The 57,671-nt window shown below is 58.3% G+C and carries 43 protein-coding genes (1 of these 43 running past the window's edge); 14 read left to right on the forward strand and 29 right to left on the reverse strand.

From position 1 onward, the window contains the following. Positions 1-32 precede the first annotated feature (32 nt). The 9 genes from M0808_RS27150 to M0808_RS27190 form a co-directional block, all read right to left on the reverse strand. Positions 33-1,391, reverse strand: coding sequence for a TolC family outer membrane protein (locus M0808_RS27150; protein ID WP_096796761.1), 1,359 nt, complete (start codon positions 1,389-1,391; stop codon positions 33-35). A gap of 2 nt (positions 1,392-1,393) precedes the next feature. After that, positions 1,394-2,743 carry an HlyD family type I secretion periplasmic adaptor subunit gene (locus tag M0808_RS27155; RefSeq protein WP_247843069.1) on the reverse strand — a complete coding sequence of 450 codons (1,350 nt, stop codon included), beginning with the start codon at positions 2,741-2,743 and terminating at the stop codon, positions 1,394-1,396. After that, positions 2,740-4,515: a type I secretion system permease/ATPase gene (locus tag M0808_RS27160; protein ID WP_098964082.1), complete on the reverse strand. Its 1,776-nt coding sequence runs from the start codon at positions 4,513-4,515 to the stop codon at positions 2,740-2,742. The genes M0808_RS27155 and M0808_RS27160 overlap by 4 nt, the downstream gene beginning before the upstream one ends. A 172-nt stretch (positions 4,516-4,687) precedes the next feature. Next, positions 4,688-5,110 carry an AprI/Inh family metalloprotease inhibitor gene (locus M0808_RS27165; protein WP_247843095.1) on the reverse strand — a complete coding sequence of 141 codons (423 nt, stop codon included), beginning with the start codon at positions 5,108-5,110 and terminating at the stop codon, positions 4,688-4,690. Positions 5,111-5,202: 92 nt separating this feature from the next. Next, positions 5,203-6,666 carry a serralysin family metalloprotease gene (locus M0808_RS27170; protein ID WP_134786450.1) on the reverse strand — a complete coding sequence of 488 codons (1,464 nt, stop codon included), beginning with the start codon at positions 6,664-6,666 and terminating at the stop codon, positions 5,203-5,205. A 460-nt stretch (positions 6,667-7,126) separates the two neighbouring features. Further along, positions 7,127-8,212, reverse strand: coding sequence for a polyamine ABC transporter substrate-binding protein (locus tag M0808_RS27175; protein ID WP_247843070.1), 1,086 nt, complete (start codon positions 8,210-8,212; stop codon positions 7,127-7,129). Between the two features lie 56 nt (positions 8,213-8,268). Next, positions 8,269-8,613 (reverse strand): cupin domain-containing protein, encoded by a 345-nt coding sequence (locus tag M0808_RS27180; RefSeq protein ID WP_098964086.1) that lies wholly within the window; start codon positions 8,611-8,613, stop codon positions 8,269-8,271. A 31-nt stretch (positions 8,614-8,644) separates the two neighbouring features. Then, a complete protein-coding gene (locus tag M0808_RS27185; RefSeq protein ID WP_247843071.1) occupies positions 8,645-10,051 on the reverse strand; it encodes an FAD-dependent oxidoreductase in 1,407 nt (468 codons plus the stop codon). A 52-nt stretch (positions 10,052-10,103) separates the two neighbouring features. After that, entirely contained in the window at positions 10,104-10,919 is an 816-nt protein-coding gene (locus M0808_RS27190; RefSeq protein ID WP_247843072.1) for a helix-turn-helix domain-containing protein, read from the reverse strand. 263 nt (positions 10,920-11,182) lie between these two features. Between M0808_RS27190 and M0808_RS27195 the strand changes: the two genes are divergently transcribed. Next, positions 11,183-11,455 (forward strand): DUF1652 domain-containing protein, encoded by a 273-nt coding sequence (locus M0808_RS27195; protein ID WP_025109621.1) that lies wholly within the window; start codon positions 11,183-11,185, stop codon positions 11,453-11,455. Between the two features lie 59 nt (positions 11,456-11,514). On the opposite strand, the gene M0808_RS27200 is transcribed toward M0808_RS27195, so the two are convergent. After that, a complete protein-coding gene (locus M0808_RS27200; RefSeq protein ID WP_247843073.1) occupies positions 11,515-13,989 on the reverse strand; it encodes a UvrD-helicase domain-containing protein in 2,475 nt (824 codons plus the stop codon). Positions 13,990-14,267: 278 nt separating this feature from the next. Here M0808_RS27200 and M0808_RS27205 point away from each other — a divergent pair, with 278 nt between their 5' ends. After that, positions 14,268-14,963, forward strand: coding sequence for a pirin family protein (locus tag M0808_RS27205; RefSeq protein ID WP_027612774.1), 696 nt, complete (start codon positions 14,268-14,270; stop codon positions 14,961-14,963). Positions 14,964-15,146: 183 nt separating this feature from the next. Here the strand turns inward: M0808_RS27205 and pgm are convergent, their stop codons facing one another. From pgm to M0808_RS27225, 4 genes are all read right to left on the reverse strand, one after another. Then, the gene (pgm, locus tag M0808_RS27210; protein ID WP_096796764.1) at positions 15,147-16,793 is read right to left on the reverse strand and encodes a phosphoglucomutase (alpha-D-glucose-1,6-bisphosphate-dependent); all 1,647 of its coding nucleotides are present in this window, start codon (positions 16,791-16,793) and stop codon (positions 15,147-15,149) included. Between the two features lie 96 nt (positions 16,794-16,889). Further along, positions 16,890-18,290 (reverse strand): PLP-dependent aminotransferase family protein, encoded by a 1,401-nt coding sequence (locus tag M0808_RS27215; protein WP_247843074.1) that lies wholly within the window; start codon positions 18,288-18,290, stop codon positions 16,890-16,892. Between the two features lie 48 nt (positions 18,291-18,338). Then, a complete protein-coding gene (locus tag M0808_RS27220) occupies positions 18,339-19,808 on the reverse strand; it encodes a hypothetical protein (protein ID WP_247843075.1) in 1,470 nt (489 codons plus the stop codon). A gap of 549 nt (positions 19,809-20,357) precedes the next feature. Further along, the gene (locus tag M0808_RS27225) at positions 20,358-21,380 is read right to left on the reverse strand and encodes a zinc-dependent alcohol dehydrogenase family protein (protein ID WP_027612770.1); all 1,023 of its coding nucleotides are present in this window, start codon (positions 21,378-21,380) and stop codon (positions 20,358-20,360) included. 269 nt (positions 21,381-21,649) lie between these two features. Between M0808_RS27225 and M0808_RS27230 the strand changes: the two genes are divergently transcribed. Further along, positions 21,650-22,564: a LysR family transcriptional regulator gene (locus tag M0808_RS27230; RefSeq protein WP_027612769.1), complete on the forward strand. Its 915-nt coding sequence runs from the start codon at positions 21,650-21,652 to the stop codon at positions 22,562-22,564. 159 nt (positions 22,565-22,723) lie between these two features. After that, on the forward strand, positions 22,724-23,008 hold the full coding sequence (locus tag M0808_RS27235; RefSeq protein WP_247843076.1) for a hypothetical protein: 285 nt from the start codon (positions 22,724-22,726) through the stop codon (positions 23,006-23,008). Positions 23,009-23,011: 3 nt separating this feature from the next. On the opposite strand, the gene M0808_RS27240 is transcribed toward M0808_RS27235, so the two are convergent. The 7 genes from M0808_RS27240 to M0808_RS27270 form a co-directional block, all read right to left on the reverse strand. Beyond that, positions 23,012-23,968, reverse strand: a complete 957-nt coding sequence (locus M0808_RS27240; RefSeq protein ID WP_247843077.1) for a hypothetical protein — start codon at positions 23,966-23,968, stop codon at positions 23,012-23,014. Positions 23,969-24,317: 349 nt separating this feature from the next. Continuing rightward, positions 24,318-24,878 (reverse strand): hypothetical protein, encoded by a 561-nt coding sequence (locus M0808_RS27245; protein WP_247843078.1) that lies wholly within the window; start codon positions 24,876-24,878, stop codon positions 24,318-24,320. A gap of 301 nt (positions 24,879-25,179) precedes the next feature. Further along, entirely contained in the window at positions 25,180-26,358 is a 1,179-nt protein-coding gene (locus M0808_RS27250; RefSeq protein ID WP_247843079.1) for a sugar transporter, read from the reverse strand. Between the two features lie 225 nt (positions 26,359-26,583). Continuing rightward, positions 26,584-27,435 carry a hypothetical protein gene (locus tag M0808_RS27255; RefSeq protein WP_247843080.1) on the reverse strand — a complete coding sequence of 284 codons (852 nt, stop codon included), beginning with the start codon at positions 27,433-27,435 and terminating at the stop codon, positions 26,584-26,586. Then, positions 27,428-29,482, reverse strand: a complete 2,055-nt coding sequence (locus tag M0808_RS27260) for an AAA family ATPase (RefSeq protein WP_247843081.1) — start codon at positions 29,480-29,482, stop codon at positions 27,428-27,430. The genes M0808_RS27255 and M0808_RS27260 overlap by 8 nt, the downstream gene beginning before the upstream one ends. Positions 29,483-29,533: 51 nt before the next feature. After that, positions 29,534-31,495, reverse strand: a complete 1,962-nt coding sequence (locus M0808_RS27265) for a DUF262 domain-containing protein (protein ID WP_247843082.1) — start codon at positions 31,493-31,495, stop codon at positions 29,534-29,536. Beyond that, a complete protein-coding gene (locus tag M0808_RS27270; protein ID WP_247843083.1) occupies positions 31,495-32,964 on the reverse strand; it encodes a DUF262 domain-containing protein in 1,470 nt (489 codons plus the stop codon). The genes M0808_RS27265 and M0808_RS27270 overlap by 1 nt, the downstream gene beginning before the upstream one ends. Before the next feature lie 407 nt (positions 32,965-33,371). Between M0808_RS27270 and mexE the strand changes: the two genes are divergently transcribed. The 3 genes from mexE to M0808_RS27285 are packed head-to-tail and all read left to right on the forward strand — an operon-like array spanning position 33,372 to position 39,250. Then, positions 33,372-34,625: a multidrug efflux RND transporter periplasmic adaptor subunit MexE gene (gene mexE, locus M0808_RS27275; RefSeq protein WP_139053919.1), complete on the forward strand. Its 1,254-nt coding sequence runs from the start codon at positions 33,372-33,374 to the stop codon at positions 34,623-34,625. A gap of 15 nt (positions 34,626-34,640) precedes the next feature. Then, complete coding sequence (locus M0808_RS27280) at positions 34,641-37,829, forward strand: efflux RND transporter permease subunit (RefSeq protein ID WP_098964106.1); 3,189 nt, start codon at positions 34,641-34,643, stop codon at positions 37,827-37,829. Then, positions 37,829-39,250, forward strand: a complete 1,422-nt coding sequence (locus M0808_RS27285; RefSeq protein WP_247843084.1) for a TolC family protein — start codon at positions 37,829-37,831, stop codon at positions 39,248-39,250. The genes M0808_RS27280 and M0808_RS27285 overlap by 1 nt, the downstream gene beginning before the upstream one ends. A 58-nt stretch (positions 39,251-39,308) precedes the next feature. On the opposite strand, the gene M0808_RS27290 is transcribed toward M0808_RS27285, so the two are convergent. Genes M0808_RS27290 through M0808_RS27300 form a run of 3 tightly spaced genes read right to left on the reverse strand, consistent with a single transcriptional unit; the run spans position 39,309 to position 42,631 of the window. Further along, positions 39,309-40,289, reverse strand: coding sequence for an HlyD family secretion protein (locus tag M0808_RS27290; RefSeq protein ID WP_027612753.1), 981 nt, complete (start codon positions 40,287-40,289; stop codon positions 39,309-39,311). 4 nt (positions 40,290-40,293) lie between these two features. Then, positions 40,294-40,494: a DUF1656 domain-containing protein gene (locus M0808_RS27295; RefSeq protein WP_027612752.1), complete on the reverse strand. Its 201-nt coding sequence runs from the start codon at positions 40,492-40,494 to the stop codon at positions 40,294-40,296. Next, a complete protein-coding gene (locus M0808_RS27300) occupies positions 40,484-42,631 on the reverse strand; it encodes an FUSC family protein (protein ID WP_247843085.1) in 2,148 nt (715 codons plus the stop codon). Before M0808_RS27300 ends, M0808_RS27295 begins: the two co-directional genes overlap by 11 nt. A gap of 160 nt (positions 42,632-42,791) precedes the next feature. Between M0808_RS27300 and M0808_RS27305 the strand changes: the two genes are divergently transcribed. The 3 genes from M0808_RS27305 to M0808_RS27315 all read left to right on the forward strand — a co-directional run bounded on the left by M0808_RS27305 (position 42,792) and on the right by M0808_RS27315 (position 47,157). Next, positions 42,792-43,847: a tetratricopeptide repeat protein gene (locus tag M0808_RS27305; RefSeq protein ID WP_027612750.1), complete on the forward strand. Its 1,056-nt coding sequence runs from the start codon at positions 42,792-42,794 to the stop codon at positions 43,845-43,847. A gap of 140 nt (positions 43,848-43,987) precedes the next feature. After that, positions 43,988-45,490 carry an ATPase domain-containing protein gene (locus M0808_RS27310; RefSeq protein ID WP_027612749.1) on the forward strand — a complete coding sequence of 501 codons (1,503 nt, stop codon included), beginning with the start codon at positions 43,988-43,990 and terminating at the stop codon, positions 45,488-45,490. Further along, positions 45,487-47,157 (forward strand): ATP-binding protein, encoded by a 1,671-nt coding sequence (locus M0808_RS27315; protein WP_135295866.1) that lies wholly within the window; start codon positions 45,487-45,489, stop codon positions 47,155-47,157. Before M0808_RS27310 ends, M0808_RS27315 begins: the two co-directional genes overlap by 4 nt. A gap of 116 nt (positions 47,158-47,273) precedes the next feature. Here M0808_RS27315 and M0808_RS27320 read toward each other — a convergent pair whose 3' ends face one another. From M0808_RS27320 to M0808_RS27340, 5 genes are read right to left on the reverse strand one after another with little or no spacing between them, the layout of a single operon-like run. Continuing rightward, positions 47,274-47,651 carry a response regulator gene (locus M0808_RS27320; RefSeq protein ID WP_003225116.1) on the reverse strand — a complete coding sequence of 126 codons (378 nt, stop codon included), beginning with the start codon at positions 47,649-47,651 and terminating at the stop codon, positions 47,274-47,276. Positions 47,652-47,695: 44 nt separating this feature from the next. Then, positions 47,696-48,910 carry a hybrid sensor histidine kinase/response regulator gene (locus tag M0808_RS27325; RefSeq protein WP_247843086.1) on the reverse strand — a complete coding sequence of 405 codons (1,215 nt, stop codon included), beginning with the start codon at positions 48,908-48,910 and terminating at the stop codon, positions 47,696-47,698. Next, complete coding sequence (locus M0808_RS27330) at positions 48,904-49,497, reverse strand: chemotaxis protein CheB (protein ID WP_097087405.1); 594 nt, start codon at positions 49,495-49,497, stop codon at positions 48,904-48,906. The genes M0808_RS27325 and M0808_RS27330 overlap by 7 nt, the downstream gene beginning before the upstream one ends. Then, positions 49,494-50,327: a protein-glutamate O-methyltransferase CheR gene (locus M0808_RS27335; RefSeq protein WP_027612745.1), complete on the reverse strand. Its 834-nt coding sequence runs from the start codon at positions 50,325-50,327 to the stop codon at positions 49,494-49,496. The genes M0808_RS27330 and M0808_RS27335 overlap by 4 nt, the downstream gene beginning before the upstream one ends. Next, positions 50,327-53,827 carry a response regulator gene (locus tag M0808_RS27340; protein ID WP_247843087.1) on the reverse strand — a complete coding sequence of 1,167 codons (3,501 nt, stop codon included), beginning with the start codon at positions 53,825-53,827 and terminating at the stop codon, positions 50,327-50,329. Before M0808_RS27340 ends, M0808_RS27335 begins: the two co-directional genes overlap by 1 nt. A 262-nt stretch (positions 53,828-54,089) precedes the next feature. Between M0808_RS27340 and M0808_RS27345 the strand changes: the two genes are divergently transcribed. The 4 genes from M0808_RS27345 to M0808_RS27360 all read left to right on the forward strand — a co-directional run. Then, a complete protein-coding gene (locus M0808_RS27345) occupies positions 54,090-54,452 on the forward strand; it encodes a response regulator (RefSeq protein ID WP_247843088.1) in 363 nt (120 codons plus the stop codon). Between the two features lie 82 nt (positions 54,453-54,534). Further along, a complete protein-coding gene (locus M0808_RS27350; protein WP_096796580.1) occupies positions 54,535-55,827 on the forward strand; it encodes a glycosyltransferase in 1,293 nt (430 codons plus the stop codon). A 144-nt stretch (positions 55,828-55,971) separates the two neighbouring features. Next, positions 55,972-56,841 (forward strand): phosphatidylinositol-specific phospholipase C domain-containing protein, encoded by an 870-nt coding sequence (locus M0808_RS27355; RefSeq protein WP_247843089.1) that lies wholly within the window; start codon positions 55,972-55,974, stop codon positions 56,839-56,841. Between the two features lie 68 nt (positions 56,842-56,909). Next, positions 56,910-57,671 carry the 5' portion of an AraC family transcriptional regulator gene (locus M0808_RS27360; RefSeq protein ID WP_096796578.1) on the forward strand. 144 nt of this gene lie beyond the right edge of the window, so the window shows 762 of its 906 coding nt (coding positions 1-762); the start codon lies at positions 56,910-56,912; its stop codon lies beyond the right edge, outside the window.

The following is a 57,671-nucleotide window of genomic DNA, read 5'->3' on the forward strand; positions in this document are numbered from 1 at the left end:
TTAGGGTGAGGGCCACTCCCAAGCCATGCACATTAGCGATGAGCAACACCGAACGCCTCATCCACCCGCGCCAGATCCTGTTCGTTCAACGTCCCCGCGTAGTAATGCAGCTTGGTCCAGGCCATCAAGTAGTCGTAGCGCGCCTGGGCCAGATCGCGGCGGGTGGTAAACAGTTGCTGTTCGGCGTTCAGCGCATCGAGGTTCGTCCGTTCACCGCCAAGAATGCTTTGCTTGGTCGACACCACCAGCGCTTCAGCCGAGGCCAGGGCCTTCTGGTAGGCGCGCAGTTTGTTGACGCCCGACAAACAGGCGCTGAACTGGCGACGCAGTTCGATCAGTGTCTCGCGGGTCTTGCCGTCGAGTTCGTATTCCGCCTGCTCCATGGTGCGGCTGGCCTGACGGGTCGAGGCCGATACCCCGCCACCGGCATACAGTGGCACGTTGACTTCAAAGCCGATGGTGTTGGTGTCGTAGCGCTGGTTATAGGTGTTGCCGCTGTCCGATTCAGTCTTGCGGATCGACGCGTAGGCACTGACTTTCGGCAGGTGCCCGGCGCGGTTGCGCTCGACTTCGTACTTGGCCACTTCCACCGCCTGGCGTTGCGACGCCAGATTGGGGTTGTTGCTGATCGCCAGCTCATGCCAGGTGTCGTAGTTGGCTGGCATCAGCGCGAAAGTCTGGAAATTCTGATCCAGTGGCGCCAGCTCGCTGATGTCCACCGTCTGCACGCCGACCAGCGCGCCCAGCTCACGCAGCGCGGCGTCCTGCTCGTTGCGTGCCTCGATCTCTTCGGCGGTCGCCAGTTCGTAGCGCGACTCGGCTTCGAGAATGTCGGTGCGGGTGCCCTCGCCCTGTTTGAACATGTGTTCGTTCTGCTGGAACTGCTGCTCGTAAGCCTTCTTCTTGGCCTGGGCGATGTCGATCTGATCCTGAGCGAACAAGGCTTTGGTGTAGTTGTCCAGCACCCGCACCAGCAGCTCCTGACTCTTGCCGCGAAACGCCTCGTCGGCGAACAGCGACTGCGCCACGCCTTTGCGATACGCCGCGTAGGCTTCGTAGTCGAGCAACGGTTGCTGCAAGGTCAGGGTCGAGCCATAGCTGTTGTAGTTGCGGTCTTCGGTGAGGTTGCCGCGGGCGGTCAGTTGCGTGGCCTTCGAGGTGTTGTGACCCCGGTTGTAGTTGTAACCCAGTCTCGGCAACAACCCGGCGCGGCCGATGGTGCGGTTTTCCAGGCCCGCGTCGCGCTCCTTGATCGCGCCGAGGAACACCGGATCGTTGCGCAATGCCTGTTCGTAGACCTCGAATGGCCCCATGGCCGCCAGCGCGCTGTTTCCTGCGAGCAGCGCGAACGCTGCTCCCAACATCGAAAGCTTATTCATACAGCCGAACATCCTTATTCTTCAGTCAACGCAGAGCCAGCGCGATCGAGCAGTGGTTTGAACAGGTAGTTGAGCAGTGACCGTTCGCCCGTGCGCACGAACATTTCCGCCGGCATACCGGGCTTGATCACCAGGCCCTGGAGTTTCTCCATCGCCTGATCACTGACGCTGCTGCGCAACACGTAGTACGGCACGCCGGTTTTCTCGTCGACCATCTGGTCGGCGGAAATCAGGCTGACCTCACCCGGTACACGCGGGGTCTTGCTCTGGTTGAACGCGGTGAACAGGATGTCGACCGGCAGATGCGTGCCGACCTTGTCGATCAGGTTGATCGGCAAGTGCCCTTCGACTTCCAGGGTGGTGCCTTGCGGGACGATCTCCAGCAGGGTTTCGCCCTGACGCACCACGGCGCCTTCGGTGTGCACGCCAAGGTTGACCGCCACGCCGTCGGCGGTGGCGAGGATCTCGCTGTGTTGCAGGTCGAAACCGGCCGAGGTCAGTTGCTCGGACAGGGTCACGCTTTTCAGCTGCGCGTCGGCCAGTTGCGTGCGCACTTCCTTTTGATATTCCTCGCCATGCTGTTGCAGTTTCAGGCGCGATTCGAGGATGCCCTGCTCCACCCGGCCGCTTTCACCGGTGTTTTCCGCCAACTGCTGCTGCACTTGCGACAGCTGCCGCTGGTACTCCATCAAACGGTTGCGCGGGATGTAGCCGTTGTCCGCCAGTGGCTGCAGGTTGCTCAGTTGCTGTTGCAGCGAATCGGCCTGGGCGTTGAGGTCGGTGCGGGCGCGGCGCATGCCCGCCAGCTGCGCGGTGGCGCCTTCGATGCTGGCGCGCAGACCGGCCTGCTCGCGGTAGAACGCTTCGCGACGGCTGCTGAACAGTTGACGCTGGCCTTCAAGAACCAGCGCCAGACGCGGATCCGCGTTGTTACTCAGTTCGGCAGGAAAGGTGATCTCTTTGAGGTTGTCGCGCTCGGCCTGCCAGCGTGCGAGGCTGGCCCAGGCCATGCGGTACTGGGCTTGCAGCGACTGCACGTCGGCGGCGACCTGGGTCTGATCGAGGCGGAACAACGGTTGACCCTGCTTCACGATCTCGCCTTCACGTACCAGAATCCGGCTGACCACGCCGCTGCTCATCGACTGCACAGCCTTGCGCTTGCCCGAGACCACCACGGTGCCCTGCACCGGAATGCCCTGATCCAGCGGCGCCAGTGCGGCCCAGGTGAAGAAACTGCCGGCGCCGACGATGGCCAGAATCCAGCCCATGCGGGCGAAGAATTTCGCATCGCGCTCCGGGCGCTCGGTGACGTACGCGTGTTCCATGGAGGCTTCGTTTTCAGTGTTCATGCTGGCGCTGCTCATACACCCGAATTCCTTGTCGAGGGCTGGTACTGCCGGCTCATGCTGAGCCCGCCCGGTGCCTGCGCGGATTTTTCCCGTTGTTGTTCCTGAGCGCCGGACAGCGCCTTGAGCACTTCCTGACTGGCGCCGAACGCCTGCAAGCGGCCATCGTTGAGCACCAGCAGTTTGTCCGCCTGAGCCAGTACCGAAGAGCGATGCGTCACCAGCACCACGGTGGTGCCCTTGGCCTTGAGCTGGGCGATGGCGCTGGCCAGCGCGGCTTCACCAACAGTGTCGAGGTTGGAGTTCGGCTCATCGAGCACCACCAGGCTCGGATCGCCATACATCGCACGGGCCAGGGCCACACGCTGCTTTTGACCGCCGGACAAGCCACTGCCGTCCTCGCCCAGTTGCGTGTCGTAGCCTTGCGGCAGGCGCAGAATCATCTCGTGCACACCGGCCTGTTGCGCGGCGGCCACGACCTTCTCCGGGTTGGCTTCGCTGAAACGGGCGATGTTCTCTGCGATGCTGCCGCTGAACAGTTCGATGTCTTGTGGCAGGTAGCCGATGTACGGGCCGAGCTCGTCGCGGTTCCAGCGATGGATGTCCGCACCGTCCAGGCGTACGGTGCCGCCGAGAGTCGGCCACACGCCGACCAGCACTCGGGCCAGGGTCGACTTGCCGGAACCGGAGGCACCGAGCACGCCGAGCACTTCACCAGCGCCCAGATTGAAATTGATCATCTGCAGGGTTGCCGCGCGCTGCCCCGGAGGGCCGGCACTGACTTGCTCGAAGGTGATCTGGCCTTTCGGCGCCGGCAGCGCCATGGCGTCGTCACTCGGCGGGAACGCCTGCAGCAAAGAGTCCAGACGACGATAGGCCAGCTTCGCCCCGCTCCACTGTTTCCACACGGCGATCAACTGGTCGATCGGGCTCAGCACGCGGCCCATCAGGATCGAACCGGCGATCATCATCCCGGCGGTCATGTCGCCCTTGATCACCAGTAACGCACCGAGGCCCAGCACCAGCGATTGCAGGCACAGGCGCAGGGTCTTACTGATCGAGCTGATCACCGCGCCGGTGTCGCTGGCCTGATTCTGCAGGCCGAGGAAACGCGAGTGCACACCGAACCAGCGCTTGCGCAACGCGCCGAGCATGCCCATGGCCTGGATGGTTTCCGCGTTGTGCAGGTGACTAGTGGCCAGTTGACTGGACTTCTGCGAGTAACCGGCGGCTTCGCCCAGCGGCTTCCTGGTCATGTATTCGTTGAGGCAGGCCAGCGCAATCAGCAGCAGCGCGCCGGCTGTGGCGAGCACGCCCAGCCAGACGTTGAACAGGTAGATGACAAACAGATAGACCGGGAACCACGGCGCATCGAAAAACGCGAACAGGGCCGGCCCGGTGACGAATTGGCGAATGTGGGTCAGGTCGCCCAGCGATTGCCCGGCGTTGCCCTCGCCCTTGAACAGGTTGCGCTCGAATGCTGCCTGATACACCCGCAGGTTGAAGCGGCGCTCCAGTTGGCTGCCGATGCGGATCACGATGAAGCTGCGGATCACCTCCAGCATGCCGATGAAGGCAAAGAAGCCAACCACCATCAACGACAGCATCGCCAACGTCGTTTCGTTCTGCGAAGACAATACGCGGTCGTAGACCTGCAGCATATAAATGGAGGGCACCAGCATCAGCACGTTAATCAGTGCGGTAAAGCACCCGACGCTGATCAGAATGCTTTTATAGTCACCCAAAGCCTTGAACAAGGGAGCGGTGGCTGGGGCCTTCGCCATCTTCATTGTTTCTTCCTGAAATGATAGATCCCGCCAGACTTCGACGAGCGCTCAATTAATGTTCCGCCTACCTGCGAAAGATGTTTTGCAAGTACTCGCTTACCATTCAACAACAACTGCGACGATCACTTATAACGTTCAAACACTGCCATATATTCAAATTGGATTAGTTGAGCGTTTATTTCGTCGCGCGTTCGAGTGTAACAATCAGGCCCGACTTCAAAGTGCTGGAATAGAGCCCGTCACCTTGTCGGCTGAAAAACACGATTCTTGAACCTTCCTTGCCGGTGATCGAAATTCCGTCGGGTTCCGGAAACCAGCCGATGGGTGAATCTTCCAGCCATGCGCCGAGGCATTCGGCGCCCTTGCCGACGGTCTGATTGGCTTGCAGTTCGAGGGCACAGGTGTTCGACGGTTTATCCTGCAGCTTTTGCGCTTCGGGCGCGTCATTTTCAGTGCTCAACGTCGCCTGCCATTGCCCGGCAAAAACCGATGGATCTTCAAGTCTGAGGCTGCTTGCCATGGTTGTTTCTCCAGAAATCATGATCAGCGCCGCCGAAAGCCACGCCATTGCCTTGTAGGTAAAAACTTTACAGATCATCAGAAAATTCGCTCCAGCACCTAGCCTTGCCCAGCCATCAACACGATGCAAGCAAAGAAAGCGGCGCATCAACCGCCGCTTCCCGTTTCACATCACGCCACGATGTCGCTGGTCGCTGCCTGGCCCACGGTGCTGACCTGGAAGTCCGCCACGCCGTGCCCGGAGAAGTCCACCGACAACAGGCTGTTGCCGCCTGACGATGTCAGGATCGCGTCGCCGGCCGAACCGGTGAAGCTGCTGACAAAGTGCAGGCCGGAACCGTTGGTGATGGCGCTCAGGTCGATTTTGTCCAGACCGCTGACGAAATCGAGGATCTGATCGATTGCACCCGGCTTGGAGTCGGAGCTGGAGGCGAACACGAAAGTGTCCGAACCCGCACCGCCCCACAGCTTGTCCGCACCACCAGCGCCGTAGATGATGTCGTTGCCGGCACCGCCCTTCAGCTCGTTGGACGCACTGTTACCGATCAGCAGGTCGTTGCCCGAACCACCAATGGCGTTCTCGATGGTCACGCCCTTGGCGATGGACACGTTACCGATCATGCCGCCAACGTCGGAGAACGAGGCTTCGTTGAGATTGATCTTCTGGTTCTGGGTGAAACCCGAGAAGTCGAAGGTGTCCTTGCCGCCCGCATCCCACACCGAGAACACCAGCTTGTCGCTCGACGACGAGGCACTGAGGAAATCGCGACCGGCGTTGGAGTTGAAGCCGTAGGTGGTGTCACCGGTACGGGTGTTCATGTTGGCACCGTACAGCTTCTGGATGGCCGCGATGTCATCCATCAGCGGGCCGGAAGCATAGGCTTCCACACCACCCTTACTGAAGTTCTGGGCGGTGTTGCTTTCGCTCCAGTAACTCATGAGGCTGTAACCGCGGGTGTCTTGCCCGTAGGAAGCATCCTTGTAAGTCGGGTTGCCTTCGCCGGCGTTGTAGTCGCCAGGGTGAGACAGGCCCAGGGTGTGGCCGATTTCGTGGGTCAGGGTTTGGCGCCCGTAATTGTTCAGGCCTGGGGTTTTGTTGACGTCGTAGCCACTGCCGGTCAGGTACCAGGATTGACCGTCATAACCAGGCTCGGTGCCTGGCAGGAACGCAAACGCCGCCGCACCTTCCTGGCCACCGCTGTAGTTACCGAAGGTCATGTGACCATCGCCACCACGGGCCGATTCGGTGAACGTGACGTTGGCGACATCCGCCCAGGATTGCATGGCGAGCACGGCCTGGGCTTTCTGCAGGGAGCTGAACTGACTGAAACCGGTGACGCCCAGGCCGCTGAAGTTAGCGGTTTTGGCGGTCAGAAAGGTGTAGGTCAGTTCGATCTTGCCGCTGTTGTCGAGGTCGTGCCAGGAGGCACCGTCGCGCAACAGTTGAGTGGCGGCTTGATCCACCGAGAAGGAGGGTTTGCCATTGACCGTGAGGTTGCCGCCACGATCGTATTGATGGCTGAAGCTATTGATCTGGTTCCAGGCAGAGCTGGTCGCAGCCAGAGATTGCGCTGCGCCGACAGGCACGAATGTGTCTGCGGTGATATCAATAGCGTTCGCTTTTACTTTCGACATAAACACACTTCCTTGTTTAGCAATGGAACAGTTTTTGTCAGATAGCGACGATCCCTGGCGAGATCGTCCTATCACTCGCCCAATGAAGGCGTAAGAAACCTGACACAATTTGAAATCTGTCGTCTAGCATTTTTTTGAGATCAAAACCGACTGTTCCGTCAAATGCCCGTAAACAATGACTGCGGGGTCGAAAGATTGTTATGAGGTGTTTGTTCTCGCCTAATTGTCTGACGATTTTCTATTTAAATATTAAATATCGGTAAGTTGCTTTTTGATAGATACGTCTCACTTTGCTGCACTCTATTAGTGCGATGCCAGTGTATTGATATCAAATAAAATGCTGCGCTGAAAACACATTGTGGGAGCGGGCTTGCTCGCGAATGCGGCTTATCAATCAACATAATTGCTGACTGAACGGACGCATTCGCGAGCAAGCCCGCTCCCACAGGAATGAAGTGAATCAACTACCCGTTCGAATCTTGTTCCACACCCGCGTGCGGATCCGGTCAATGTTCAGCGGCATTGCCTCCAGCGCAAACAGCTTGCCCATCATCTCCGGGCTCGGATAGACCTTGGTGTCACCCTTGATTGCCGGATCGATCAGGCTGTCAGCCTGCTCGTTGCCGTTGGCGTAGTGCACGTAATTGCTGATGCCGGCCATCACGTCCGGGCGCAGCAGATAGTTCATGAACGCATAACCGGCCTTCTCGTCCGGCGCATCGGCGGGCATGGCGACCATGTCGAACCAGATGGCGGCGCCTTCCTTGGGAATCGCGTAACCGATGTCGATGCCGTTCTTCGCTTCCTTGGCGCGGTTTTCCGCCTGCAGGATGTCACCGGAGAAACCGACCGCCACGCAGATATCGCCATTGGCCAGGTCGCTGGTGTACTTCGAGGAATGGAAGTAGCTGACATACGGCCGCACTTTCATCAGCAATGCTTCGGCTTTCTTGTAGTCCTCGGGGTTCTTGCTGTGGGGCGGCAAGCCCAGGTAATTGAGGGCTGCCGGCAGCAATTCCGGGCCGTTATCGAGGATCGCCACGCCGCACTTCTGCAGTTTTTCCATGTATTCGGGCTTGAAGATCAGATCCCAGGAATCCACTGGCGCGTTATCACCCAGCACCGCCTTGACCTTGGCGACGTTGTAGCCGATGCCGGTGCTGCCCCACAGATACGGAAAGCCGTGCTCGTTGTTCGGGTCGTTGACCTGCAAGGCCTTGAGCAACACCGGGTTGAGGTTCCTCCAGTTCGGCAACTGGCTCTTGTCGAGCTTCTTCAGCGCCCCGCCCTGGATCTGCCGCGCCATGAAGTGGTTGGACGGGAACACCACGTCATAACCGGATTTGCCGGTCATCAACTTGCCGTCGAGGGTTTCGTTGCTGTCGTAGACGTCATAGGTGACGCCGATGCCGGTGTCTTTCTGGAAGTTTTTCGTGGTGTCCGGCGCGATGTAGTCCGACCAGTTGTAAATCTTCACCGTTTCGGCGGCATGACTAATGGAGGCGGCCAGCAGCAGCGGCGCCAGAGCGAGGGTTTTCTGGATCATGGGGTCGATTCCTGTAGTGGCTATTTTTGTTGGCAGGCAATCAAAGGATCAAACAATCAGAAAATAAGGACGTAGCTCTTGCGCACGGTCTCCTGGATATCCCAGATGCCGAGCGTGTTGGCCGGCAACATCAGTGCGTCGCCACCTTGTATGTGCAGGGTTTCGCTGCCGTCGTCCGGGGTGAACGTGCAACGGCCGGAGATGAAGTGGCAGAACTCCTGTGCGGTGATCTGCCGGCGCCAGCGCCCCGGGGTGCATTCCCAGACGCCGGTTTCAACGCCGTCATCGCGCTCGACGCTGGTGGTCGAGGCAATGGCGACCGGCTCGCCGAGTGGCACGGCCACCGGGTTGGATTCATCCAGTTGCAGGCTGGCGGTGTTCTTGAACTGCGTAATGCTCATGGTGGGACCTGTCTTGTGAAGAAAACGGCGGTTAGTGCATGAAACCTTCCATGAAGCCCGCGACCTGACTGGCCAACTTGCGCCGCAACGGGGCGCTGGCCGGGTTGGCCAGGGTCTGGTCTTCGTGGACGAAACTTTTGATGATCGCGTTGTAGCCAAGCCAGCGGCACGGCTCCGGCTCCCAGGCGCGTAGCGCATGAATTCCGCCGTCCGGCAGCACCCACGGCTGATGCACCAGTTCGGTATCGCGCTCAAGAATCAGATCGGCCAGGGTGCGGCCGCCGAGATTGCTGGCACCCACACCCTCCCCGCCATAACCGCCGGACAGCGCAATGCCATTGGCGCGATCGCAGAGCATGTGCGGCTTGAAATGCCGGGACATGCCGAGGTTGCCGCCCCAGGCGTGGGTGATCTGCACGTTTTTCAGCTGTGGGAAAAGTTCGCCGAACAGATAGCGGCGCAGCTCGACTTCATCACGGGTCAGATCGAAGTTGTGGCGCAGTTTGCCGGCGAACTGGTAACCGCCGCGGGCGCCGAAGATCAGGCGATTGTCGGCACTGCGCTGGCCATAAGTGACCTGACGGCTGAACTCACTGAAGGCCTGGCCACGGTTGAGGCCGATTTCATCCCAGGTCGCTGCCGACAACGGCTCGGTGGCAACAATCAGACTCTGCACCGGCAACTGATAGCGACCCAGCGGTGGGAGCGTGACCGAATAGCCTTCGACCGCCGGCACAATCCAGCGACTGCGCACACTGGCCCTGGCCGTGCGCAAACTGCCGGACTGCCAATGCGTCACGGGGCTATTTTCGTAGATCTTCACGCCCATGTTCTGCACGGTGCGCGCCAGACCGCGCACCAGTTTCGCCGGGTGAATGGTCGCCACGTGCGGCGCATAAATGCCGCCGTAGGGTTTCGCCACACGAATCTGTTGCGCCAGTTGCTCGGGGTTCAGCCAGCGGTAATCGTTGTCGGTCAGGCCCTGGGCGTGCAGTTTGTCGAGGTATTCGCGCAGGCCGGTTTCCTGCTCCGGGTAACGGGCGGCGCAGTACAGCACCCCGCCTTTACGGTAATCGCAGTCGATGCCCTCACGTTCGAGGACAACTTCCACCTCATCGGGGATGCTGTGCAGCAGATCAAACGATGCGCGGCGTTGTTGTGGCGAGAGGCCGGCGAGCAGTCGATCCTCGCCCAGCAGGTTACCCATCAGCCAGCCGCCATTGCGCCCGGACGCGCCGAAACCGGCGGTTTGCGCCTCGACGATGGCGATATCGAGACCGGGGGCGAGTTTTTTCAGGTAGTACGCGGTCCACAGCCCGGTGTAACCGGCCCCGATGATGGCTACGTCGACATCCAGATCCTGCTCCAGCGCCGGCCGCGCGGTGAGCGGCTCGTCGAGTTGATCCATCCACAAACTGATAGTGCGCCACGCCGGCATGCAAGACTCCGCCACTGAAAACCTTCGATGGCGTCGATCCTAGTGCGTGACTTCAATGGCTGTCTTGCGCGCGTGCCCGCAAAGAAATTTGTTTGGCGTAGGCCTTCGGCGACTGACCGGTGTGTTGGCGGAAACAACTGTAGAACGCTGACAGCGAATTGAAACCGGCAGCAAACGCCAGCTCATCGATACGCAGCGGCGGCGTGGCCTGATCCAGTGACTTGAGCAAGTGCTGCAAGCGTGCCTGATTGACGTAGCGGTAAAAGCTTTGGCCGAGCACCTGATTGAGCAGGTAGGAAATCTGGTTGCGGCTGTAGCCGCACTCCTTCGCCACCCGTTGCAGATCCAGTTCCGGATCGAGATACGGTTGCTGGCGTTCGAAATATTGCTGCAGATCCTCGGCCATGAAACTGATCTGGCGCGGCGACAGCCCCAAGCGACTGACCGCCGGGCGCTGACTGGGTGCGACAGCGCCGTTGGTTTGCGTGCGGACCAGCGAGGCGTATTCGTTGACCCGCCAGATCAGGCCGTCCTTGACCGTGATCGCTTCGCTGGATCGGAACGACACCAGCCCGTCGCCACCGCGCAAAGTCACTTCGTATTGAATGAACGCGGTGTTGCCATCCACGCGAATCCGGTCGCAATGCTCGAGCGCTTCGTCGGATTCTCGCGGCATGCTCACGCGCACGTACTCGCGCAATTCGTCGAGGCCGAGGACCCGATTCTGAAAGAAATCGTTGTATTGCACGTCTGGGTGATACAGCGCCATGACGCTGTCCAGATCGCGGTGCTTCCAGCTCAGGTGGTAGCGCATGACCGTGGCGGCCGTGGCCGGGGTCTGTTTGGGGCCGTCATCGTCGGCGTGCATAAAGGGCTCGGCGCAAAAGAACCGAGCTTGCCCAAGTTCGACAAAACGATCAACGAGCAAACCGTAGTGGCCATTTGGCGATGACTGATCCCGACGTGACTTACATCAAAAAACGCGCAGCAATCGCAAAATGAACTGAAAAATCTCACGGAAAATTCACATGCGGGTGCTACTTTTAACGTCACTGACCGGTTGAGCCAATGAAGGCTCTTCCCACCTAACATGAGCAAAAGGAAGCGCTCGATGAAGAAGGCGGGCAACACATGAATAAAGGCTCCAGTAAAGTCACGTTTCCCAATGCGTGCCAACTGATGCGTTGGCACTTTCATCCCATGGGTTTTGAGGCAACGATGGATGCGCCGGGCAGCATGATTGCCCGTCTGTTTGATCGTGCCAGCGGTGAAACCATGATCGCCATCGCCGGTATTCCTTGTGCGACGGTGATGAACGCGGCCGATGTCGAGCGCATCATTGAGGCTGTGGAAGACGAACTGGAGGCTTTCATTCCTCCGGAATCTCTCAAGAGTTACGCATAAGCTATTGGTTTATATAAAAAAGCCCGCCAATTCAGGCGGGCTTTTTTTGTGCTTGCGTGCTACGCGTTTTGCGGCTGTTTCCGGTGATCGGCGAAGAACGCCTTGCCTTGGGTAACCCGATCGGACGCCCTTGGCATGTTCACCGCCTGGTTATCCTGCGGCTCGACGTACCAGTAGCAATGGCTGACCGCCCGGGTGATACCAACGTAGGCCAGCCGCAGAATCTCGTCCTTCTGCGCCGTGTCATAAGGCTCACTGTCGCCAGCCTTGCCCAAGCCGGCCATGCGATACACCTGGTTCTTGTAGGGCGAACTGGTCAGGTGCTGGCAGTCACCCAGCAGAAATACCGCATCAGCTTGCAGACCTTTAGCGCTGTGGTAGGTCAGTTGCTTTAGGCGTCGAGCCTCGTACGGCAAGCTCGAATCAACATTAACTACCGGCTGAATATGCTGCTCTATCAATAACTTATCGCTACTTTTTCGATAGAGCATCAAGATTGAATCACCGCGATTGTAGTGTTCCGCCAGGCGCAGGCCCAAAGCCTGATCATCGCGCTCCAGCACATTTACCGGCTGCAACGCCTTGGGAGCACCGCTGGCCTTGGCCTTCTTGCCGGGGATTGCCGGCGCGGCGCGGACGATGTGTTCGGCAGCATCGATGATGTGCTGATGGCTGCGATAGTTGTCACTGAGCATCACCCGAGTAGTGCTCGGCGACGGGAATTCCTTGTTGAACTCCATGAAGTAACTCGGCGAACTGCCGCGCCAGCCGTAGATCGACTGCCAATCGTCGCCGACACACAGCAACGAAGAACGCTGCGCACCCCGCCCGACATGCATGGCCGGGCCGCGACTGCGGATTTCCGCGAGGCTGGCACGGATCCACGAGACGATTTGCGGCGATACGTCCTGAAACTCGTCGATCATCAAGTGCGACATGGGCCGCAGCAGCTCATCACTCAGCAGCTTCAGGTTCTCCGGCGAGTGCTCGCTGAACAGCGCAAACATCCGGTTGTAGGTCATCACCGGCGGCTTCTGATCAAGCAAATGATCTTCCAGGGCACGCCAGAACAGGCTCAGCGCCTCAAAGAAGAATCGGTCCGGGTCGTCTTTGGCAAAACTCATGCGGCCGACGGCATCCGGCACGTCCAGCCCAAGGTTTTCGATAAAGCCGGCCGCCGCAACAAAACAGTCCAGTAACGGCGCTGAGACCAGCTCACCTTTGACCTTGTAATCGAACCCCGGACCCGCGCTCGCATCGCCAGCCAACGTCGACAGAACCCGCTTTGATATTTCATAGCTATCCAGCCAAATCAATGGCTTACGACAGAAAGCTTGAAACAGGGTGCGTTTCACGGCCCATTCAGCGCGCAGGCTGAGCTTGGCATTGGGACGGCAGATTTGCGGGTTTTCCCGGGGATCGAAGCCGAGCACCACCCAGGCATCGAGGCTGGGAATGTAGCCGTGGCAGTGAAAGGCCGAACCGTTGATCTCGAACGTCTGCCGGCTGGGCTCGATGCCCTTGATCGGCCAGGCACCGGCGCGAAACCACAGGTCTTCGATGGCATCGCACAGTTCTTCGTCGCGTTTGGCTGCCAGTTCGGTCACCGCCATGCGCTTTTGCACGTCCGGGTGATCGCGCTCAAGCTCCTTGAGCTGCAAGGCAGCCTTGGCCAGTGGTTGAATCAACTGGCGGAAACGTTGGTCTTGATTGAATAACCGGTGGTAGCACGCGTTGAGCTGCTGGCGCTGGGCATCATTGATTCGCAGATCGAACGGGTTGCTGTCGACCTCCTCGTCAGCGCCTTGTGGCCGATTGCTTAGATTTTCAAAAGCCTGCAAGCGTTCGAACCCCGGCAGACTGCGTACCATCGGCAAAATGCGTGAGTGAAAGGTGCGCACCAGTTCCCGCGCCTGTTGCAGGCTCAATGGCCGCCCCCAGAGCGCGAACATCTCGATCAGCTTATTGATGAAGTCCTTGCGCGACTCGCGGGTGAATGTCACCACGGTCATCGAATCCAGCTCAAACCCCAGATAATGCGTGAGCAACAGGATGCGCAGCACCAACGTGGTCGACTTGCCTGCCCCGGCCCCGGCGATCACCGAGGTCGAGGGAGTGTCACTGAAAATCATCTTCCATTGAGCGAGGCTTGGCTGGGCATGCGCGGGCAGCAGGCGCGCCACATCGGCTTTCATGCGCTTCTTCAGCTCGGCGCTGAGTGGCAGACGCCAGTCGTCGAACAGATGATTATCGACGCTCGGCGGACGATGCTCGGTGCTGCGACTGTCACGAATCAGCAAAACCTGGCGGCCTTCCTCCAGCCCTTCAAGTTTTCCCTCTTTGAAGCCGTACTCCACACCCGCAGTGTGGCCGCTGCGAAAACCGTCAGCCTGGCCGTGCAGCCACGACGCACGGTGTTGAGCGCGCAAGCGTGTCAGGCCATGGCCGAAGAAACGTGCGGCGAGACGCTTGAACCATGGCATCTCGGCCAATGGACGAAGTTCGGGAGGAAGATCGGGAGTGTGTTGCGCCACGCTGAGGGGCTCCAGTGTGTGAGGCTGTTGGGGACTATGGTGGCTTTATTTGCTCATGAGTTCTAGCGAAATGCTTACAGCTCATTGGTTTAGGCGATGAACTGAAAGTTGCGTGAGATTATTTTGAGCCGGTTTCCCATCAACGGATTCGATGAGAATGCCGCACTTTTTACGCTTTTTCTCGATGGTTGACTGATGGATGATGCCCGTCATAACCGACGGTCTCGCTTCATGGCTTTGGCGTTACGCCCCATGACGAACCTTTTCAGGAGACGATCATGCTTGAACTCAGACCTTTCAATACGCTGGGCGGCGCTCACCACGGCTGGTTGGATGCCCATCACCACTTTTCGTTCGCCGAATACTACGATCCGCAACGCATGAACTGGGGCAATCTGCGGGTGTGGAACGATGACGTGATCGCCGCCGGCACCGGATTCCCGCTGCACCCGCACCGCGACATGGAAATCATCACTTACGTGCGTGAAGGTGCGATTACCCACCAGGACAACCTTGGCAACAAGGGCCGCACTGAAGCAGGCGACGTGCAGGTCATGAGCGCCGGCACCGGCATCGCACACAGCGAGTACAACCTGGAAGACAAAGAGACCCGAATCTTCCAGATCTGGATTCTGCCGACGGAAACTGGCGCGCCACCTTCATGGGGCGCTAAACCTTTCCCCAAAGGCCAGCGCGAAGGCTTCGTGACCCTCGCCAGCGGCAAGGACGGCGACGATCAGAGCCTGCGCATTCGCGGTGATGCGCGGTTGGTCGCAGCCAACCTCAAGGCCGGCGAAACAGCTGAATATCAGTTGGATGCCGGACGTCGAGCGTATCTGGTACCCGCCACCGGCCTGATTGAAGTCAATGGCTTGCGCGCACAAGCTCGAGACGGTGTTGCCGTCGAGCATGAGTCAATACTGACTGTGACGGCGCTCGAAGACAGCGAAATCGTGTTGGTGGATCTGGCTTGATCGCCTGATATGCAGGTAAAAAAAGGGGCGACCGTCATGGTCGCCCCTTTTTTGCAGCTTTTGTGGGGAGGGGATTCATCCCCGATAGGCCGCAAAGCGGCCTTCTTTTCAATGGAGCGGACTGCTACGCAGTCCATCGGGGATAAATCCCCTCACCACAGGAAGAACTCACCTCCCTGAAGATCACTTGGTGCTGATTGCGCCATCCACCAGCGTTTGCGCTTCAGCCACCAGTTGCTTGAGGTGGTCATCGCCAATGAAGCTTTCGGCGTAGATCTTGTAGATGTCTTCGGTGCCCGAAGGACGTGCGGCGAACCAGCCGTTTTCGGTCATCACCTTCAGACCACCAATGGCCTGATCGTTGCCCGGCGCATGGCTGAGAATGCTCTGAATCTTCTCGCCTGCCAGTTCGGTCGACGTTACTTGCTCCGGCGACAGTTTGCTCAACAGCGCTTTCTGCTCAGGGTTGGCCTTGGCGTCTACGCGCACCGAGAACGGCTCGCCCAGTTCATCGGTCAGGGCGCGATAAGCCTGGCTTGGATCACGCCCGGTACGAGCAGTCATTTCCGCCGCCAGCAGGGCTGGAATCAGGCCGTCCTTGTCGGTGCTCCAGACGCCGCCATCCTTGCGCAGGAACGAAGCGCCAGCGCTTTCTTCGCCACCAAAACCCAGCGAGCCATCGAACAGGCCATCGGCGAACCATTTGAAGCCGACCGGCACTTCGTACAGACGACGCCCCAGCCGCTTGGCCACACGATCAATCAGACCACTGCTGACCACGGTTTTACCCACCGCGGCGTCGGCGCGCCATTGCGGACGGTTCTGGAACAGGTAATCGATGGACACCGCCAGATAGTTGTTCGGTGCCAGCAGACCACCCGACGGGGTGACGATGCCATGGCGATCGTGATCCGGGTCGCAGGCGAAGGCCACGTCGTAACGCTCCTTGAGACCGATCAAACCTTGCATGGCATGGCTGGACGACGGGTCCATACGGATCTGTCCATCCCAGTCGACCGTCATGAAGCGGAAAGTCGGATCGACCTGCTTGTTCACCACATCCAGATCAAGACGGTAATGCTCGGCAATCGCCGACCAGTAGCGCACCCCTGCTCCGCCCAACGGATCTACACCCAGACGCAGCTTGGCGTCACGGATGGCATCGAAGTCGATCACGTTGATGAGGTCAGCGACGTAGGTGTTGAGGTAGTCGTGACGGTGTGTGGTGCTGGCCTTGAGCGCCTGCTCGTAGCTGATGCGTTTGACGCCTGCCAGCTTGTTGGCCAGCAGCTCGTTGGCCTTGGCTTCGATCCACTTGGTGATGTGGGTGTCGGCCGGGCCGCCGTTGGTAGGGTTGTATTTGTAGCCACCGCTTTGTGGCGGATTGTGCGACGGCGTAATCACGATGCCATCGGCCAGGCCCGAGGTGCGGCCACGGTTGTAGCAGAGGATTGCATGCGAAACCGCCGGGGTCGGCGTGTATTCGTCACCTTCGGCGATCATCACGGTCACGCCGTTGGCCGCCAGCACTTCCAGCGCACTGGCCCCGGCCGGGGTCGACAGCGCATGGGTGTCGATACCGACGAACAACGGGCCGTCGATGCCTTGGGCTTCGCGATACAGGCAGATCGCCTGGCTGATTGCCAGAACGTGCCATTCATTGAAACTCAGGTCGAAGGAGCTGCCGCGGTGCCCGGAAGTACCGAACGCAACACGCTGGGTGGCAATCGAAGCGTCCGGTTGGCCGGTGTAATAAGCCGTTACCAGTCGCGGGATGTCGACCAACAATTCTGCTGGTGCCGGTTTGCCCGCAAAAGGACTGATAGTCATGCAAAACCTCTGAAATAGAGTGGTTCAGGAAATACAGCGCAGTTTACTGACAGTTCGACCGCAGCGCGACGGGATCTATCCGACAGATTTCAACGTTCATTCCAGCGGCGCCAAGCGCAACGCCTCTCCCAACCTCTCGAGCGCTCCGCCCAAGCCGCTCTCTCCGTGATCCAGCAGGTTCAGGCGCAGATGCCGACGGTGCAATCCCTGCAAGCTGAACAGTTCGCCCGGCGCAATCAACACCTGTTGCCTGAGCAGGCGCTGAAACACATCGCGCATGTCCACCGGCCGCCGTGCCCGCACCCAGACCGTCGCCCCACCTTGTGGCTCGACAACCTGCAGCGCTTCGCCCAGACGTTCGCGCAACAAGTCGATCATCGGCGTACGGCGTTCCTTGAGGAACCGGCGAAGTACGTGCAGATGTTGATCGACCCGACCGTTTCCATACAGCCGGGCAATGGCTTTCTGGCGAACGGGCGACAACCGGAACGAGCGCATCAGAAAATGCCGCTGCATTTCGTGCTTCCATTGGCGCGACAACACGTACCCGTAAGGCGCTTCGATACCGATGAATTTCTCGAACGTGGAGAAGAGCAGCAGTCGGTCAGGGTCCAGTTGATCACGCAGACGCTCGACGCCCGTTGCCTCGCCCAGTTCACCGTAGCAGTCGTTTTCCAGCACCCAGGTGCCGTGCTCGCCAAGCAGGCCGGCGATCGCGTTGCGGTTATCCGCTGGAACCTGTGTACCGCGCGGCATGCACAGGCCCGAGGACAGCAGAATCAGCCGCACGTCTTCGGTCTTGAGCAGTGTTTCCAGCCGCTGCAGCTCCAGCCCGCCACAGGCCTGCAACGGCAGTTCGATTACACGCACCTCAGCCGCCTGCAGCAACCGCAGTATCACCCAGTCACAGGGCGACTCGACCAGAATGGTTGTGTGCCTGAGCTGCAGAACGGCCACCAGGATCTCCAGCACCCCGCGCATATCCGCGCCGATGTAAACATCCTCGGCGTGCCAGCACTGCTTTGGCGAGGTGGTATAGCGGGCCGCCAGGACGGCGCGTAATTCCAGTTCACCACAAGGCTGGTCGAGCAACGGCGGCTGGCGGGGATACTGGCGCAGCAGCTCGCGCTCCAACAACAGCAATGGACTGTCCAGTGATTGCAGCGAAACCGGATCATCAGCATTCAACAAACGCATACCCGGGTGCCGCGTGTTGACATAGAGCGTTTCGAGCAGATCATTGCTCATGGCAGGTGGCGTCCCCCCCGAAACCGCCCTGGCGTAATACCCGGACTTGGCCACCGAATAGATCCGCCCTTCCTTTTCGAGCAACGAGTAAGCGTATTGAATGGTCGAGATCGACACGTTCAAGCGATCTGCCAACTGACGCAGCGATGGCAGCCGTGAATTGCCATCGTAAGCCGACTCGGCCATCAAGCGCATCAGGTATCGATAGACTGCCTGGTAGGCGAAACCGGATTCCCGTGCAGCCTTCATGAGGCGGACACCATAACCGTTGGTGCGCCCAAGGATCGCTCGCTCACTTCATCGTTCCACTGACCGGTCACCCACGCCGGCGCCATCGAGGCCTGCTGCGTCGAGTGCGGTCTCCAGTGTTTGCCGGGCCGCACCGTGCGCAGGCAAGGGTTCCATGGCGTAGAGGTGGCCGATGAGCCGAACCGGTAAACCGCTGACGTCCATCATCCACTGCATTACCTGCTCCGGGCCGTGCAGCCCCTGCATGGCCCGATGCAAATCAGGCAGCGCCACCAACATGCCGGGATGACAGCTGCGCAGAAACCGCTCGAGCCCGGCTCCACGCTCGATGAACGGCGTGAACAGCAGGCAGACCCATTGTGCTTCGTTCAGACCGTAAGTCTGGTGCAGCCAGCTCGACGCCGCTTCGCGCAGTTCTTCCGTGGTCTGCCGTTGCCCCAATCTTGCGATCATCTGCTCGCAGACCGGTTCCGGCACCCGCTGCAGCTGCATGTTCGCCAGCATGCGCTGGACATGTTCCGAGAACCCCGCTTCATAGCTGCGATCGCTGAGGAACTCGGCTTCCAGGCCGCGTAAATGGGCCTCGATCAAAGGGTCGGCGTATTCGCCCTCACCCTGGTGAAACACCCATTCCTCTGCCTCGAACCCCAGAAACTCGCTCAGTAGCGGCCAGCGTTCTTCAAGATTGCCGACCGCCATGTCATGAATGTCGACAAATGTCGTGCGACGACATGACTCGAAGCCACCCTCGGGACGCCAGCATTGCCGCTCCGATTCGGAGTAAAAACCGCGATACAAATCCCCTCCCAATCCGTCCAGCAAAGCGAACAGCTCATCGAACGTCCCGGAATTCGGCGTCAGCGCCCCGATACCGGCCTTCTGCACGGCCCGGTCCAGGTCTTCGACAAACTGCTTCTGACGACGCGGCGATTCGCTGGCCAGCCAGGCATCCACGCCGTTACTCCAGCGAGCAATCTGGCCGTAAAATTCGGCCCAGGCCAGGCAGGCGTCGTCCCGCCACTCAAGCTTCTCGCCCCTGGCACGTCGATGCCCCATCATCAGCAGATTGGTGCGATGGGCGTCCGCGCTGTCCATTCCGAGTGGCGCCAGATGGTTGAACGGCAACACTTGTCGATGTTCCACCATGAGCAACTCGACACGGGGGTCGTCATATAGAAACAAGGCAGCGAAGCTGCGGTGCATGTTGTTCAGCGCCGCCGTCCCCGATTCGCTGCGGCGCAAGGTGGCCACACGTAACTGGAACGTGGCGGGGGCGCGGCCGGCAATACTCAACTGGGCGGCGCGCAGCAGCGCCAGCATGTAGCAACTGTCACGGGTACCGGATGGCGTCACCATGACCTTGTATTCACCCATGCGCTCCATTCCGCCGGCGGCGACCACCAGACGCTGGATCAGCAACTGCAGCGCTGTGCGCTCGGCTCTGGAAAAGAAACTCAGCAGGCGTTGCAATACTTGCTGGTAGACATAGTTCATTGCCTGATCATGGATCGTGCTCATCAGTACTTTACCCGGCATAAAAAATTCATATCGCGCATCAGCGATGACGCTGGCGCAATAAATTCATCAATAAGTAATAGACGATCAAATACTAACACTTATGATTTTGAAGTTATTTGAAACACTTGACGCAATGAAGTCAGCAACCCTACCGCCTCAGACAACGTAAACCCCCGTCAGCATTGAGTTTTTTCTGATCAGAAAATATCTGAGGAAACTTCTTACAGCGTCCCACGAACATTGAGTACAACAAAAGCAGAACAACAATAGGAAATGCCCTACAGTCATTAAACAAAAACCGCTATATCGCCCATGAGGGGAAACGTTAAACGCGAAATGAAAAACAGAATGCACAGACATGGCTCATTCCTTGAGATGAAAGTAATCATTCAATTATCAGGGCTTATATGGCGAATAGAAGATACAGATGGCAGACAAAAACCGGTTCAGATGCACAACCGGCCACGCACCATGCTTGGTCTGTCTGATTATTTGTGAGAGGTAAAAAGCGCAAGAGTCCGTGGGGCCACGGACTCTGTTCGGAGGGAGTTACGCGGGTTCGACCTGCAGGGCGACCCGTTCGCGGCATGGGCATTCGTCCATGTAGCGATGTGCTTCGACGAACTCGTTAAACGGGAAGACCCGGGTCTTGAGCGGCAGCAGCACACGGTCGGCCGTCAGCTGATTGATATCACGCAGGGCACGTTGCAAGGCGACTTGATCCTGAACAATGCCCAACTCGGGTTTACCGGTGAAATTACCGATGCAGTGCACAAAGAACTGGATGTTTTTCTGGAACGCCGCACAGGCCGGAAATGGTGTCTGGTTGCCACCCTGAAGACCATACAGGACCAGGCTGCCACGCGGTGCGAGGACATCGCCGAGCAACGACATCTGCGGGCCGCCAAGACCGTCGAACACCACATCGACACCACGGTTGTCGGTGATCTTGTTGATTCGCATCAACAAGTCTTCTTCCTCGGTGACGATGACTTTCTCGGCACCCAGCGACAGCAGATATTCACGCTCATCAGCGGTTTTTGTCGCGGCAATCACCCGCACGCCCATGGCCTTGCCCAACTGGACAAAGGACGGACCGGCGCAATGGCTGGCGTCAGTGACCAGAGCAAACTGCCCTGGTTTGACCCGCGCCAGATCCGCATAGGCAAAATAGGCGATCAACAACGGCGTGTAATGCACGCTGGCCTCAACCGGGCTGAGCACATCCGGATAACGGGTCAGCGCGGTACGTGGCAGCACGATCTGCTCGCCATACACCGGGTAATCGTTCGGGCTTTCGGCCGGGAAACTGGCCACCTTGTCGCCGACCGACAGATCGTCCACACCGTCACCGACGGCGGTGACCACACCGGCCATTTCATGGCCGAGACCGGACGGCAGGCGTGCCTGGGACGAGGCCAGATTCTGACGCCAGAGAATGTCGTACCAGCTGATGCCGATCGCCTCGACACGCACCTGCACTTCGCCAGGACCTGGCTGAGCGGCCGCATGCTCTTCGCATTTGAGCACCTCGGCCGGACCAAACTTGTGAAAACGGATCGTGCGGGACATCGCAAACCTCGTCAAAGTAACCTCTAATGCCCTGAACTCTATCTGGGCTTTTGACCCAAGACTATCAGTGGCTATTAATAGTCGACATGCCTGTCATTGATTCCGCAGTATGAACGGCATTGGCAAAATTGATGAAAAAATGCCGCCACCGGCCCGGTAAAGCTGAATTTAGCGGTGCAGAGTACCAGCCTTTCCCCGTAATATTCATGCCGGCCATTGTTCTCATATGGTCGCTCTCGTCAAGCTTGATGACTCTGCCAGGACTCCAGATGAATCGTAATGACCTGCGTCGTGTCGACCTGAACCTGTTGATCGTATTCGAAACACTGATGCACGAACGCAGCGTGACCCGCGCCGCCGAGAAGCTGTTTCTCGGCCAGCCGGCGATCAGTGCGGCGCTCTCGCGCCTGCGCAGCCTGTTCGATGACCCGTTGTTCGTGCGCACCGGACGCAGCATGGAACCGTCCGCCCGCGCGGTGGAAATCTTCGCCCTGCTCTCCCCGGCGCTCGACTCGATTTCAACGGCTGTCAGCCGCGCGGCGGAATTCGACCCCGCCACCAGCACTTCGGTATTTCGCATCGGCCTGTCCGACGACGTCGAATTCGCCCTGCTGCCGATGCTGCTCAAACGCCTGCGCGCCGAAGCACCGGGCATCGTCCTCGTCGTGCGCCGAGTCAACTACATATTGATGCCGGGCCTGCTGGCCTCCGGCGAAATCTCCATCGGCGTCAGCTACACCACCGACCTGCCGGCCAATGCCAAGCGCAAGGTGCTGCGCCGCAGCCAGCCGAAACTGCTGCGCGCCGACACCGTGCCGGGCCCGCTTAGTCTGGATGACTACTGCGCGCGTCCGCATGCACTGGTGTCGTTCGCCGGTGACCTCAGTGGCTTCATCGATGAAGAGCTGGAGAAACTCGGGCGCAAGCGCCACGTGGTGCTGGCCGTACCGCAGTTCAATGGCTTGAGTACGTTGCTTGCCGGTACCGACATCGTCGCGACGGTGCCGGACTACACCGCGGATGCGCTGACGGCTGCCGGCGGTGTGCGGGCGGAGGATCCACCGTTGCCGACGCGTACGTTTGAGCTGCATATGGCTTGGCGTGGATCGCAGGATAACGATCCGGGGGAGCGTTGGTTGCGGTCGCGGATTCAGATGTTTTTTGGCGATCCTGAGAGTCTTTAGGCGTTGTCGGGCAGGCTATTTATCTGATCATTTTTGCCTTTCGACAAACCATGGAGCTCCATTCACTACCGTTGGATGGCTACATTGGGGGCACATCTGAGGGCATACTTTGGATGGTTTGAAAAGGATGCCCCCAACCCTATACCCAAGAATCCGCTCATGAAATCACTCCCACCCAAGCCAAAAAGTGGCCTCCTTCCACGCTCCAACCGTCTCAAGATCTTCCAAGGTTTCCAGCAGAATCTTTTCCAAACTCAATGCGCAGCATCCTGGCAGGCCCAAGTCGTGCCGATTTCAACCCCACTCGACAGTTGCAACTACCAGAGCCATATTTTGAATATCAGCTTGTCTACCCCGCAGTCGATCGACGCCGTCGTGACGTGTTACGCCGGCCCGTTGATGGTGCTGGCAGACAAGATGCGCGCCGGCTTTAATGCCGTCTGACGGTCAGCCGGGCCGTCCGGGCCTGGGCAACGTGGTAAAATAGTCATCCATGCGCTGGATAAGGGGATCGGTCAGCTGTTTCATAGAAGGGATGGGAGTGATGACAGGGTGACTTTGCGGATACTCAAAGTCTTCAATCTGTTTTTTCACAACGATTTCAATACTCTTATCGGCCAACTCCTTGGCTACGGCAATAAAACCGTTATCTAACGGATGGGCACGTTCACCCGCATGCACGCCGGGATAGTTAACGGCAGGCTGAAAATCACTGAGGACAGCTATCAGCCTGACCGAGGAGTAAAACCACGGCCGAACATCAGAAACGAGCGCTCCATATAGATTAATCAGTATGATTCCGCTCAACAGCGCGCCCACCGAATGCCCCTGCACATCGATGAAGCTGAGCCTCTCTGGCGCTACTTTACTCCATGCTTTGCGGAGGTACGGCAGCAGATTGAAAATATTCAACAGGCTCGCAATAACAGACAGGGGGATTAAAAATAACGCGCCTAGCCCGACGCCGATTAAAAGTAGGAACCCGAGAAGGGTAAACACAAAGGCTCCCAAGAGCAGCCATGCAGGAATATAAAAGGCAAGCACTAGAAAACCGACGGTAATATCAAATGATTGCGGTGGCAGCCCCAAGGCTTCAGCCACAATCCATCTAGAAATGGCTGTCGATATTAACAACACCAATAAGTGCAGTAGAATAACGGGTGCTTTACCAAACGGCTTATCCCATACAGAGATAAACCAGCGGTATATGCGCAGGCACACAAACATGAAGCTGACAACAAACCCTATAGAAGCAATTAAAATGGCATTATTTAATATTGCCGACCCCATCAGCACTGACAAGAACATTCCAAGCACTGTGACAATGACGGAAAAACTGTAAAAGCGCCCCGACCAGTTCATACCCTGAAATTTAACCTTCAACCTCCCAAGCTCCAACATCATCCCTCTCCATTATTCAATAACCTTATATAACCCCATTGACGATTCGCAGGTATTCAACCGCTTTACGCACGATTACCCAAGCTTATCATAAGCAGCCTTTTGAACTGGAGCCATGCCTACCAATTCTCCCTGTTTTGTCGAGCCTCTATGCTTGGATAAAGCACTACAGAAACCTCAAGAAGAATGGCAAAGACGATAATCAGCACTCTGCACTGCATTGATTGCGAGCGGAACTCAAGCGATTTGGTCGAATATACCTAAGCGCTGAACCCAACTCGCTTGAGACATCGAGATATTGGATTATTTTTTGCCTAGGGAGCGATCAGCCACCCGGACTCGAACCGATGTGTCAGTTCTTTTTCAACAAAAAAATTGCCACGCTGTAAGCCTGAACAACAGCAGCAGTCATAGCAGAATCAAGAGACGAGATAGATACGTCCTCAATCTTCAGCCCGGTATTCTTCACTAGGAACGCGAGCGCATCTGGTTTTTCGAGATTGTAGGAATTATCTGATAACCAACGAGCGAGCATGATGAATTTGTCAGCAGCTTCCTTTGCAGCGCCAACATTTGAAATCAGCAACTCAAAGAAGTCTGGGTAGAACATCAGTTGAGGAGTGTACAAAAGCTGAAGTGCGGTATCATCAGTATCGGTATCGAGACCTAAACTATTTTCAAGAGTCAGGCGTAGATTATTCACGAAAGCTGTTGATATAAGCTGCATCAGCCCAACAAAATTTTGGACACTTTGTTTTCTGTCGTCATGGAATGATGCCAAATCGATTGCAACTTCCATACATCCAATGAGTGGTCGGACATAGAGCTTTTTAGTTTTATCGTCTACAGACGGATCTTCGGCAATGGCTAAGTATTTGTGAAACAATTGCTCAACAATCTGCTCAACTCTCATACGCATCCCTACTTCAAATGAAATGGCCTGAACACGAGCCGCATCATAGCACAATGCCAGTCAGTGATTGATGCGCAGATTTATAACTTGGCGATGGTGTCACCGGAGCGGTGATAGCCCCTGCCCTGGTCTGCGAGGTCCCTGTCAATGTCGATTGAGTACGACATGCAAGCGGGGGCAAATGTGGGAGCAGCTCCGATAATTATCGGCCTGAAAGCATTGATCTAGAGCAATGTCAAAATGCTCTTCGGCGACCCGGACAGCCTTGAGCTGCCTGCGCATTAACCAGGCAGCCAAACATTCAAACCCCAACCCGGCTGTTGCGATGTATCGACACGCAGTAAAACGCCAGCGCCGAAGCCGCCAGCATCCCGCCAACCACCCCGATGTAAGCAAAACCAAACTGGCTACCGACCCAACTCCCCACCAGTGCCCCGCCGCCGATACCGATGTTGTAGATCCCGGAAAACAGCGCCATCGCCACGTCGGTGGCGTCCGGCGCCAACACCAGGACTTTCGACTGCAACGCCAGACCGAAGCCCATGATTGCCATTCCCCAGAACACACTCAGCACGCCGAGGTATGAAACATTGCCGCTCAACGGCAACAGCAAAGCCAGGCACATTGCGAGCACCGATACGCAGATGATCAGAAAGCGCTGGGGGTTATAGCTGTGCAGGTAGCTGAACAGCAGCGAGCCGAAAATGCCGGCACCGCCGAATAGCAACAGCAGCAGCGTGACCACGTCGCCGCTCATGTTGGCCACGGTCAGTACGAACGGTTCGATGTAGCTGTAGGCAGTGAACTGTGCCGTCACCACCATCGCCGTCAGAACATAGACGGCCACCAGCGCGGGTCGCTTCAGCAATACAGGCAGGCTCTTGAGCGAGCCCGAGTTCTGGCTGGGCAGCAGCGGCAGTACCTTCGCCAGGCAGAACACCAGCGCTGCGGCAAAGCCGGCAATCACAATGAACGTGGTACGCCAGCCCATGGCCTCGCCCAACAAGCGACCGAGGGGAATACCCAGCACCATAGCCAGCGAAGTACCGGTTGCAAGTAAGCCCAAGGCTTGAACCTGCTTGCCCGGTGGCGCCAGGCGCACGGCCAGAGACGCGGTGATCGACCAGAACAACGCATGCGACAACGCCACACCGATCCGGCTCACCAGCAGTACACCGAAGCTGGTCGCCAGACTCGACAGAATGTGACTGGCGATAAACATCCCGAACAGCACAATCAGCAATTTCCGCCGCTCGACGTTGCGCGTCAGCAGCATGATCGGCAGCGACGTCAGAGACACCACCCACGCATAGATGGTCAACATCAGGCCGACCTGCGCGGTCGACATGTCGAAGCTGCTGCCGATCGAACTCAACAGACCGACCGGGACGAACTCGGTGGTGTTGAACACGAACGCAGCCAGTGCCAAGGCAATGACTGCGTACCAGTTGCCGTTGTTTGTCGCCGTAGAATCACTCATTTAAACGTCGTAATACTCTTCGATGATCGTGCGAGCTTGTGCGCAAGCGATCTGTGCCCATCTGTCGTTTTGTACACCCATTGCCGAAAAACTTCAGACAACAGGTGGTTCGAAAACGACTCTACTATAAAGAAATGTTGAATTGTCCAACGAGGATGAAGCGCTCAGTGAGTTTGCATCGCCCATCGCTGTTGGTCCGACTCAGTCGTGATCTGCGGCCAATTATCAACAATCGCACAATGAACGATCGGCATTGCCACTCTCCCTCAGACAGGAGATCAAATCGTACAAATCATCCCATTGCATCTCTGTTCGCTGAAAGAAGATCACTCTCACCATGCCGCAGTAAGGTCTGGTCTCACAACCGTCCTCGGCAATGCACTCCAGCACTCGCAGGACATCCCGCTCAGTGACATCGCGCGCAATTTCGTCAAGATGTTCATGCGTGGCCCGTGCGATTTTATAGCGGGCCAGTCGAAGGCTGGGGCGATCGAGCCCACAGGTTGCAATCGTCGCCTTGCCTTCGTCAGTGAGTGCGCGGATTTCACCCAACCGGCCATAGGTGAAGTGGATCTGCGCCTCGAAATGATCATCAAACGGTGAAAGCAGTAAGGGTCGGCAAGTTTGCGTGGGGCACACCACATGCACGCCTGCAACGGGATAGAAATTAGTCTTCCACTGCTGATTGCATATCTGACAGCTGAGTAAATAATTGTCCCAGCTATAGGCTCGCCACCAGTAACCGGGCTTGATGACACTATTTTTTCTCTTTCGCCCCGCCACCGATGAACTCCAGGGAACTTCTCTGCCCCAGTCCTCTGGCTTGTCTTCAAGGGTATGAACCTCCGCCTTTGGCTGGATATGCTCGACGTCACCATATTGAAGGCCCAGTACCTGGCCTTCGCAGTATCCGCACCTGCCGAGTTGCGCCTGGCTGAAATCTCTTTTGTAATCCGACCACAGATTCGAGAAACTGACATCCCCCCTATTCGCCACGGCCTTGGCGACGGCCGCTTTTGTCGACTTGGTCTTCTCTTCGAAATCGGCGGCTATCGGTGGTCGTACGAGCTTACGCATCGTCGCGTCCTTGTCGTTGATCCGAACCGCCTCGCTGGATGTTTTTCAGGCGATGCCTGATCAATTGATTCGCCTGAGATTCCGACATACCGGCATCGAGTACTGCAGCAGCAACCAGGGCCGCACGCTGGGCACGCGTACTCCCGAACGTGACCATGCGCTGACGAAGCGTGGCTTCCAGTTCAGCGAGGCGTTGCGCGTCCGGCGGATTCTGCTGCAAGAGCACGCAGTGCTCAGACATGAGCAGCAAGGTATCGGTATCGATCGTCGATTGAAGACCGAACCACGGGCCGGTGAGGATCTCATCGGCGCGAGTGCCTGGCGGGACATCGATCTGTTCGAAAATAAAGCGCTTGTCTTCGGGGTGCTTGGCCATAACCCACAACTCGCCCTCTTTCAAACCCTGGACACACAACGGGTCATGGGTGCTGACAATAAAGCGTACGTGAGGGAACAACTGGCGCAACCGGTCGACGATCTGAATTTTCCAGCGGGGATGAAGATGAAGTTCGAGCTCATCAATCATGACCACGCCTTGCGCAGATTCCATGTCAAATGTACTACTGGTCAAATGGAACATAATGTCCATCGCCAGAGCCAGGACGGACTTGTATCCATCACTCAACTCACTGAGCGATACCGTCCTGCCGTCGATTTCGCTGAACATGTGCTTGTTCTTGCGAGTGAGTCTGGCGTCCGAACTGACCGGCAATAAATCCTTCAGACTGGTGGCCAGAAGAGTGAATTGGTCCTCGCTGATCTTTCTCTTGTTGCTGAGATACTGTTCAACCTGCACAAGTGGATGGATATGGTCAAACAGGTTCAGAACACTTACGCGCGGCGGCGCGGCAGGTGCGGCAACATCGTCACTGGGCAGTAGACGAGTGGAACCATAAGCCAGAACAGGCAAATCTGGCACGTCACCTGTGATGCGAAATGCCTTGTCGTTTTTTGTAAAGGTCATCTTCCGCTGACTGCCGTCGGAAAACTCCAGACGAACAAAGCCATCTTTAACATCCCGCCCCTTGCGAAGCCAAATACTTGCGTCCAGCGCGTCAAGCTCCTCCGCAGGTCTCATGGTCAACGCGATGGCCTGGAGCAGGCTGCTCTTTCCGACGCCATTTTCACCCAGCACCATAAGCCAAGGCTGGATAGCGTGTTCACCGTTACTCTGCAATGGAGGAAACTTTATCTTGAGGTCACTGATCACCTTGAAGTTGTGGATTTCAATTCCCTCGAGCCAGATGGCGTCGGGAATTGTCTTCATCGCCTCAGGCGCTGCTACCGGTGGTTCGGGAGGTGTTACAGGAACCGCGGAGTCCGATGAAAAAAACGCATCGAGTACGACTGATGTGATGGCGGAAACCGGCTCAAGATCAGAAAAAAAACGACGAAACGCTGTTTCGTCGAGCCCCTTCAAAGACTCCAGTGACAACAACGCCTCACATTTTCTGATGAGGTCCGAAGCACGTTGAAGGCGGCTCCTGACCAACGCCGCATCATTAAGTTGAAATACCTTGATCGTTGCCGCACCCCGTTCGGTGAGGGCAATGACTTGACCATCGCTGAGAAACTTCAGATGCTTTTCAGGATCGTCCCGACACGGGTCTAACAACAGCGGTTGTTCGTCTATCAGGGACTGCCTATCGCCAAGAGGGGAAGCAACCGGCCCCAACACAGGGAATAGATTTCGCTTCTTGGCATTACACCTTGAACAGCACAAGTACAGATTTTCCCAGTCATAAGCCAGCCACCAGTAGTGTTGCGGGTCGATGCTGCCATCGGCCCGGCCTGCACGCCTATATGGTCGAAAGTGATCGATTTCGGTGGCGGCACATTCACAAAATGCGCATTTGCCTCCAAACAGATTCTGGAGCGCTTCACGCACCAGCCCCCGGAGGGGTGGTGGCATCCGGAAATCAATGACTGTTTGTGAATGCCTGCCATCCGCCGATTCAAAAATCGATCTCAGCCGCTCCATTTCACGCCGCTGGTAATCAAGCAAAGCTGGGGGCGGCGGCACACTATGTCGTTCAACAATAATCATCGAATACCCGATCGTAAACTTGGGACGGAGCGGAAGTTGGAAGCATGACAGTTATCTGTCGTAGTGTTCCTCGATAAGCAAGAGCATCGCTTTCGCATGCGTTTCGATCTGCTCCTGGCCCCATTTATCACCCTTGCCCAGCACATGAAACATGTGCGCAAGCTTCAAGGAGTCGTACTTCGGTTTGGCGCGAAATGCTGCTTGCTTCTTGATGACCGCCAGGTTGCTGTACGAGGAATTCTCCCCCGGACTCAGCAGTACCAGATTGCCGAATCCATGCAAGAGCTCTTCAGGTAATGTGCTGTGGAACTCTTCGTTCTGCGGGTGCACGTGTTCAACCGAGTTTTTCGATGTAATCCTGTACTGGCGCAATCTATCAGGGTCAAACCAGTCGAAGGTGCTGCGCTCACGCCACAGTATGTATTCCAGCTTCTGGAACCAATAGTGCTCGAAGCTTGTGCCATTGGACTCCTTGAGATAAGCCAACGTCGCCGCGATGGACACCGGTTCGGCGATATCACCCGACAACAGCCGATAACTCGCTTCCTTTTGGGTCATTTCGGTGATCGAGAGCTGGTTATCGATCTGTTCGAGCAAGGCCAGCACTTGAGGCTCTTTCATATCCGGAGAGTCGACCAGCCTGCCAAGGAACGGTGTCAGCCAATACTGTGCACTACGCTCACCCGTGAGATAACGCATGCTCTGCAGTTGGCTCAAGTCGCAAGTATCCTGAGTAACCGTGCGCCAATCGGGGCCATTACCTTTGCTTCGATTGTTGATGGTACACAGGCGCAAGGTACGTTCATCTTCCTCGCCCAGGCGCACCCACTTGACGACCCAGCGGTCGAACTGAAACCGCACCTTCCAGAGGCATTCCATGAACGCCTTGGCTTGCGCCGCCGTGGCTGTTTCGACAAAACCGGAGAAACACTCATTGAGGTTACTGTCGTTAAGCCTTGAGCCGATATCACGACTATCAAGAGTGTGCCGATAGATTCGAAAGGCATGCATCAGCAACAGGCCAAAGCTGATGACTGACTGATAACGCGCCTCATCCTTCTCGCGCTGCACTTCAGACGCCTCGTCCTGCACTTTCATCGAAAGTATTTCACTGATAGTACGGCCTTTCGCGTAGCCGCCTGCAGGGCGCTCAAGAGAGAAATCGTCAATGGAGTGCTCCGCAAGGTCGTTGAACCTCAAGGCTCCCCAATGAGTACCCGCAAAGACAGCGCGCAGGTTCTTCTCGAAGTAATTCCCCATATCTTCGCAGGCCTGCCAGATACCCTCGTAAGTGGCACGGTTCTGCTTGATGCACTTCATCAACCGAGCCTTGAGGATATCCGTCTGCTCCAGCTGGAGCCCGCTGGTGTTCAGCGTCGCGAACAGTTTGTTCAGGTCCATGCCAGCGGGCATGACATTGTTGACCCAGGTCACGTGGTTGAACAGGTAGTTCCCGACGCGCTCAAGGGCCTGCTCGCCGCCCCTGGACTGCAACCTTTTAAATCTGTCGCAGGCTACTTTTCGGGCAGCGCTCAAATGTATGAGGTAGGGATTGGAATCCTCCTTTTCATCCAGCTCAATGTCTGTCAAATCCGCCCATGCACTTAACCGAGTCTGGACCTCCTCACGAATATTGAAGGTGAGTCTCGGAGCATTGCCAAGAATCACCAGCGAGCGCAGTGGCGAGGATGGCAGCAACGAACAGTGAGCGAGCGCCAGCACCATCAATGTCGTCATTCGTTGCTGGCCATCAATGAGCTCATAGGTGATGGCAGCCTTGGAATTGGAGCCCTGGAGCACTTCACTGGTCAGCACGGTGCCAAAAAAGTAATGCGCTTGTGCGGGTTGATCGTCGGCATCACGCTCGCTTGACAGGATGATCTGCTCCAGCAGATCTTCCACATCGCTGCTAGGCCAGACATACGGACGTTGATAGCAAGGAATAGTCAGCGAAATACCTTGCTGGCACAGCGTCGCTGCCGTTTGAACACAGGACCGGACCTGAGCACTCATCATTTGCCTCCTTGACGGGCATTGTCAGCAAGGCTGATACGTTGAATGGCGGCACACAGCGCAGCATCGTATTCAGCGGCGACCTGACCCGGTTCTGGCCAGGGCAGATTCAAATCAAGCGTAATGGAAACCGACTCCACGAAGCGCTTCTTGATACTGTGTTTATCGAGCCCCACCCCGGTTGGTGTGTATTTATAACCACGCAAACAGTCCAATAGCTCATCTTCACTATGGCTGCTGGCGATCCAGTCCAGCAGCGGGTTGTCTCTGATGTGCGCTTGAACCCCGTCTTCGCGAACACTGACATCGTTGATCAGACGCAGAGAAAAGATTACCCGGAACATCCACAGGCTGACTTCAAGCAGCCGGGCAGTACCGTACTGGCTGGCGTACATCAGCAAAGCGCATTCGTATGCTCTGCTCAGGAACACGCTGCCGCACGCATCTCTGGACAAGCGTTTGTAGTAATAGGCAAAAGAGCCTTTGAGCGGTGCTTCACCAACGTCGAGCAACGCCTGGCGAAGGCCATGGAAATAGGCGACGTAACGCATTGTGTTAACCCCGGAGCCCAAGGGCTGTCGCATGGCGTACCCCGGCTGGACGCTATGCGTCTCCTTACCCCAGGCATCGCGATGCACCTGTAACGGTCGATAGGCAATGTCGGAAGTATTCGCCAGCGTTCGCTCGGCGAGTTCCGTGACGATTTGCTTGCGCTCGAGCAGCGGATCACGATCACTGGCAACATTGCGCCAGCGCAGGCTTTGCCAATGCCGGGATTTCATCAGCGTAGCGACCAGTGGCTTGAGATCACCCAGCCGCTCCCAGGTCCGGGCAAAGTCATTCTGTGTCGCCGCGTTCACGCTGCGCAAATGATAAGCCTTGATAATGTCCGCGCCACCCAGACGAACACCGGAAGTGTTCTGGGTCTCGAAAAAGCGGTAGGCATCATCTTCTCGGCGCGTGACGACCAGCGTGACGTTGATGCGCGAAAAGTCGATCCGCGGCAACGTTTGCTGCTCTAACCAACGAAGATTTTGTTGAATACGCCGATAGCTTTCCGGCGAGTTGAACTCCAGCGCAGGTGTCCCCTTGTCGCCCTTCTGCAGGCAATGCAGCAGCGCCAGACTGGTGATGCGTTGCTGGCCGTCGATGATATTCAGAAGACCCCGTTCACGCCCGTCGCCACCTTGCTGGTGCAGGATGATGCTGCCAAGGTAGAAATCATGACCCGGTGCATCCGTGCTGAAGAATTCCCGCAAATCATCGAGCAGCCGTCCCAGTTGTTCCTCGCTCCAGCGATAGGGGCGTTGATATTCAGGCAAACTCAGGTTGCCAAAAATATAGCTGCCGTCGCTGGACGGAATCTTCTTGGCGTTGAATACGTTTTCCAGGTTCGTGGAAGCAACGGTTATGCCCTCCACCTCAAGCGACAAATGCGGCGCAAACCGTTCGCTCACGGCTTGATTCATATAACGGTCCTTGTAATGAATTAGGGATGGATAACTGCAGCAGGAAAGCTTTACGACCTGGAAGGCACTGACAAGAAATAAGTGCCCTCAATAGTGGCATACTGCCACAAAATAGCCCTGTTTTTCTCTCGAAATGGCAATTGGTCAAATTGCTCGCGAAATGCTGAGGATTTGCCCGAGGAAGCTTTCACGCGGCGATTGACCATGCAGTAGAAGTCTGACGTTCAACGGGCAGACACGAACATCATCAAAAAGATTGATAGCACCCTAACGAAAGGTGCATGCTAGAGGGCTCGAATCGGTCTTATATCATTCCGAATGATAGTTACCTTTGCTTCATTCGATTCGTGCCATCACAGCCCGCCGAGCATCATCCGCCCATCTTCAATACATTGGCGGATGATTCCATGGAACAGTCACTCAAACATTTGCGCTTCCCCTTGGCCATGCTGGCCGTGCTGGTGATGAGCGCTTGCGGCAAGACTCCGGAGACTGCCGCCACTATGCCCGCTGCTAAAGTCAGCGTGGCCAAGGTGCTGGAACAACCGGTCAACGAGTGGGACGAATTCACCGGGCGCCTCGAAGCACCGGAAACCGTTGAAATCCGTCCGCGAGTCTCCGGCCAGATCGACGAGGTGGCGTTCACCGAAGGTGCGCTGGTCAAGAAAGGTGACCTGCTGTTCCAGATCGATCCGCGTCCTTTCCAGGCTGAGGTGCGCCGCCTCGAAGCCCTGGTAGCCCAGGCCCGCGCCAATGCCACTCGCAGTGAAAACGAAGCCGGGCGTGGCGAACGTCTGCGTGCGAGCAACGCGATTTCCGCTGAACTGGCCGACTCGCGCACCAGCGCTGCCCAGGAAGCCCGCGCCGCCGTCGGCGCCCTGCAGGCGCAACTGGACCTGGCCAAGCTGAACCTGAGCTTCACCCGCGTCACCGCGCCCATCAGCGGTCGCGTCAGCCGTGCCGAGATCACCGCCGGTAACCTGGTGACTGCTGACACCACCCCGCTGACTAGCGTGGTCTCCACCGACAAGGTCTACGCCTACTTCGACGCCGACGAGCGTGTGTTCCTCAAATACACCCAACTCGCCCGCAACGGCCAACGTGGCGCCACCACTCCGGTGTACATGGGTCTGTCCAATGAAGACGGCAACCCGCACCTCGGTCAGATGAACTTCGTCGACAACCAGGTCAACCCGAAAACCGGCACCATCCGTGGTCGTGCGGTGTTCGACAACAGCGACGGCACCTACACCCCGGGCCTGTACGCACGCTTGAAACTGGTCGGCAGCGGCACCTACAACGCCATGCTGATCAACGACGAAGCGGTCGGTACCGATCTGGGCAAGAAGTTCGTGCTGGTGATGGATGCGGACAACAAGACCGCTTACCGCGCCGTCGAACTGGGGCCGAAAATCGAAGGCCTGCGCATTGTGCGCACCGGTCTGAACAAGGACGACACGATCATCGTCAAGGGTCTGCAGCGGGTACGTCCGGGTTCGCCGGTGACGCCTGAAGTGATCCCGATGGCCAGCGAGCAGACCATTGCCGCTCTGGCTCAACAACGTCAAGCGCTGGAAGCCAGCAACCTGCCCAAAGTCGCACCCGCCAAAGGTGCACAGGGTACGGCTGTGAAGCTGGCCGCTACGACCCCACGCGGTTAAGGGACGACAACTCCGATGAATTTTTCCCAATTCTTCATTTCACGGCCGATCTTCGCAGCGGTGCTCTCGCTGTTGATCCTGATCGCCGGTGCGATCTCGCTGTTCCAGCTGCCGATCAGCGAATACCCGGAAGTCGTGCCACCGACCGTGGTGGTGCGTGCCAACTTCCCGGGCGCCAACCCCAAAGTCATCGGTGAAACCGTGGCCGCTCCGCTGGAGCAGGCCATCACCGGCGTCGAGAACATGCTGTACATGTCCTCGCAGTCCACCGCTGACGGCAAGATCACCCTGACCATCACCTTCGCCCTGGGCACCGACCTGGACAACGCGCAGGTGCAGGTGCAGAACCGGGTGACCCGGACCGAGCCGAAACTTCCCGAGGAAGTGACGCGCATCGGTATCACCGTCGACAAGGCCTCGCCCGACCTGACCATGGTTGTGCACTTGACCTCGCCGGACAAACGTTACGACATGCTCTACCTGTCCAACTACGCGATCCTCAACATCAAGGATGAGCTGGCTCGTCTGGGCGGTGTCGGTGACGTGCAGCTGTTCGGTATGGGCGACTACTCGCTGCGGGTCTGGCTCGATCCGAACAAGACCGCCTCGCGCAATCTGACCGCCACTGACGTGGTGACGGCGATTCGTGAGCAGAACCGTCAGGTCGCTGCCGGTCAACTCGGTGCGCCCCCTGCCCCGAATGCCCAGAGCTTCCAGCTGTCGGTCAACACTCAGGGCCGTCTGGTCACTGAAGAAGAGTTCGAGAACATCATCATTCGCGCAGGCGACAACGGTGAAATCACTCGTCTGAAGGACATCGCGCGCGTCGAGCTGGGCTCCAGCCAGTACGCTCTGCGTTCGCTGCTGAACAACCAGCCTGCTGTAGCAATCCCGATCTTCCAGCGTCCTGGCTCCAACGCCATCGATATCTCGAACGAAGTTCGCGGCAAGATGGAAGAGCTGAAGAAAGGCTTCCCGCAAGGCATGGACTACAGCATCGTCTATGACCCGACGATCTTCGTACGCGGCTCGATCGAGGCGGTGGTTCACACCCTCTTCGAAGCGCTGATCCTCGTGGTGCTGGTGGTGATCCTGTTCCTGCAGACCTGGCGCGCCTCGATCATTCCATTGGTGGCGGTGCCGGTATCGTTGATCGGTACGTTTGCAGTCATGCACCTGTTCGGCTTCTCGCTCAACGCCCTGTCGCTGTTCGGCCTGGTACTGGCGATCGGGATCGTGGTGGACGACGCCATCGTGGTGGTGGAGAACGTCGAACGGAATATCGAGCTCGGACTGACCCCGGTCGAAGCGACCAAGCGAGCGATGCGTGAAGTGACCGGCCCGATCATCGCAACCGCGCTGGTGCTGTGTGCGGTGTTCGTTCCGGCGGCGTTCATCTCCGGCCTCACCGGGCAGTTCTACAAGCAGTTTGCGTTGACCATTGCGATCTCGACCGTGATCTCCGCGTTCAACTCGCTGACCCTGTCGCCAGCGCTGGCCGCTGTGTTGCTGAAAAGTCATGACGCGCCGAAAGACCGCTTCTCCAAAGTGCTCGACAAGATCTTTGGTGGCTGGTTGTTCCGTCCGTTCAACCGCTTCTTTGAAAAGGCCAGTCACGGTTACGTCGGTACAGTGCGCCGGGTCATCCGTGGCAGCGGCATCGCCCTGCTGTTGTATGCAGGCCTGATGGTGCTGACGTTCTTCGGTTTCTCCAGTACACCGACCGGTTTCGTACCTGGCCAGGACAAGCAATACCTGGTGGCCTTCGCGCAACTGCCGGACGCCGCGAGCCTGGATCGCACCGAAGACGTGATCAAGCGCATGTCCGACCTGGCGCTGAAACAGCCGGGCGTGGAAAGCGCCGTAGCGTTCCCGGGCCTGTCGATCAACGGCTTCACCAACAGTCCGAACGCCGGCATCGTGTTCGTGACCCTGAAACCGTTCGACGAGCGTAAAGACCCGAGCATGTCCGCCGGTGCAATCGCCGGAGCCTTGAACGGTCAGTACGCGAACATTCAGGAAGCGTACATGGCGATCTTCCCGCCTCCGCCGGTACAAGGTCTGGGCACCATTGGTGGTTTCCGCCTGCAAATCGAAGACCGGGGCAACCTGGGCTACGACGAGCTGTACAAAGAGACGATGAACATCATCACCAAGAGCCACAGCGTGCCTGAGCTTGCGGGGCTGTTCACCAGCTACACCGTGAACGTGCCGCAGGTCGATGCTGCCATCGATCGCGAAAAGGCCAAGACCCACGGCGTGGCCGTCAGCGACATCTTCGACACCCTGCAGATTTACCTGGGTTCGCTGTATGCCAACGACTTCAACCGTTTCGGACGCACCTATCAGGTCAACGTTCAGGCTGAGCAACAGTTCCGCCTCGAATCCGACCAGATCGGTCAACTGAAAGTGCGCAACAACAAGGGCGAAATGATCCCGCTGGCGACCTTCATCAAGGTCAGCGACACCTCGGGTCCGGATCGCGTGATGCACTACAACGGCTTCATCACTGCGGAAATCAACGGTGCGGCAGCCCCCGGCTACAGCTCCGGCCAGGCCGAAAAAGCCATCGAGAAACTGCTCAAGGATGAATTGCCGAACGGCATGACCTACGAGTGGACCGACCTGACCTACCAGCAGATTCTGTCCGGTAACACCGCGCTGTTCGTGTTCCCGCTCTGCGTATTGCTGGCGTTCCTGGTGCTCGCGGCGCAGTACGAAAGCTGGAGCCTGCCACTGGCGGTGATCCTGATCGTACCGATGACCCTGCTGTCGGCCATCACCGGGGTGATTGTCTCCGGCGGCGACAACAACATCTTCACCCAGATCGGCCTGATCGTACTGGTGGGCCTGGCGTGCAAGAACGCGATTCTGATCGTCGAGTTCGCCAAGGATAAACAGCTGGAAGGTCTCGACCCGCTGGCTGCGGTACTGGAAGCCTGCCGCCTGCGTCTGCGGCCGATCCTGATGACCTCCTTCGCGTTCATCATGGGTGTGGTGCCACTGGTGTTCTCCAGCGGTGCCGGTGCCGAGATGCGGCACGCGATGGGTGTGGCGGTGTTCTCCGGGATGCTCGGGGTAACCTTCTTCGGTCTGTTGCTGACGCCAGTGTTCTACGTGTTGATCCGTAATTTCGTCGAGCGTGGCGAAGCCCGCAAAGCGGCCAAGGCGCAAGCTCTTCAAAAGCCACTGGAGGCGCAATAATGAGTCTGAAAGTCTTCCTGCCGAGTCTGCTGGTGCTGGCATTGAGCGCCTGCGCCGTCGGCCCTGACTACAAGACCCCGGCGACGGAGGCGGCCAACATCACGACCGCCACCGACGGCGCTGCCGGTCAGAAGAACTTTGACCGTTCGAAATTCGAAGGCATCTGGTGGCAGCAATTCGACGACCCGACCCTCAACCAGTTGGTGACGCAATCGCTGCAAGGCAACCGTGAACTGCGCGTGGCGTTCGCCCGCTGGAAAGCCGCCCGGGCGATCCGCGACGACGTCAGCAACGATGCGATGCCGACCATCACCAGCCGCGCGAGCAGTGATCTGGCCAAGGGGCAAATCACCGGCCAGACCACCAAACGGGTCAACAGCGAACGCTACGATCTGGGTCTGGACATGGCCTGGGAACTCGATCTGTTCGGCCGGATCCAGCGCAATCTGGAAGCCAGCGACGCAGACCAGCAGGCGGCCGAAGCCGATCTGTACCAGTTGCAAGTCACCATGATTGCCGAACTGGTGGACGCCTACGGTCAACTGCGCGGTGCGCAATTGCGCGAGAAGATCGCCGTGGCCAACCTGGAAAACCAGCAGGAGTCGCGCAAGATCACCATCAGCCTGCGTGACGCCGGCGTGGGCGATCAGCTCGACGTCGAACGTGCCGATGCGCGTCTGGCCTCGGTCGAAGCCAGCGTGCCGCAATTGCAGGCGGAACAGGTTCGGCAGAAAAACCGCATCGCGACCCTGCTGGGTGAACGTCCCGACAAACTGACCGTGGATCTGAGCCCGAAAGACTTGCCGGCGATTGCCAAGGCCCTGCCGATCGGCGATCCGGGTGAACTGCTGCAACGCCGGCCGGACATCCTCAGCGCCGAACGCAAACTGGCCTCGGCCACCGCGCGAATCGGTGTGGCGAAGGCTGATCTGTTTCCACGGGTCAGCCTCAGCGGGTTCCTCGGCTGGACGGCCGGGCGTGGTTCGCAGATCGGCTCCTCGGCGGCCAACGCCTGGGCACTCGGCCCGAGCATCACCTGGGCGGCGTTCGATCTGGGCAGCGTGCGCGCGCGTCTGCGCGGCGCCGATGCCGACGCCGAAGGCGCACTCGCCACCTACGAGCAACAGGTGTTGCTGGCGCTGGAAGAATCGGAAAACGCCTTCAGCGATTACGGCAAGCGTCAGCAACGGCTGATCTCGCTGATTCGTCAGAGTGAATCGAGCCGCAAGGCTGCCGATCTGGCGGAAATCCGCTACCGCGAAGGCACCACCGACTTCCTCGTGCTGCTCGATGCTCAGCGCGAACGCCTGAATGCCGAAGACAGCCAGGCACAGGCCGAAGTTGATCTGTATCGCGGCATCGTCGCGATCTACAAGGCCTTGGGTGGTGGCTGGCAGCCGGAAACCGTCGCCAGTAAGTAATAGTTGTTAAAGAGCTCCTTTGGTTGGCCGCAACCAACCAATTTTTTTGCCCCGCGTATCATTCGGTCGCGGGGCTTTTTTTGGCCTGATGGTTTTGCGCTTCCAGAACAGTGACAGTGGCTGTCGTACCGGCCCTTAATCGATTCTTGCCGGCATAGTCACCATCAATGCCGATGCGCACCGGCACCCGCTGCGCCAGCTTCACCCAGGTGTAACTCGGATTGATATTGGCCAGCAGTCGGCCACCCGTGGCGTTTTCCCGGTCGGCGATGGCAAAGGCGATGCTCTGGACCGTGCCACCAAAGGTTTCTCCGCTCATCAACTGCACGCGCACGCGGTCCCCCTCCTCGATTCGCGGCAATTTGGTCTCTTCAAAGTAACCGCTGACGTAGAACGAATCGCTGTCGACCAGTGCCAGCAGTGCACCACCCGCCACCGCGTAATCACCCTGTCGGGTCAGCAGATTAGTGACGTAACCGCTGACAGGCGATTCGACACGAGTACGCTGCAAGTCCAGTTCCGCCTGAGTCAGTGCAGCAATCGCCAATTGCACATTGGCCTCGGCCAGCCCGAGATTGGCCTGATTGCGCAACAGATCAGCCTGAGCCACCGCCACATCGGTATTGGACTTCTCCCATTCTTCCCCGGAAATTGCAAAACCCTGCTTGAGCGTACGCCGGCGCCGCTCTTCGCTCTGGCGTTGTTTGAGCAGCGCTTCACTGGCGACGATGGATGCCTGTGATTGCCCCAGCGTCGCCTTCGCCACCTCGACCGAACGCCGCGCATGCTCGACTGCCAGGCTGTAGCGCGCCGGATCGATCTCCATGAGCAATTGCCCCTTGTCGACATGCTGGTTGTCCTGCACCACGAGGCTGACGATACGCCCGGAAACATCGGCTGATAGCGTCACCACATCCGCCCTCACCCGCGCATCCCGCGTCCAAGGCGCACGGGTGTAATGCTCCCAGGCAAACCAGCCAAGCACGATGGCCAGCAACACCACCGCTAATGTCGTTGTTCGAGCGAGTAACACTTTCAAGGCATCAGGCTCCCATCAGCAAAATCAGCGAGGCACAAACGCATGCATACAAGGCGCCCTCAAACAGCGCCTCGTGCCAGACCAGTCGCAACACACCCAGACGTCGCAAACACCAGTCCAGGAGCATAAATATCGGTATCGCCAGCAATAGGGCCTGGGCAATGGGTGGCAGATAAACGCCACCCATTTCGAAATCAATGGGCAAGGGCCGGTTCTCCTTCCGAGACGTTACGTTGCAGGTATTCGCCGTGGCGTTTCAGGAAAGACACGACGATCAACAGCGCCACGCGCATGCGAAACACCGACCACAAATGTTCGTGGCTGGCGACGTGCAACTCGTCCAGCTCATCACCCAATAGCTGGAGCGAGGTCAACAACGCTTGCAATTGCACGTCCTGGCGCCCGGCCACAAAACGGCCGGTCTTGCGCAGCGCCGAAGCCAATTGCTGGCTGAACGCGTCCCTCAGCAATGCATTGTTCTGCGCCTGCTGCCGGAGTTGATGCATTGCTACGCCCAATGCGACGCACGCCAGACTGATTTCATAGAGCTGCTGCATGGCGCGCTCGCTCACGGCCGGCAGCAAGCCAAGCATGCTGGTCAGTCGGTCGACCATACGGCTTTCGAAAGCGAATTGCTGTTCATCGGTGGCCGGTTTTTTGGTCAGTTCATAAACCTGCTCACGCGCCTCGTTATAAAAGCGGCGAATACGCAATGCCGGGCGGAACGGGAAAATCCATGCATAGACCATCAAAGCGAGCATCGCCGCGCTGACATAGGCGCCGGCGAATTCGAACCATTGAATTGCAGTGTTCTGCCCGGTGCCGACATTCTGTGGGCCGAGCAGGAGGAAACTCGACAACCCCAGACCCATACCAATGCCCGCGGTCGTCGGGCTCGCCAAACCGACAGCGATCACGTACAGCAGCGGTGCCAGCATCAACGCCAATGGCTCGAAATCACTGATGGTCGGCACCAGCATGAATTGATAGAACGCCGAGACCACCAGTGCCAGTCCCAACCCACGCGCGTAACTCTGCGCGGCCATCAGTGGCCGCGGGAATGTCGCCATCAGCGAACAGAGAATCCCCACCAGAATCATCCCGCCCCGCGCCCCATCCCAGGCGGTTTCGATCCAGATCAACCCGGCTACCAGTAATGCGGTAAAGGCGCGGATGGCGTTCATTGAAGCCAGTGTGAAATCCAGATGCAGCGGGCTGGCCTGACCGCGATACAGACAACTGGCTTCGCGCCCTTCCTGAATGGCATCACTCAACTCCAGAATCTGCTCCAGTTGCTGCAACAGCCGCGCCTGCTCCCAGCGTAACGCCCACGCCAGCGAGCGCAGGATAGCGCTCATGTCTTCGGTCAGTTGTTCGGCCTCATACGCCAAGGCTTCAAACTGCTGCTGCAGCGTGATGAATTGATGCCGCCGCTCGGCGGGCAGCGCTCGGCCCAACTGCGCCAACTGGTCGAGAAGTGCGAGCTCTTCTGCACGCAAGCGCTGTACGTCCAGAGGAAGATCGCCCTCCCAACGTTCGGTGAGCAATTCGCGCTGATGACGTAATGCAGTCAAACGCGAGGTCAGCAACATCAGTTGATTACCCAACAGCAGCACCAGATTGTCGGCACCGCGCAACCGTGGGGCATCGAAATACAGATGGCGGCGCAACCCTTCGAGCGCGCTGATTTCACCGAGCAACTGCATCTGACGGCGCTGAAAGTCGGCTTCACTTTCTTCTGTTCGAATCACCGCAGCGGAGTGACTGGCAGCCAGTTTGATCACCTGATCGACCTTGGCGAAGTAACCTTTGGCAACTGCTTCCGGACGCGCGGTGAGCAGGCTGACCACGCAGACGCACGCTACGGCCAGCAAGGTTTCGGTAACGCGGGTGACAGCCAGCAGAAAGGTGCCGTCCTGGTCGGGAATGGCCAGCAATGCCACCACCACGGCGGTATAACCACTGAGCACAAATGCCTGAGAACTGGTATAGCGCAGCAATGTGCCGCCCGCGGTGCAGAGCGCCAGCCACAGTGCCAGCGTTGTGATGAACGGAAGCGGCGCCTGCGGGAATATCGCCATGATCAACACCGCCACCGCAGCACCCAGCGTGGTGCCAATCACTTGTCCGAAACTACGCGCCAGCGCCATGCCGGCCAACGGCTGGCTAACAATCACGACGGCCATGATCGACCACTTGGGTTGGTCGAGATCGAACAAAAACGCCAGATACAGCGTCAACAGCCCGGCGGCAATGGTGCGCAGGGCAAACAGCAGGACAGCCTGACCGGGATGGATCACGACCTGGAAATAATTGCGCAGGGCTTGCATGGGGGCTCTCATCGAAGCGACTCCTGCAAGCGTAGACTCTGCATCGAATGCCTGATGGGTAACTGAATCGACAGATGTTGTAGGGCGATTCGCATGCACGGGGTTTGACTCACGGCCCTCGCTGGTCGAAGCTTGCCGTTCTGCTATAGAACGCCAGTTCACGGAAATCTGCATGCCTCAGTCCCGCCGCTACCTGCTTATCAGCCTTGGCCTTGTGCTGCTCGTCGTCATTGCCTGGTTATCCCTGCGCTCCACCGCCCCGGTGGTGCCGGAAGCGATCAAGCGCGGCTACAGCGAAGCCCTGACGGCCGCCCGTTCCGGTCAGCCGGGAGCCGCGCGGCAGTTGTATCAGCAATTGGGTCGCCCGGACCTGTCGGTCAAACGCAGTGTCTGGCTGCTGGCCGAGCTGCCCAACTATCCGAGCCCGCAAGCGCTGAAACTGGCCGACGCCCATCTGCAGAACGAAGCCCCCGAAGTACGGCTGGCAGCGATTCAAAGTGTGGTCGGACTGGTGCCCGGCGGGCAACGCAGTCTGCTGCTCGGGCCGATGCTCGACGATGAGGACCAAAACGTACGGTTCGCTGCGATCAATGCCCTGCTCGGCCTGACGCCGGATGAACTGGGGCTGTATTTCGCCCCGCTGCAGCAGGCGATCGATGGCTGGGAACAAGCGCTCAAGGGACAGCCGGAAAGCGCCGCCACCTATGCGCAACTGGCACGCCTGTATCTGCACAACGCCGAACTCAAACAGGCCCAACAAGCGCTGGACAACACCCTGCGGCTGGAACCGGGCAACCTGCCGGCACTGGTGATGCAGATCGATGTCCTCGACCGCCAGGGTCAGAGCGACGCTGCCCGCCAGTTGCTCGCCAAACAGTTGCAGGCGCAACCGGATTCCGCCTACCTGCAACACGCGCTCGGACTGTGGCTGTTGCACCACGGCCAGCGTGAATTCGCCCTGCTCGGCTTGTCCAAAGCGGTGGAGCTGGAGCCTGACAACAAGGATTACCGCTACGACCTCGCCACCACCCTGCACGCTGCCGAAGAGCTGGAAGCGGCGCAAAAGCAGTTGCAGGAAGTCGTCCAGCGTCACCCAGCCGACCGCAAGGCGCGAGTGCTGCTGATCAATTACTGGAAGGAAAGCGGCCAGTTGCAGAACGTGCAGATTCTGCTCGCGCAACTGGAGCAGATGAACCCTGATGACCCGGCGTTACAGCAGGGACTCTGAGCCTTTACCCGCTGATTCAATGACATTTTGATATCGAAACATCGGAACCGTCATGACTGGCAGCGGTCAAGTAATCAGGTAGAGCACAACGGCTGATACAGCCTGCTGCCTCGATTCCCCTAGTCATGAGAGGGCATTCTTTGTCTACGTCCAACGAGTTGATCAGTGCAAAAGCCGCCACCGGCATCATTGGCCTGGATGACATCCTCGCCGGTGGTCTGTCCCGAGGGCATGTGTTTTTGCTCGAAGGTGAACCCGGTACAGGCAAAACCACCGTCGCGTTGCATTTCCTGATGGCGGGCGCCCGTGCCGGCGAACGCTGCCTGTACATCACGTTGTCGGAAACCGAGCGTGAATTGCGTCAAGGCGCGGCCTCCCATGGCTGGGAGCTGAACGAAAACATTGAGATCTTCGAGCTGACGCCGCCCGAAAGCCTGCTCAACGCCGAGCATCAGCAAAGCCTGCTGTACTCGTCCGACCTTGAGCTGGGCGAAGCCACCAAGCAGATTTTCGAAGTGGTCGAGCGTTTCAAACCGACCCGCGTGGTGCTCGACAGCCTGTCGGAGATCCGCCTGCTGGCGCAGAGTTCGCTGCGCTACCGCCGGCAGATTCTGGCGATCAAACATTACTTCGTGCGTTACGACGCCACCGTGCTGCTGCTTGACGATCTGACCACCGAGTCGCTCGACAAGACCGTGCACAGCGTCGCCCACGGGGTGATACGCCTCGAAGAACTGACGCCCAATTACGGTGCCGAGCGCCGCCGCGTGCGCATCGTCAAGTATCGCGGCCAGAAATACCGTGGCGGTTACCACGACTTCACCATCATGGGCGACGGCGTCCATGTGTTCCCACGACTGGTCGCCGCCGAACACCGCAGCGACTACCCGCGCCTGCAATTGACCAGCGGCATCAAGGAAATGGACGCCCTGCTCGGCGGCGGCATCGAGACCGGTTCCAGCACGCTGATTCTCGGCCCGGCCGGTACCGGCAAATCGCTGATTTCGATGATCTTCGCCGCCGCTGCCGTAGCACGCGGCGAAAAAGCCGCGCTGTTCATCTTTGATGAAGAGCTGGGCTTGCTGTTCGAGCGCATGAAAAACATCGGCATCGACCTCAAGGCCCTGCAAGCCACCGGCAACCTGCTGATCGATCAAGTGGACGCCGCCGAGCTGTCCCCCGGCGAGTTCTCGCATCGGGTGCGTCGCTGCGTAGATGAAGGCAATATCAAGACCGTGGTGATCGACAGCATCAACGGCTATCAGGCCGCGATGCCGGAAGAAAACGCGCTGGTGCTGCACATGCATGAGTTGCTGCTATATCTGAACCGCAAAGGCGCGGCGACCTTCATGACCGTTGCCCAACATGGCCTGGTCGGCGACATGCAGGCGCCGGTCGACATCACTTACCTGGCCGACACGGTGATCCTGCTGCGCTACTTCGAAGCCATCGGCAAAGTTCGCCGGGCCATTTCCATCATCAAGAAACGTACCGGCAGCCACGAGTCGACCATTCGTGAATACCGCATTTCGGGCCAGGGCATGACCATCGGCGAACCGCTGGAAGCGTTCCAGGGCGTGCTGCGTGGCGTGCCGACTTACCTCGGCGCGAGCAATCCGCTGTTGCGGGAAGAAACCTTGTGACAGCCTCCGTATCACTGCCGGAACGGGCGCTGATTCTGGCGCCCATGGGTCGGGACAGCCAAGTGGCGCTGATGATCCTCAATGAGGCGGGTTATGGCGGCGTCATCACCCCGGATCTGGGCGCGCTGTGCGCAGAACTGGAGCCTGGCGCCGGACTTTTGTTAATTGCCACCGAAGCCCTGCGCGGCCCCGAGCTGGAAACGCTCCTGCACTTTCTGGAACAGCAACCGGCTTGGTCGGATCTGCCGATCGTCTTGCTGACCCACCATGGCGGCCCGGAACCGGGCCCCTCCTCGCGCCTGAGCAAACTGCTGGGCAACGTCACGTTCCTTGAGCGCCCGTTTCATCCCGCGACTCTGGTCAGTCTGGTCTCCACCGCCCTGCGCGGGCGACGACGACAGTACGAAGCCCGCGACCGCCTGATCGATTTGAGTGAAAGCGAACGCCGACTGCAATCGACCCTGGAAACCCTTGAGCAACAGGTCGAGGAACGCACCGCGCAACTGCGCCACAACGAAGAAGCCCTGCGCCAGTCACAGAAAATGGAAGCGGTCGGTCAGTTGACCGGCGGCATCGCTCACGACTTCAACAACATGCTCACCGGGATTATCGGCAGCCTTGAACTGCTGCGCCGGCGGCTGGCTCGCGGACGCCTTGATGACCTCGACAGCCTGATCGATCTCGGTGTCACTTCAGCCAACCGCGCGGCCGGCCTGACCCACCGTTTGCTGGCGTTTTCCCGCCGGCAATCGCTGGACTCCAAAGCCGTGCAGATGAACACATTGGTGCTGTCGATGGGCGAGCTGCTGCAACGCAGCCTCAACGAAAGTATCCAGCTGGAGATGCGCCTCAACGACCAGTTGTGGATCGCCGAAGCAGATCCCAATCAGCTGGAAAGCGCCCTGCTCAACCTGGTACTCAACGCCCGCGATGCAATGCCCGAGGGCGGCAAACTGGTGGTCGAAACCAGCAATCAGGTGCTTAAGCCGGAATTCACCGAGGCCTACCCGAATCTCGAACCCGGCGACTACGTGATGCTCAGCGTCACCGATAACGGCAGTGGCATGGCCCAGAGCGTGGTCAGCCGCGCGTTCGATCCGTTCTTCACCACCAAGCCGATCGGCCAGGGCACCGGGCTGGGTCTGTCGATGATTTACGGCTTCAGCAAGCAGTCCCGTGGTCATGTCTCGATCGACAGCGAAATCGATCAGGGCACCACGGTCAAACTGTACCTGCCGCGCTTTCGCGGCGAAGAGCTGGAGCATCCGGTGTCCGATGCTCAGCAGGCCCCGGAAGCAATGGATGGCGAAACCGTGTTGATCGTCGAGGACGACCCTGCCGTACGCGTACTGGTCAGCGCGGTGCTCAGTGAGTTGGGTTATGCGTTTGTCGAAGCCGGCGATGCCGACGGCGCCGTGCCGATCCTCAACTCGACGCAGCGCATCGACCTGCTGATCAGTGACGTCGGCCTGCCAGGCATGAACGGCCGGCAACTGGCGGAAATCGGCCGGCAGTATCGGCCGGGGCTGAAGGTGTTATTCATCACTGGGTATGCCGAGCACGCGGCAGTGCGCGGTGGTTTCCTCGACCCGGGCATGCAGATGATCACCAAACCGTTCACTTTCGATCTGCTGACCGCCAAAGTCCGCGAGATGATCCAGAACTGATCCCCCAAAACGACTGTAGGAGCTGCCGCAGGCTGCGATCTTTTGATCTTGTTTTTTAAGATCAAAAGATCGCAGCCTGCGGCAGCTCCTACATGGGGAGCATCAGCCGCTACGGATCAGGCCAGCAATTCCTGAATCTTTTCCTGCAATACGTCCAGATCGAACGGTTTTTCCAGGATCGGCGCCTTGCGCGTGATCGGGCTGCCGGTCTCGCGGATTTCCTGCGGGTAACCGCTGATGAAGATCACCTTGAGATCCGGGCGCAGTTTTACTGCCGGCTCCGCGATCTGCACGCCGGAGATCCCGCCCGGCAGGCGGAAGTCAGTGATCAGCATGTCCAGATGCGGCTTGCTCGCGAGGATCTCGAACGCCTGCTCGCCGTTTTCGGCCTGCAACACGCGGTACCCCTGCCCCGACAGGTAATCTGTCAGCACCATCAAGATAACCGGTTCGTCCTCGACGACGAGTACTACATCTTGTGCATCTACGCTCATGGGAAGCCTTTGTTCGGTCAATAGCTGCTGATACGACCGTGCGGTCACTCAGAGGTTGCGTCGGATATGCCCTTTTCCTGGATTGGCAGACAAACGCGAAACAGGGCGCCTTCGTTGATTTGACTCTCGACGACGATGGAACCGCCATGGGCGGCGACGATCTGCTCGGAAATGAACAGACCCAGCCCGAGACCAGCCACTACCGTCTTGGCGGAAACCCGTTCGAACTGTTGGAAAATGCGCTTCTGGTTCTCTTCGCTGATGCCGATGCCACGGTCCTGAACCTCAACCCGCGCCTCGTCGCCTTCACGGTACACGCGCACCTGAATCGGGCTGCGGCCACCGTAGCGCAAGGCATTGGTCAGCAGGTTGGAGACCACCTGCTCGATGCGGAATTCGTCCCAGTAACCTTCCACCGGCTGCGGCGCGGTGAACGACACTTCGGTCTCCGCCGCCTCTATCTGCTGGGCGAAATTCTGCAGCAGGTTGCTCACCAGTTGCGTCAAGTCGAAACGATTCGGCCGGATCGACAGCTTGCCGGTGCGGATGCGCGAAACGTCGAGCATGTCTTCGATCAGCCGAATCAGACTTTTGATCTGTCGCTCGTCGCGATCGACCATCGCGTGCATCTTGTCGAGGGTGAACGCCGCGGCGTTGTCCCGCGCCAGGTGCATCTTGCGCAACTGGGTTTCGAGTATCAGGCCATTGAGCGGCGTGCGCACTTCGTGAGCGACGATTGACATGAAGTCATCGCGCATGCGCACCGCCTGCTCCAGTTCCAACTGAGTGCTCTGCAGCTGTTGCAGCAGCGCTTCCTGCTCGCGGCGGGCCTGCTCCAGGGCTTCGACCTGTTGCTTCATGGCCTTGCTCTGGCGGTACAGGTCGACGAATACGTTGACCTTGCTCTTCACCGCGTGAATATCCAGCGGCTTGTGCAGGAAGTCCACCGCCCCGCTCTCGTAGCCCTTGAACGCGTAGTTCAGTTCACGGCCGGCGGCGCTGACGAAAATGATCGGAATGTTCTTGGTTTTCTCGGTGCCGCGCATCAACTCGGCGAGCTCGAAGCCGTTCATCCCCGGCATCTGCACGTCGAGGATGGCCATGGCGAACTCGTGTTGCAGCAGCAGCGAAAGTGCCTCGTCCGCCGACAGCGCCTTGTACACCGTGCGATCCTCGCGCTTGATCAGCGCTTCGAGGGCCAGCAGGTTCTCCGGCAGATCGTCGACGATCAGCAATTTGGCCTGGATATTACTCAGCATGCGATTCGTTCCAGCTCGACAAGCAGACGGCCGATGCCGTGAATGGGTAGGACATGGTCAGGCTGCTGAATTTTCAGCGCAGCCAGAGGCATGGTGGCGACCTGCGCGTCCTGCGGGTCTTGCACGATGGTCAGTCCGCCACGCTGCTTGACTTGCGCCAGGCCGCGAGCGCCATCGTGATTGGCGCCGGTCAGCAACACGGCAGCCAGGGTTTCGCCGTAAACATCAGCGGCGGACTCAAACAAGTAGTCGATGGCAGGTCGGGAATGGTGTACGCGGTCCTCAAGACTCAGCGACAGACTGCGATCCTGTTCCACCGACAGGTGATACCCGGGCGTGGCGAAATAAACCGTGCCGGGCATGATGTCTTGCTTGTCGGTCGCCTCTGCCACCGGCAGCATCAGCCGCCGGGAGAACACTTCGGCCAACTGACTGCGCCGCTCCTCCGGCAGGTGCAGCACAACAATGATCGGCAACACGTAACCCTGGCGCAACGGCGCGAGCAAAGTCAGCAGGGCCTCAACCCCACCGGCTGAAGCACCGACCACGATGGCCTCGACACGAGGCAAATCCACGGCATCGTTCATAATTTGCGGTAGATCCGTTCTTGTTTGACCAACGGTTCGAACTGATTCGAGTAACCGGAAAAATCCAGCGTTTCCTTGCTGCCCAGCACCAGAAAGCCACGGTGGCACAGCGATTCGTGAAACAGACCGAAGGCACGGTCCTGAAGTTTCTTGTTGAAGTAAATCAGTACGTTGCGGCAGGAAATCAACTGCGTTTCGGAGAACACGCTGTCCGTCGCCAGGCTGTGATCGGCGAAGGTCACGTTCTCGCACAGGCTCTTGTCGAAGATCGCGTAGCCATAGGCTGCGGTGTAGTAATCGGCAAAGGAACGCTGACCGCCGGCTTGCTGGTAATTGGCAGTGTAGGCCCGGACATTCTCCATCGAGAAAATGCCCTGTTTGGCCTTGTCCAGCGAGCGCGGGTTGATGTCGGTGGCGTAGATGATCGTACGGTCGAGCAAGCCTTCTTCGCGCAGCAGAATCGCCATCGAATAGACCTCCTCACCGGTGCTGCACCCGGCGATCCAGATTTTCAGCGACGGATAAGTGCGCAGCAGCGGCACCACTTCCTTGCGGATTGCCAGGAAGTGCGACGGGTCGCGGAACATCTCACTGACCGGGATCGTCAGCAACTGCAGCAACTGCATGAACGCCGTGGGATCGTGCAGGACTTTCTCCTGCAACGCCGAGATCGTCGCGCATTCGAACTGACTCAAGGCGTGCTGCACCCGGCGCTTGATCGAAGCGCCCGAGTAATCACGAAAATCGTAGCTGTACTTGAGGTAGATGGCCTCAATCAACAGGCGTAATTCGATTTCGCTGTTGCGCTCCGCGGAGTGACTGCTATCCACTAAATGCGTTCCATCTTCGGTAACCACACGCGAATCAACGAGAACAGGCGATCCAGATCGATCGGCTTGGCCAGATAATCGTTGGCGCCCGCCTGCAGGCAGCGCTCCTGATCGTCCTTCATGGCCTTGGCCGTCACTGCGATGATCGGCAGTTTCCGCCAGCGCGGATCCTTGCGGATTTCAATGGTGGCTTCAAAACCATCCATCTCCGGCATCATCACGTCCATCAGCACCAGGTCGATGTCCTCGATTTCATTCAACTTATCAATCGCTTCGCGACCATTACGGCCGATCACCACGACTGCGCCCTTATGCTCCAACGCACTGGTCAGGGCGAAGATGTTGCGCACATCGTCGTCCACCAGCAGCACCTTGCGGCCTTCGAAGACCTTGTCGCGGCTGCGGGCGGTCTTGAGCATCTTCTGCCGTTCATGGGACAACTGCGATTCGACTTTGTGCAGAAAGAGTGTCACCTCATCCAGCAGGCGTTCCGGCGAGCGCGCGCCCTTGATGATGATCGAGCGCGAATACTTGCGCAGCTCGGCCTCTTCATCGCGGGTCAGGTTGCGTCCGGTGTAGACGATCACCGGCGGGAACGAGCAGATGTCCTCGGTCGACATGCGCTTGAGCAGATCGTTGCCGAGCATGTCCGGCAGCTTCAGATCGATCACCATGCAGTCGTAGATCGTCGTGCGCAGCTTCTCCAGCGCGTCTTGCGCCAGACCGACCGCGGTGATCTCGATGTCTTCATCACCGATCAGGCGGGCAATGCTTTCGCGTTGCAGATCGTCATCTTCGACCAGCAACACGCGCTTGACCTTCTGAGTCAGCTTGGCTTCGAGACGGGCGAACACGTCCTTGAGCTCTTCGCGGGTGGTCGGTTTGACTGCGTAACCGATCGCCCCCATGTGCATCGCCGCTTCAACGCGGTCTTCGACCGAGATCACGTGCACCGGGATGTGCCGGGTTTCGGCGTGTTCTTTCAGGCGTTGCAGCACGGTCAGACCGGAGTGATCCGGCAGACGCATGTCGAGCAGGATCGCGTCCGGCACGAACTCGCGGGCCAGGTCATAACCTTCATCCGCTCCGTGCGCCACCAGACACTGATAACCCAGTTCGTGGGCCAGGTCGTAAAGGATATGGGCGAAATTCGGCTCGTCTTCCACCACCAGAATGCAGCGCGTAGCGAACGGCGCCTTGCCACGGTCATCGGCAAAACGCGGGATGTGCACCGGCGCCAGCGGCGACACCGCGATCGATGGCGGCTGCACCACCGGGGCCGGGGCCGATACCGGCGGCGTGAAGGTCAGCGGGATCGCAGGGCTGTCACCCGGCTCGCTGTATTGCTGCGGCAGCACCAGGGTAAACACACTGCCCTGCCCCGGCGCGCTGCTGACGCTGATCGAGCCACCGAGCAAGGCCGCCAGATCGCGCGAGATCGACAGGCCCAGACCGGTGCCACCGTACTTGCGGTTGGTGGTGCCGTCAGCCTGACGGAACGCTTCGAAGATGCTTTCCTGCTGATCTGCGGCGATACCGATCCCCGAATCGCGCACGATGAACGCAATGCGTTCGTTCGGCTGGCCGGCGATGGTCAGGCTGACCGCGCCGTGTTCGGTGAACTTCACGGCGTTGGACAGCAGGTTCTTGATCACCTGCTCCAGACGCTGGCGATCGGTGTACAGCATGATCGGCGCATCCGGCTGCAACTCGACGCTGAACGTCAGTTGCTTGTCCGCCGCCAGCGGTTCGAACACGCTGCGCAGGCCGTCGGCCAGCCGCGCGACACTGGTGTTTTCCGGGATCACTTCCAGCTTGCCGGCCTCGACCTTGGAAATGTCGAGAATGTCGTTGATCAGGTTCAGCAGATCGTTGCCCGCCGAATAGATCGATTCGGCGAACTTGACCTGCTCGGCCGTCAGATTGTCCTGCGGGTTCTCGGCCAGCAACTTGGCGAGGATCAGCGAACTGTTCAGCGGCGTGCGCAGTTCGTGGGACATGTTGGCGAGGAATTCGGACTTGTACTTGCTCGAACGCTGCAGTTCTTCGGCACGTTCTTCGAGCTGCACCTGAGCCTGATTGAGTTCGGTGTTCTTCTGGTCCATGGCGTCGCGCTGCTCGGCCAGAGTCTGCGCCTGTTCGGCCAGCTGCTCGTTGGTCTGCTCCAGCTCGACTTGCTGGGTTTCCAGATGCGCCTGGGATTCCTTGAGAATCCGCGACTGTTCTTCCAACTCCTCGTTGGCGGTTTTCAGCTCTTCCTGCTGCACCTGCAACTCTTCGTTGAGCTGCTGGGTTTCGGCCAGCACTTCTTGCAGGCGCTGGCGATAACGCGCCGCTTCGATCGAGGTGCCGATGTTGCCGGCGATCAGTTCCAGCAAATCGATATCGCGATCGCTGAGCGGGCGCAGGAAGCCCAGTTCGATCACCCCGTTGACCCGGTCATCATCACTGGTCGGCACCACCAGCACACTGTGCGGCAGACCTGCGCCCAGGCCGGAGCTGACTTTGAAGTAGTCGGCCGGAACCGAATCCAGGCGAATCAGTTGCCCCTGCTGGGCAACCTGGCCGACGATGCCTTCGCCGCTGTAGATCTGCTGATCTTTTTCTTCCTGTTCGCGGGAGAACCCATAGGACGCCACGCGCTTGAGGCCGCCGTGTTCTTCGCGTACGTACAGCGCCGCCACCGCAGTGCCCAGATATTGTGCGCAGAACTGCAGGATGTTGCGCCCCAGCAGGTTAAGCGTCAGTTGCCCCAGCACCTGCTCCGCCAGTTCGGTCTGGCCGCTGCGCATCCACGCCTGGCGCTCCAGACGCTCGGCACTGGCTTGCTGCGCCGCAAGGTTGGCGCTGTAGCTGTCCGACAGGCTGACCAGATCGCGCCGGCCGACATAGGCCAGCAAACCGCTGATCGCGGCGATGAACAGCAGGTACAGAGTGATGCTCCAGATCGTGGTACGGCGCACCTCTTCGTTGCGCGTGGTGCGCAACTGCTGCTCCATGTCGATCACGTCTTCGAACTGCTTGCGGATCTCATCGGTCAGGCGCTTGCCGCGCCCGGCCTTGACCGCGCCCCGGTAGTCACCGCTGGAGCGCTGCAGATCGATCATCGATTGCGCGTAGTTGCTCCACTCAGTCTGCAAGGCCTGCAGACGCCGCAACCGGTCGGTCTGGATCGGATTGTCGGCAGTGAGTTCGAGCAAGGTATTGAGCGCCACGTTGATCCGCGGCTTGGCGGTCTCGTACGGGTCGAGGAAGTGCTCGTCGCCACTGAGCAGGAAGCCGCGCATGCCGGTTTCCAGATCAACGGTGAGTTTCACCGCTTCGTTGGCGTTATTGATCACCCGGTCGGTGTGTTCCACCCACTGGACCACCGAGAGCAAATAGGTGATCAGCGAAATGAAAAACACTGCACTGATCGCGCCGACGCCCAAAGGCAGACTGATGTTGCGCGTCAGGAGTTTACGGAACCGTGCTTCGTCAACTGTAGACCGAGTGGACATGGGGCAGCCTTGTCGAACTGTCGAAACCCGGGAGTTTGCCCCAAAACGGTACTATGGATCCATTTTTCTCACCGCCATGATGGCAATTTCCTACATTTGCTGCACTTCCCGATCAGGCAACGGGTATCCTTGCCGCCCCGATTTGCAGCTAATCTTTTTCGTATCCGCTCGGGAACTTGTGGCCATGCGCCACTTACTCATGCAAGAGCCCGGCATTTTCGACCGGTCGCCGTTCCGATTTCATTTCTTGAGAGCTATCCCTATGTCCACCCCAGCGTCCACCATCCTTGTAGTAGAAGACGACGACATCGTACGCATGCTCATCGTCGATGTGCTGGAGGAGCTGGATTTCAAGGTGTTGGAGGCGGCAGACGGCGAATCTGCGCTGAACACTCTCCGGGATCAGAGCAAGGCTATCGACTTGATGATGACTGACTACGGCCTGCCGGGCATGACAGGCAGTGAACTGGCCGGCAAGGCACGTGAACTGCGCTCCACCCTGCCCGTTCTGTTCGCCAGCGGTTACGCCGAAAACATCGACGTACCTGCGGGCATGCATGTGATCGGCAAACCGTTCTCCATCGATCAATTGCGTGACAAGGTCAAGGGCATTCTGACCGAGTGATTGGCTTTGATCCGGCAGCGGCTGCAGATGTGCTCTAATTGCGCGCCATTTTCAGCCGCCTGCCTGCAAGGATTACCCGTCAATGACTGCATCACCCGCCACCAAAGTTCTGGTCATCGGTTACGTCTGGCCCGAACCGCGCTCTTCGGCAGCCAGCGGGCATGTGATGCAGATCCTCGAGACTTTTTTGCAGCAAGGCTGGGACATCACCTTCAGCAGCCCGGCCGGCCCGGGCGAGCACAAGGCTGACCTGACCGCGCTGGGCATCCGCGAAGTGCCGATCGAACTGAACAACAGCAGCTTCGATAGTTTCATCAGTGAACTGGCCCCGGATATCGTGCTGTTCGACCAGTTCATGATGGAAGAGCAGTTCGGCTGGCGCGTCGAAAAGCAATGCCCGAACGCTTTGCGCGTCCTGGAGACATCCGACCTGCAGAGCCTGCGCCACGCCCGGCACCAGCGGCTCAAGGAACGTTTGAAAGACGACCCGGACAATCAGGACTTCAGCGCCCTGTTCGCGCCGGCGCTGCGCGAAGAGTTCGAGTTGATGGCCGATACGGACCTGGCCAAACGGGAAATCGCCGCGTTGTATCGCTGCGATCTGAATCTGATGATTTCCGAAGTGGAAATCCAGTTGCTGGTCGAACAGTTTCAAGTCCCTGGCGACCTGCTGCACTGGTGCCCGCTGATGCTCGAACCACCGCGCGATTCGTTCGTCCCCTTTGAAGAGCGGGCGCACTTTCTGAGTATTGGCAACTTCCGTCACGCGCCCAACTGGGACGCCGTGCTGTGGATGAAGACCGCCATCTGGCCTCTGATCCGCCAGCAATTGCCCGGCGCCCAACTGCATATCTACGGTGCCTATACGCCGCCCAAGGCCACAGCCCTGCACAACGCGGCGCAGGGGTTTCATGTGATGAACTGGGCAGAAGATGCGCTGCAAGTGATGTCGCAAGCCCGGGTTTGCCTGGCGCCTTTGCGTTTCGGCGCTGGGATCAAGGGCAAGATCGTCGATGCAATGCTCTGCGGCACGCCCAACGTCACGACGCCCATCGGCGCCGAAGGCATGGGCGGCGCATTGCCCTGGCCCGGTGCGGTGGCTCAGTCGGCCCAGGCCCTGGCCGACGCCGCTGTAGCGCTGCACGAAGACAGATTGCGCTGGGCTGACGCACAGCAGGCCGGCGTCGCGTTGTTGAATGCGCGCTATCGGCAGACTGATCACGGCCCGGCGCTGATCGCTCGCCTGCAACATTGCCGCGACAACTTGTCAGCATTACGTCGCGCCAACTTTACTGGCAGCATGTTGCGTCACCACTTGCATAAAAGCACTCAATACATGGCGCAGTGGATCGAAGCAAAGAACCAGAAAAGTTGATAACTAAAGTGCAAAATCACATTGCCAATACTTTGCAAAGAGTGCTGGCTTGTAGTTTTTCCGTTTGCACCAAAGAATAACTTCCGAACTGACCAAACAAGTTGACTGGTCGGAAATTAAACTTTATCTGCAACGGAATGCACCATGAGTAATTACCCTTTCAAAAACTGGATGGCGGCTACACCGGATATGGAGCGACTGACCCTTGGTGAAGTGGTCTGGCCCGGCGCGCATAACTCCGGGCTGGATTTTGATTTTCCGTACCCGGCTTATCTCCAACCCGCCCAGAACTGGTTTGTCTGTCAGGACGGTCCGTTCATTCAGCAACTTAATGAAGGCGTGCGCGCCTTCGACTTGCGTTTGCATTCAGATGAACACTGGCTGGGCATCAGGAAGTTTCATACCTTTCATGGCGTGAAACTGCTCCAGGGACGCTCCTTGAGCGAGTTGGTAAAAAGTCTCAATTTTTTCCTCAATGAAAATCCGAACGAGTTCATCGTATTGGACTTACATGAACTCAAGGGCACCAACGATCAGCCATTCGATTACAAGGGTTTCCATGAAGTCATCACCACGGAGCTGGCTTCGCGGCTTATTCCCCGAAACAACGGTCATCTGACCCTTGAACAACTTAAAAGGGCCAGTTCGCTACAACGCGTGGTGTTGGCAAGCGACTCGCACCCGGATTTCAATTCGCCCCTGTACTGGCCGAAAATACGCCATGAATGGAGCGGGTCGGACATCACCTCGCCAGAGCAACTCAAGCAACACATCACCCGAACCCTGGCCAACCCGCCGGTACCCGGCAGCCTCTGGTCATTGTCGGCCACCAGCTATGGCGAACTGGCCGGCGTCAAGCGGATCACCGACGAACTCGATCAATGGTTTGGCCCAGACTCGGGATGGGCGCCGAAGTGCAGCATTATCAATGCCGACTTCATCGGTGGCACTCCACTGATCGGCCATTGCCAGCAGGTCAACCAGTCCAAAGGTCTACGCAAGGCCCGGGACTGAGGCGCTGGAACTGTCCGTGGCGCGCGTGCATGATGGGCACCTGAACACCACAACAAGACGCATCGGACATGACTCGGGCAACCAGAATCACTGATCCCTCCTACGAACTGATGGACGACCATAACGGGTTGTCCATCATCTACCGTCAGCATGGTTTTCCGTGCCCGTTAGTGCGCTGGCATTTTCACAAGGAATACGAACTGCACCTGATCGTTGCCAGTTCTGGCAAGGTCTTCATCGGCGACTACATCGGCAACTTTTATCCGCAAACACTGTTCCTCACCGGGCCCAATCTGCCGCACAACTGGATCAGCCAGGTGGCCGACGACGAGGTGGTGGAAAAGCGCGACATGCTGGTGAACTTCACCGATGAGTTGTTCGACAGCGGGCACCAGGTGTTCGCCGAACTCAAGACTTTGGCGCCGCTACTGGAGCGTGCGCAATATGGCATCGAATTTCGCGACAAGGATACGATCCGTCAGGCCATGACGTTGATGCAGCGAATTGCCGACACGCGCGGCGTTACCCGTCTCGGACACTTTTTCATTCTGATGGAGCTGCTGGCGGCGACTGACGATTATCAATTGCTGTCCGGCGCCACTAACACGCAACTGGCCGACGAGCACAACATCGACCGCACCAACCGAGCGGTCGATTTCATCTTCGACCATTACGCCCGCGAATTGACCCTGGAAGAAGTCGCCGATCATCTGGGGATGAAGCCGACCTATTTCAGCCGCGTGTTCAAACAGGCCACCGGGCGCAACTTCATCGAGTTCGTCAATCGCCTGCGCATCAGTAAATCCTGCGAACTGCTCGCTGACGGCGAC

Source organism: Pseudomonas sp. MWU12-3103b (genome assembly GCF_023100615.1).
GTDB lineage: Bacteria > Pseudomonadota > Gammaproteobacteria > Pseudomonadales > Pseudomonadaceae > Aquipseudomonas > Aquipseudomonas putida_A.

Excerpts from the sequence above, each read along its gene's own strand:
- M0808_RS27345 (WP_247843088.1), top strand. The coding sequence starts at position 54,090 with ATGTCCACCCCAGCGTCCACCATCCTTGTAGTAGAAGACGACGACATC.
- M0808_RS27170 (WP_134786450.1), bottom strand. The coding sequence starts at position 6,666 with ATGTCGAAAGTAAAAGCGAACGCTATTGATATCACCGCAGACACATTC.
- M0808_RS27185 (WP_247843071.1), bottom strand. The coding sequence starts at position 10,051 with ATGCCGGCGTGGCGCACTATCAGTTTGTGGATGGATCAACTCGACGAG.
- mexE (WP_139053919.1), top strand. The coding sequence starts at position 33,372 with ATGGAACAGTCACTCAAACATTTGCGCTTCCCCTTGGCCATGCTGGCC.
- M0808_RS27355 (WP_247843089.1), top strand. The coding sequence starts at position 55,972 with ATGAGTAATTACCCTTTCAAAAACTGGATGGCGGCTACACCGGATATG.
- M0808_RS27230 (WP_027612769.1), top strand. The coding sequence starts at position 21,650 with ATGAATCGTAATGACCTGCGTCGTGTCGACCTGAACCTGTTGATCGTA.
- M0808_RS27245 (WP_247843078.1), bottom strand. The coding sequence starts at position 24,878 with ATGAGAGTTGAGCAGATTGTTGAGCAATTGTTTCACAAATACTTAGCC.
- M0808_RS27330 (WP_097087405.1), bottom strand. The coding sequence starts at position 49,497 with ATGAACGATGCCGTGGATTTGCCTCGTGTCGAGGCCATCGTGGTCGGT.
- M0808_RS27175 (WP_247843070.1), bottom strand. The coding sequence starts at position 8,212 with ATGATCCAGAAAACCCTCGCTCTGGCGCCGCTGCTGCTGGCCGCCTCC.
- M0808_RS27250 (WP_247843079.1), bottom strand. The coding sequence starts at position 26,358 with ATGAGTGATTCTACGGCGACAAACAACGGCAACTGGTACGCAGTCATT.
- M0808_RS27285 (WP_247843084.1), top strand. The coding sequence starts at position 37,829 with ATGAGTCTGAAAGTCTTCCTGCCGAGTCTGCTGGTGCTGGCATTGAGC.
- M0808_RS27155 (WP_247843069.1), bottom strand. The coding sequence starts at position 2,743 with ATGAGCAGCGCCAGCATGAACACTGAAAACGAAGCCTCCATGGAACAC.
- M0808_RS27225 (WP_027612770.1), bottom strand. The coding sequence starts at position 21,380 with ATGTCCCGCACGATCCGTTTTCACAAGTTTGGTCCGGCCGAGGTGCTC.
- M0808_RS27220 (WP_247843075.1), bottom strand. The coding sequence starts at position 19,808 with ATGAGCACGATCCATGATCAGGCAATGAACTATGTCTACCAGCAAGTA.
- M0808_RS27195 (WP_025109621.1), top strand. The coding sequence starts at position 11,183 with ATGAATAAAGGCTCCAGTAAAGTCACGTTTCCCAATGCGTGCCAACTG.
- M0808_RS27180 (WP_098964086.1), bottom strand. The coding sequence starts at position 8,613 with ATGAGCATTACGCAGTTCAAGAACACCGCCAGCCTGCAACTGGATGAA.
- M0808_RS27205 (WP_027612774.1), top strand. The coding sequence starts at position 14,268 with ATGCTTGAACTCAGACCTTTCAATACGCTGGGCGGCGCTCACCACGGC.
- M0808_RS27305 (WP_027612750.1), top strand. The coding sequence starts at position 42,792 with ATGCCTCAGTCCCGCCGCTACCTGCTTATCAGCCTTGGCCTTGTGCTG.
- M0808_RS27325 (WP_247843086.1), bottom strand. The coding sequence starts at position 48,910 with ATGCTGAGTAATATCCAGGCCAAATTGCTGATCGTCGACGATCTGCCG.
- M0808_RS27340 (WP_247843087.1), bottom strand. The coding sequence starts at position 53,827 with ATGTCCACTCGGTCTACAGTTGACGAAGCACGGTTCCGTAAACTCCTG.
- M0808_RS27160 (WP_098964082.1), bottom strand. The coding sequence starts at position 4,515 with ATGAAGATGGCGAAGGCCCCAGCCACCGCTCCCTTGTTCAAGGCTTTG.
- M0808_RS27215 (WP_247843074.1), bottom strand. The coding sequence starts at position 18,290 with ATGAAGGCTGCACGGGAATCCGGTTTCGCCTACCAGGCAGTCTATCGA.
- M0808_RS27255 (WP_247843080.1), bottom strand. The coding sequence starts at position 27,435 with ATGCGTAAGCTCGTACGACCACCGATAGCCGCCGATTTCGAAGAGAAG.
- M0808_RS27260 (WP_247843081.1), bottom strand. The coding sequence starts at position 29,482 with ATGATTATTGTTGAACGACATAGTGTGCCGCCGCCCCCAGCTTTGCTT.
- M0808_RS27350 (WP_096796580.1), top strand. The coding sequence starts at position 54,535 with ATGACTGCATCACCCGCCACCAAAGTTCTGGTCATCGGTTACGTCTGG.
- M0808_RS27300 (WP_247843085.1), bottom strand. The coding sequence starts at position 42,631 with ATGAGAGCCCCCATGCAAGCCCTGCGCAATTATTTCCAGGTCGTGATC.
- M0808_RS27190 (WP_247843072.1), bottom strand. The coding sequence starts at position 10,919 with ATGCACGCCGACGATGACGGCCCCAAACAGACCCCGGCCACGGCCGCC.
- M0808_RS27320 (WP_003225116.1), bottom strand. The coding sequence starts at position 47,651 with ATGAGCGTAGATGCACAAGATGTAGTACTCGTCGTCGAGGACGAACCG.
- M0808_RS27280 (WP_098964106.1), top strand. The coding sequence starts at position 34,641 with ATGAATTTTTCCCAATTCTTCATTTCACGGCCGATCTTCGCAGCGGTG.
- M0808_RS27265 (WP_247843082.1), bottom strand. The coding sequence starts at position 31,495 with ATGAGTGCTCAGGTCCGGTCCTGTGTTCAAACGGCAGCGACGCTGTGC.
- M0808_RS27150 (WP_096796761.1), bottom strand. The coding sequence starts at position 1,391 with ATGTTCGGCTGTATGAATAAGCTTTCGATGTTGGGAGCAGCGTTCGCG.
- M0808_RS27165 (WP_247843095.1), bottom strand. The coding sequence starts at position 5,110 with ATGATCTGTAAAGTTTTTACCTACAAGGCAATGGCGTGGCTTTCGGCG.
- pgm (WP_096796764.1), bottom strand. The coding sequence starts at position 16,793 with ATGACTATCAGTCCTTTTGCGGGCAAACCGGCACCAGCAGAATTGTTG.
- M0808_RS27270 (WP_247843083.1), bottom strand. The coding sequence starts at position 32,964 with ATGAATCAAGCCGTGAGCGAACGGTTTGCGCCGCATTTGTCGCTTGAG.
- M0808_RS27240 (WP_247843077.1), bottom strand. The coding sequence starts at position 23,968 with ATGATGTTGGAGCTTGGGAGGTTGAAGGTTAAATTTCAGGGTATGAAC.
- M0808_RS27235 (WP_247843076.1), top strand. The coding sequence starts at position 22,724 with ATGAAATCACTCCCACCCAAGCCAAAAAGTGGCCTCCTTCCACGCTCC.